Consider the following 57,153-nt stretch of genomic DNA (forward strand, 5'->3'; position numbering starts at 1 on the left):
TGTCCTCGACAACGGGACGAACGTGATGCAGCACCGCGTCCACGTCCACTCCGCCGCGGGGCAGTGCGCCCCTCAGCTCCGCAGTGGTGGGAGTACGACCGCGCAGGTCGGTGCGGGCAAGCATGAGGTGTCCTCTCTCGCTGATCAGGGAGCACTGTCTATTATCCGCATAGACAGTAGATAGAGCACACGCGGGTGCGGCGCCCGCGCGAGTGGGTCACCCGACCGGCCGGTTCGTTTCCGCACCGACCTTATGCTGGCGGAATGAACCAGGACGACGAGCGCCCGACCACTCTGGGCGAACTCATCCGACGCCAGCGTGAACTCGCGGAACTCCCGATGCGCCAATTGGCGTCGATGGTGGGCATCTCGAATCCGTATCTGTCGCAGATCGAACGAAACCTGCGGGCGCCGAGCGATCGCGTCCTCCATGCGATTGCCGAACAGTTGCACATGTCGGCGGATGCACTGGTGTCGCAGGTGACGCCGGACACAGACGGAGAGTCGGCGGTGACCAAGGCACTTCGCGAGGATCCGGATCTGACCAATGCCCAGCGGCGGTCCCTCGAAGAGATGTACGACGCGTTCCGGGAGGTCACGGTTGCAAAGCGACGACGCGGTGGCGGATCGGCGAACTCCGACTCCGAGTGAGCAGATTCACATTTGTGCAGGTCAGGGCTTTCGCTCACGGTTGGGCGGCAGGTCAGGACGGTATGGGCCGTGCCGACCCCAACGTGCACTCGGCATGTACCTTGCGGTAAGGTGCGCGGCCGCCGCGGAGGTGTCAGCCTCGAGGTAACAACCGACCCAGTTCTGGAGTTGCCCCGGTGCTCAACAATCTGCAGAAGAAGATCTCGTCGTCGCTCGATCCCATCGGGTGGGGGCCGGCGGTCGCGTCCGTCGCCGGCCGCGCCGCGAAGAATCCGCGTGCGATCGCCGACGCAACCACGGAGTACGCCAACCGTCTCGCGCATATCCCGGCGGCGGCGACCCGCGTGTGGAATGCGAGCGAGCCCCAGGCCCCGGTGCCGCCGGACCCGAAGGATCGACGCTTCTCCGATGCGGCCTGGAAAGAGAATCCCGCGTACTTCTCGTTGCTGCAGAGCTACCTCGCCACCCGCGAATACGTCGAAGACCTCGTCGACGCAGGCGAGGGTGATGCACTGGCCGACGCCAAGGCACGCCAGTTCGCGAATCTGATGTTCGATGCGCTGGCACCGTCGAACTTCCTGATCAATCCCGGTGTGCTCGTGCGCGCACTCGACACCGGTGGCGCAAGCCTGTTCCGCGGGGCGAAGTTTGCCGTGGATGATCTGGTGCATCGCAAGGGAATTCCACTGAAGGTGGATCGTGGGGCGTTCACCCTCGGCGAGAACATGGCAGCCACCGCGGGCAAAGTCGTGTTCCGCAACGATCTGATCGAAGTGATCCAGTACGCACCGCAGACCGAGAAGGTCCATGAGATCCCGATCCTGGCAGCGCCGCCATGGATCAACAAGTACTACATCCTCGACCTCGCGCCTGGGCGCAGCCTGGCAGAGTGGGCGATCCAGCGCAATCGCACGGTGTTCATGATCTCGTACCGCAACCCGGACGAGACGATGCAGGACATCACGATGGACGACTACTACCGGCTGGGCATCGCCACCGCCCTGGACGTCGTCGAGGAGATCACCGGCGCCTCGCGGATCGAGGTGCTCTCGATCTGCCTCGGGGGGGCGGTAGCGGCGATGGCCGCGGCGAAGATGGGCGCGATCGGCGACAAGCGGATCAGCGCGTTCACGATGCTCAACACTCTTCTCGACTACAGCGAGGTCGGCGAACTCGCCCTGCTGACCGATCCTGCGACTCTCGACAAGGTCGAATTCCGCATGAGCAGGCAGGGATTCCTGTCCGGGTCGGAGATGGGCGGCACCTTCGACATGATCCGCGCGAAGGACCTGATCTTCAACTACTGGGTGTCCCGGTGGATGAAGGGCGAGAAGCCTGCGGCATTCGACATCCTCGCGTGGAACGAAGACAGCACTCGCATGCCCGCGACGATGCACTCGCATTATTTGCGAACCCTCTACGGGCGCAACGAACTCGCCGAGAAGAAGTACGAGCTGGACGGGTCCGTCCTCGATCTGTCGGATGTCACCTGCGACACGTACATCGTGGGTGCGATCAACGACCATATCGTGCCGTGGACGTCGTCGTACAAGGCCGTGAACCTGCTCGGTGGCGATGTGCGGTACGTACTCACGAGCGGCGGACACGTTGCAGGCGCGGTCAATCCGCCCAATCCGAAGGCCTGGTTCGAGGCTGTCGGTGCCCCGGACGACGAACCGGTCGCACTTCCCTCGGATCCGAAGTCGTGGCATGAGAAGGCCACTCGCCACGCGGCCGCATCGTGGTGGGAGGACTGGACGGTGTGGTCGACCAAGCGCGCAGGCACCCTGGTTGCACCTCCATCCATGGGAAGCAAGGAGCATCCCGTCCTCGACGATGCACCCGGGACGTACGTCTTCAGCTGACCCGTTGCGCGTTAGCATTCATTCTGCTAACCTGCTAACAGCGTCGATCGCGGCGCACCGACCTGCTACAGCGCTCCACCCCGCGCTCCACGAAGGGAAACACCATGACTGCTCCCGCCAAGCCCATCCCCGCCGCCAAGGCCAACGACGCCGCAGCGAAGGCGACCGACGCCGCCAGCAAGGCTGCGACCGACGCCGCCGCGACGGCACAGAAGACCGCCGAGAAGCTCACCGAGAGCGCCACCGCCGCAGCCGACAAGGCCGCCGCCGACTTCACCAAGGTCGTCGACGAGACCACCGAGCGCGTCAACGAGTTCAACAGCAAGTTCGTCGAGGCTGCCAAGCAGAGCGGCAACCTCGGTGTCGACACCTACGAGAAGGCCGTCACGAGCCTCCTCGACCTGCAGGAGAAGTTCGCCGAGGCCACCCCCGTCGAGTGGGTCGCCGACATCACCAAGGCGCAGGTCTCCTTCGCCCGTGAGCTCACCAGCACGGTCACCAGCACGGCACGCGACCTTCTCAAGTAGGACACGATCCCACTTGCGGACCGCAATCGCGCCCATGCGCCCGATCGGCGCTCTACGGTGCGGTACATGGCTCCGGTGACGCATACACAGATCGCCGCGGCCCCGATACGTATCGGGGCCGCGGCGATCGCCGGTTGGAGCTCGTACCTCCTCGGACTCGCACGCCGCGGACCCACACCGTGGACCATCGCATCGGACATCGGCCGCTACTACGGAGCTCTGACCGACAACACCCCGCCGACCTGGGCACACGCGTGGCCCGTCGCCCGGCGGTCGCCGCTCGCGGCTCTACGTGACTGCAGCGATCGCGATGCCGTCGACCGGGAATCGGTGCCCACACTGTTACTGCCACCTCAGGCCGGCACCCACTCGTGCATCGTCGACCACACACCCGGCCGAAGTCAGGTCGAAGCACTGCGCGCCGGAGGCCTCACCCGCCTGTACTGCCTCGACTGGACACCGGCGAATGCCGGTACGGATTTCGCCTCGATCGACGAGCACCTGGCCGTGGTAGCCGACGCCGTCGCCCACCTCGGCGGACTGGTGAACATCGTCGGCGACAGCCAGGGCGGGTGGCTCGGCACGATCTACGCGGCGCTCCACCCTGAGGCGGTGCGCACCCTCACCGTCGCCGGCTCCCCCATCGATTTCCACGCCGAGCAACCTGCGCTCGCCGCGCTCGCGCAGGCTCCGGCCGGCGCTGCGGCGTCCGTGGTCGACTTCTTCTACGGGACCGCACGCGCCGCCGGTGTGCAGTCCACCGACCCGGTCGGCGAGATCGAGCGTGCATTGGCCCTGCTCGGAGCCCTCGACGACCCCGACGAAGTCTCACGCATGGAGACCGAGCGGCGCTGGTTCGCGTGGCGTCAGGAGGTTCCCGCCACGTTCCGCGAATGGATCATGCGTCGCCTGTTCGTAGGGAACGAACTGATCGCAGGCACGCTCGTGGCAGAGGGACGCACCGTGGATCTCGCGGCGATCGAGTGCCCGCTGCGACTGATCGCAGGCAACGCCGATCCGATGGCAACTCCGGTGCAGGTGACCGCGCTGGCGAAGCAGGTATCCACCCCGCCGTCGGAGATCGTGACGACGATCGTCGACACCGGCCACATCGGGCTGTTCATCGGGCGGCGGTCCCTGGCGGACGTATGGACTCCGTTCGCCCGATCGCTCGCCGCGATCTCGTGACACGGCGATGAGAGCGTTCCTCGCGGTACTCGCTCTCATCGCAGTACTCGGCATTCCACATGCCCCACTCGCCCATTCTCAGACGAACGAATTTCTCTGGGGCGTGGCGAGTTCCGGGTTCCAGACCGAAGGCTACCCACCCGACAGCAACTGGCTGCGGTACTCGAACGACTCACACCACGATCCGGTCGGGTCGGCCGTCGATTTCCGGTACCGCTACCGTGAGGACATCGCCCGTGCCGCGGAACTCGGCGTGGACGTCTACCGGATCTCCGTGGAGTGGGCTCGCATCCAACCCACCCCGCACGGCTGGGACGAGACGGAACTCGCCTACTACGACGACGTGGTGGAAACGATCCGAGCCCACGGCATGAGGCCGATGCTCACACTCGATCACTGGGTGTATCCCGGCTGGATCGCCGACCGCGGCGGCTGGGCGGATCCGGACACGGTGCGCGCGTGGGGTGTCCATGCAGAGAAGGTCGCCGAACGCTACGCCGACGCAGATGCCCTGTGGGTGACGTTCAACGAGCCGAGCCAGTACGTGTGGCAAGAGGTGGCGAACGGCGGTCTCGCACCGCGCGACGTGCCGACGATGTTCGATCGACTGGTCGATGCTCACCGCGGCGCGTACGCAGCGATCCACCGTGCGGATCCGGATGCGTGGGTGACCTCGAATGCCGCGTACATCCCTGGCGCACAGCCGTATCTCGACACGTGGTTTCTCGATCGAGTGCGCACCGACCTCGACTACGTCGGCATCGACTACTACTACGGGGTGTCGGCGCAGAATCCTACGGCGGTCCATGCTGCAGTCGGCGACTACTCGTCGGTGGTGCCGCACCCTCAGGGCATGTACGACGCCCTCATGGACTACACCCGCCGCTACCCGGGTGTCCCGCTGTATGTCGTGGAGAACGGGATGGCGACCGCCGACGGCGCCCCGAGGACCGACGGCTGGACCCGATCGCGACACCTGCGTGAACACGTCGACGCGATGGGCCGCGCAATCGCCGACGGCGCCCCGGTGTTCGGATACAACTACTGGTCTCTCACCGACAACTACGAGTGGGGAACCTACACACAGCGATTCGGCCTGTACACCGTCGATGTACAGAGCGATCCGAGCCTCACCCGCCGACCGACCGACGCCGTCGAAACCTACAGGACGATCATCGCCGAGACTCCCTTCCCGTAGCGCGCGCCATGGTCGAGGTCCGCTACCGGGTGGCGCTGTCGCTGTTCACCCGGTTTCGGCGACACCGGCGTCGAAGCCTCGCGGCGCACGGGCGAATCCGAGACCAAGCTCGATCAGCTGGTCACCATGATCCCGAAGGCTCTGCGGTTGCCCACTTCCCGTCGACCCCGGGGTTCCCGACCCCGCGGTCACCGGATCGCTGACGTCGCTGACGTCGAAGAATCCGACGAGGAGTTGAGGGCTCGGCCCGACTGCTGCGCGCGAGACCGGATCAGACGCCCACTTCGGCAATGTCCACCACTGCCGGGATCCCGACTGCCTGCTCGAGCGCGGCAAGTTCGGCGTCGAGGTGATCGAGCAGTGTCCCCAGATCCGGAATGGTACGCCGACATGCGGTGAGTCCGAAAGCAATCCGATCATCGGTGCTCGTACATGTGATGTTCAGAGCCTGCCCGTCGAGCGGGACCGAGAGCGGGTACACCGCGTCCACCCGGGCACCGTTCCAATAAAGTGCGGTGGCGGGGCCGGGCACGTTCGAAATGATGACGTTGAACCCGGGACGCGACAACACACGATTCCCGGTCAGTACACCCAACGCCAACGGAACCACTCCGACTGCGCTGGCGGCGAGACGGGACGCGGTCGACATCCCACTCATCGACTTCTTCCCTTCCGACATCGAGGCCCGTACCCCGTCGAGTCGCTTCGCTGCCTCGGGCCGGTCGGTGCCGAGTGAGCACACCAGCACACCGAGGTCGTTCCCGGTGTCCTTGCCGTTGCGCAGTGCGACGGGCACCATCGCGACCAACGATTCATCGGGAAGCGAATCTCGCTCGGCCAGGAATGCTCGCAGCGCTCCCGAACACATCGCGAGCACCACATCGTTGAGGGACGAATCGGATGCCTTGGCAACCGATCGAAGGCGCTCGAGTTGCCAGGCGCGCGCGGCGAACCGTCGCGATCCGGCGATGGGCACGTTGAGAATCGTCTGCGGAGCTGCGAGCGACAATGATCCACCCCGATCGTGCATGGCACGGTCCACGGTGCCGACGATCGCGGGCACGAGCCCGAGCGCCTCCGAGATCACTCCGCGGGCAGCGCGCAGCGCCGTACCCGGCATTTCGAGGGCGGTACCGATGACGGAGCGCTGGGGGTCCGAGGTATCGGAAGCCGCCCACGGCGCCGGCATACCCGTTTCGTGGGGATCCGTGCTCAATGCACGACGGAGCAGCCGCATCGCGCCCACGCCGTCGGCGAGTGCGTGATGCATCTTCATGTAGAGCCCGTACCTGCCGTCGGCGAGCCCTTCGATCAGGTACATCTCCCACAGGGCACGACTACGATCGAGCAACGGCGCATGCAGGCGAGAAACCAGCTCGCGCAACTCGACGGTGGAACCCGGGCGCGGTAGGGCGGTGAACCTCACGTGATATTCGAGGTCGAACGACGGGTCGTCCTCCCACGCCCATTGACCGAAAGTGGCCAGCGTACGTACCGCCCGCTTACGCCACAGCGGTGCAGCGTCCTCGACATCGCTCCGGGCGATCGCATCGACGAACATCTGCCGCAGATCGCTCGCGGTGCGTCCCTCGGGCGGTTCGAACATGACGAGACCACCGACATGCATCGGGTGCTCGCGAGTCTCACCGAGCAGGAACATCGAATCCGTCGGTGACATCGGCAGCCGCATGCTTCGTCCTTCTACTCCCCTGTGCGGCGAGCCCCCCTGACCCGCCGATAGCTCCGGTGAGCGAACTCACGCGGGACCCACTCGTAGTTCTACGTCATGGTCACCCGCTGCGCCACCCGAAACCCACAGGTCGAGCTCACCCCCCCCCCGGGGCAGCAGGCCCCTACATGTCCAGGCCGAGATCGAGCACGGTGACCGAATGGGTCAACGCGCCGACCGCCAGGTAATCGACGCCGGTGCGCGCGTAGTCCGCTGCGACTTCGAGGGTGAGGCCGCCCGACGATTCCAGTCGCGTGCCGGGCGCATGGGTGTTGCGGCGCTGCACTGCGATCTGCGTCTGCCACAACGGAAAGTTGTCGAGCAGGATCAATTCCACGTTCTCGGCCAGGACCTCGTCGAACTGCTCGAGGCTGTCGACCTCGACCTCGCAGGCGATGCCGGGGGCGTGCGCCCGCACCGCGCGCAGCGCAGCGACGACCGACCCGGCGGCGGCCACGTGATTGTCCTTGATCAGGGCCTCGTCGCCGAGCCCCATCCGGTGATTGACGCCCCCACCGACACGCACCGCGTATTTCTGCAACGCCCGCAGACCAGGAAGGGTCTTGCGGCTGTCCCGGATCTTCGCCTCTGTGCCCGCGACCGCGTCGACCCAGTGCGACGTGGTGGTGGCGATCCCCGACAGGTGGCACACGAGGTTGAGCATGGTGCGTTCGGCGGTGAGAAGGCCGCGTGTAGGCGCCTCGAGGGTGAGTACGGGCTCGCCTGCGACCACGCGGTGCCCGTCCTCGACACGGCTGCGCACCGTGTAGCGGCCGGTGCCGAGCACCTCGTCGAGCACGAGCAAGGCCACGTCCAGGCCCGCGACGGTGCCCGCTTGCCGGGGCGCCATCGTCGCGACGGCGACCGCGTCGGCCGGAACAGTCGCGTCGGTGGTGACGTCCGGTCCGTACCGCAGGTCCTCGTCGAGTGCCTGTCGCACGAGTGCGCGGGTCTCATCGATGTCGAGCCCGGCGGGCAGCACGGTGGCCATGTCAGTTCGCTCCTGTGAGTTGAGGTGTGGTCAGGACGAGTTCTCCCTCGTCATCCAGGCGCTGGTCGGCGGACCAGGCCTGCGCGGGATCCGGAGCCGGATGGTCGCGTCGAGTGTGACAGCCGCGCGACTCGGTGCGGCGCAGCGCCGCACCGACGAGGGCCCGGGCCGCAAGCGTGAGTGCGGCATCCTCGAGATCGGAGACGCTGGCGCACAGCTGTGTGCGAGCCCCCGACAGGGCCGTGGTCGCCGCGAGGAGACCGGTTTCGTCGCGGACGACGAGGGCATCACGCGTCATCGCGCGCTGCAGTTCGGCGCGTTCGAGACGCGGGAGCACCGGCGCCGTCGCGTCGAGAGCTTCGACGCGCAGTCCGCCGCGTTCTGCAGCCGCGGCGGCGCCTGCGCGCTCTCCCACGACGAGGCCTTCGAGCAGACTGTTGGACGCGAGACGGTTGGCGCCGTGCAGCCCGGTGCGCGCGAGCTCGCCCGCCGCGTACAGACCTGGAGTGTCTGTTCGACCATGCACGTCGGTGACGACGCCGCCGCACGAATAGTGCGCTGCCGGTGCGACCGGCAGTAGGTCCCGCGCGGGATCCAGTCCGGCCTCAGCGCAGTACGCGGTGATGGTCGGGAACCGCTCTGCGAATCCCTGCAGGTCACGCGCATCGAGGAACACGTGGTCTTCGCCGAGTGCGGCGAGACGCTCGGCGATTGCTCGGGAGACCACATCACGTGGGGCGAGATCGCCGAGTGGGTGCACGCCGTCGGTGACGGAGCGACCACGCGAGTCCACCAGGGTTGCACCCTCCCCTCGGACCGCCTCGCTGATGAGTGGACGGCGCCCGCGGCCGTCCGCGGCGAACAGTACCGTGGGGTGGAACTGCACGAACTCGATGTCGGCGACCCGCGCGCCCGCGTGCAATGCGAGGGCGATTCCGTCGGCGGTCGCACCGGAAGGGTTCGTACTGCACGCGTACAGTTGTCCGAGCCCGCCGGTCGCGAGGAGCACCGCGGGAGCGTGGACGACACCGAATCCACGTTCATCGAGGACGAGTACTCCGGTGACACCGCGCTCGTCGGTCAGTACCCGTGCGACGGCGGCGCCGAACAGAACCGGGAGCCCGGCGGATCCGAGAGCCCGCTGGACTTCGGCTCCGGTGGCGTCGCCACCGGAATGGATGATCCGGCGGGTACTGTGCCCGCCCTCCCTGGTCCTGGAGACATCGCCGTCGCGCCCGCGATCGAAGACTGCTCCGAGATCGGTCAGAGCGGCGATCGCGGCGGGTCCGGCTGTCACGATCGAGCGGACCGCGTTCTCATCACAGATCCCGCCGCCTGCGGCGAGGGTGTCCGCGACGTGGGATCCGACACTGTCGCCGGTCGGTGCGACGACGGCGATGCCGCCCTGGGCGTATTGCGTCGCGGTGTCGGTCGGCCCGCCCTTGCTCACCGTGAGCACCCGCAGGCCTCGCCGGGAGGCGGCGCGTGCGGCGGTGAGCCCGGCGACACCACCGCCGACCACGACGAGGTCGGCGTGCTCTTCCCAGCACACACCGGCGCTCACGGTGGACGTCACTCTCCGCTGCCCGGGTTACCGATGGAGATCATCCGCTGCACCGAAAGGCGGGCCCGCTGCGCGACCTGCGGGTCGACGTGGACCTCGTCCCTACCTTCACGGAGGCAGCGCAGCAACGCGGCCGGGGTGATCATCTTCATGTAGGGGCACGATGCGCGATCGTTGACCGGCTGGAAGTCTATGCCGGGCGCAGCCTTGCGCAGCTGGTGCAGCATGCCGACCTCGGTTGCCACGAGGACCTGCTTGGCGCCGGTCTCACGAGCGGCGTCGATCATGCCACCGGTCGAGAGGATTCTGACCTTGTCGTCGGGCACGAATCCTTCACCCGCGAGGTAGAGCGCCGAGGTGGCGCAGCCGCACTCGGGGTGGACGAACAGGTCGGCGTCGGGGTGTGACCGGGCTTGGGCGGCGAGTTCGTCGCCGTTGATACCCGCGTGCACATGGCATTCACCCGCCCAGATGTGGATGTTGTCCCGGCCGGTGATCCGCTTGACGTGTGCGCCGAGGAACTGGTCGGGCAGGAACAGCACCTCGCGGTCGGGGTCGATGGACGCGACGACGTCGACGGCGTTCGACGACGTGCAGCAGATGTCCGTCAGACCCTTCACCTCGGCGGTCGTGTTGACGTAGGACACGACGACGGCGTCCGGGTGGTCCGCCTTCCACTCACGCAGCTGATCGGCGTCGATGGAATCGGCCAGTGAACACCCGGCCCGCTCGTCGGGGATCAGCACGGTCTTGTCCGGGCTGAGGATCTTGGCGGTCTCCGCCATGAAGTGCACCCCGCAGAACACGATGGTGCTCTCTTCGGCCTCCGCGGCGATGCGCGAGAGCGCCAGGGAGTCGCCGACATGGTCGGCGATGTCCTGGATGGCAGGCAGCTGGTAGTTGTGCGCGAGCAGTGTCGCGTTCCGTTCGCGGGCGAGCCTGCGAACTTCGTCGGCCCACTCCGGCGTCGCCTCGATGCCGGAGTAGCCATTCGGTCCGTCGACGATTGCGGCGGTTCCTGCCCACTCGGTCGTGGTCATGGCGTTGCTCCTTCGTGGAGTGCAATCCGGGCGGGCTGTGCTCGGATTTCCGTTCTCGGGGTTTTCGACTTAGGGTCGAAAACATGTCGTATAGTAACACCGGTCACGAAGTGCTCATCGCGGTGTTCCAGGTTCGCCACTTCCCGGCCACCCCGGACACCCCCCGACCAGGGCCCGAACTCGGCGTTCTGCTATGGCAACGCGCACTCGACCCACAGTCCGGTACCTGGTCGCTCCCGGGCGGCCGACTCCGCGACGACGAGGACCTCACGTCCTCGGCCAGGCGCCAGCTCGCCGAGAAGGTCGACGTGCGCGAAGTTGCACATCTCGAGCAGCTCTCGGTGTTCTCGGCCCCGGATCGGATACCCGGCGATCGCACCATCGCATCGACCTACCTCGGCCTCGTGCCGATCACCTCCGATCCCCAGCTACCCGACGACACGGCATGGCATCCCGTGGCCGACCTCCCCGAGATGTCGTTCGATCACCGAGTCATGGTCACCAACGCACACGCACGCCTCGCTGCGAAACTGTCGTACACCAACATTGCCTACGGGCTCACCCCCGCCGAGTTCTCCATGTCCACGTTGCGTGACATCTATTGCGCTGCACTCGGTTACCAGGTCGATGCCACAAATCTTCAGCGAGTCCTCGCCCGCCGAGACGTCCTCACCCGAACCGGCAACACCGCTCCGTCGGGCAAAAGCGGGGGCCGGCCACCCGCGCTGTATCGATTCACCGACTCGCGCCTGCGGGTTACCGACGAGTTTGCCGCATTGCGCCCACCGGGATGATCAACGGTGCCCGAGCGGACCTCCGGATAGGGTGCGCGAGAACATCACAACACCTACGACGGGAGCGCAGTGGCAACAATCGGTAATTCCGACCTCGAGATCTTCCCCCTCGCGCTGGGCGGTAACACGCTCGGATGGACGGCGGACGAAGCTACGTCGTTCGAGATTCTGGACGCATTCATGGCGGCGGGCGGCAACTTCGTGGACTCCGCCGACTCGTATTCGGCGTTCGCACCCGGCAACTCGGGCGGCGAATCCGAGACCATCATCGGCAACTGGAAGGCCGCGCGCGGCATCGGCAACGAGGTCCTGGTGGCCACGAAGGTCGGGCAGCACCCCGAGTTCGCGGGCCTGGCCCCGCAGAACGTCGCGGCTGCCGCCGACGCGTCGCTCAAGCGCCTGCAGTCCGATCACATCGATCTGTACTACGCGCATGCCGATGATCCGGAGACACCGCTGGAGGAGACGGTCGAAGCATTCGACGCGCTCGTCCGAAGCGGCAAGGTCCGATACATCGGTCTGTCCAACTACTCCCCCTCCCGTATCGCCGAATGGCTGGCGATCGCTGACGACGGCGGCTTTGCACGGCCCGTCTCGCTTCAGCCGCACTACAACCTCGTGCACCGCGCAGAATACGAGCGGGAGTACGCACCCCTGGTCGCCGAACACAACCTGGGTGTCCTGCCCTACTTCGCACTCGCCTCCGGCTTCCTCACCGGAAAGTATCGAACGGCAGCAGATCTCGACTCCGGCATTCGCGCGCGTATGGCATCGCAGTACTTTTCCGCCTCGGGGCTCGCCGTGATCGACGCGCTCGCCGAGATCGCAACCGTGCACGCCGTCGAGATACCGACCGTCGCGCTCATGTGGCTGTCGAAGCGACCCGGTATCGTCGCGCCGATCGCGAGTGCCAGCCGCATCGAGCAGCTTCCGGCAATGCTCGACTCCACCAGGCTCGTTCTCACCGACCTCGAATTCGATCGCCTCACCTCATTGTCGAACGCCGTCGACGCATAAGCAGAACGGTATGCGTCGCAGCGCCCCCTTTCGGGGCGCCGTCGACACATACCGTTCCGGTGATGCTCCTGCTCAGGCGGCGCCGAGAATCAGTCCGCTCGTGGGAACCGCGGTTCCCGCCGTCACGACCACATTCTCGGCGTGTGCCGGCTGGTTGGTGGAGGTGCCCCGCAACAACCGAACCGCCTCGGCGATGCCGTTGACACCGTGCAGGTATGCCTCCCCCACCTGACCGCCGTGTGTATTGCTCGGCAGCCGTCCACCGATCTCCAGATTGCCCTCGCGGATGAAGTCCTTGGCCTCACCCACGCCGCAGAAGCCGAGTTCCTCGAGCTGTGGAAGCACCAGCGGGGTGAAGTGGTCGTAGAGGATCGCGGCGTCGATGTCGTCCGGCGACAGACCGGCCTGCGCATAGAGCTGACGTCCGACCAGACCCATTTCCGGAATACCGGTGATGTCGGGACGGTAGTAGCTCGCCATCATGTGCTGATCCTTGCCGCTGCCCTGCGCGGCGCCCTTGATGATCGCAGGCTTCTGACGCAGGCTCGCGGCGCGCTCGGCAGAGACGATCACGAGGGCCTGACCACCGTCCGTCTCCTGACAGCAATCGAGCAGATGCAGCGGCTCGGCAATCCACCGGGAGTTCTGGTGGTCCTCCAGCGTGATCGGCTTGCCGTAGAACCACGCATTCGGGTTCTTCGCGGCGTGCTTGCGCGCCACGACCGCGACCCGGCCGAAATCCTCACTCGTGGCACCGTACTGGTGCATGTACCGTCGAGCGAACATCGCGACCCACTGGGCCGGCGTCGCCAGTCCCTGCGGAGTCAGCCACGCATAGGCTGCGCGGTCCGCGGTCGAATCCATCGGACGGTCGTGCTGACCTGCGCCGAAGCGCATTCCGGAACGCTCGTTGAACGCCCGGTAGACCACCACCACGTCGGCGACGCCGGTCGCGACAGCCATTGCCGCCTGCTGCACCGACGCACACGCGGCACCGCCGCCGTACCCGATCCGGGAGAAGAACTTCAGCTCCCCGAGTCCACAGTTGCGGGCCACGAGGATCTCCCCGTTGGTCTCCATCGTGAACGTCGTCAGACCGTCGACCTCGGACGGGTCGATTCCCGCATCCGTGAGGGCTGCGGTGACGGCCTCGCACGCGAGTTGCAGCTCGGAGCGACCTGACTTCTTCGAAAACTCGGTGGCGCCGATACCGACGATCGCGGCGGCACCCGAGAGCGGACTGACAGCCATCAGGAAACCTTCCCTTCCCCGGAAGCGGAGTAGGCGACGGTGACAGTACCGGCGAGGTGGTTGCCGAGACTGTTCGCGCCCACGACCTTCACCTCGACGAGGCCGTTGTCCTTCGAGACCACCTCACCGGTCATGGTCATGGTGTCGCCCGGGTAGTTCGGGGCACCGAGACGGATCTTCACCCGACGCAGCGTCGGGTGTGGTCCGGCCCAGTCCGTCACGAACCGGCCGGCCAACCCGTTGCTGGTGAGAATGTTCATGAACACGTCCTTCGAACCGCGCTCACGCGCCAGCTCCGGATCGTGGTGCACATCCTGGAAGTCGCGGGTCGCGATCGCGGTGGACACGATCAGCGTGCGGGTCAGCGGAATCGCGAGATCCGGCAGCACCTCGCCGACGACGATGTCGTCGTAGCTCCGGCCCGAGGCGGTGGCCGTCATGCGACCACCTCGACGCCGGAAGCGAGCAGCGCGCCCAGACGGGCCAAGTCGGAGGCGGAGCCACCGAGAGTTGCACCGATCTGCTTGCCCCACAGCAGATGCCGGTGCACAGGGTAGTCGGTGTCGACACCCATCCCGCCATGCAGATGGGTAGTACGGTGCACGATGCGCTGGCCACCGTCGGTCGCCCACCACTTGGCGACGAGCACCGACGTTCCGGGATCGTGCCCCTCGGCCAGCAACCATGCCGCCTGCCACAGCGTGACACGCATCGCCTCGAGGTCGATGTAACAGTCGGCCAGTTGATGATTGACGGCCTGGAACGTCGCGAGCGGCCTGCCGAACTGGTGCCGGCCGTTGAGGTAGGTGACGGCCTGCTGCACAGCGCCGGAGCCCACACCGATCTGGATCGCGGCCAGTGCCAGCTCGACGCGGTCGAGAAGCCACCGCACAGTGCTGCCGTCGACAGAACCGAGCAGTTCAGCGGGAGCCGACTCCAGTGTGACGTTGCCGCAGATCTCCCAGTTGGTGGACTGCGTCTGCTCCACCGCAACACCCGCACCGGCCAGATCCACCACGAACAGTGCCGCACCGTCGGGAGTGGTCGCCGCGACGATTGCATGGTCTGCGACGTGCGTGACCGGGACGACGGCCTTGGCGCCGCTCAGGGTCCACTGACCGTCGACCTCGGTGGCGGTGGTCCTCGGTTCATCATCGACGTACGGACCGAACTCTTCGAGCCCGATCGTCAGGAAACTGCTGCCCTCGGCGACACCGGGAACCAGCGCCGCGCGCTGGGCGTCGGTGCCGAACTCGGCGACCGCAAGGGCTGCGAGGGCCGACTGCCAGATCGGCACCGGCGCGACGTGCCGCCCCTGCTGCTCGAGCAGGACGTACAGCTCGGACAGGCCCAGGCCACCGCCTCCCAGATCCTCGGGCAGCGCGATTCCGAGCAGACCCGTGTTCGCGAGTTCGCGCCACAGGTCCCGGTCGATACGCTCGTCGCCGAGTTCGACCTGTTTGACGCGCTCGATGTCGGCTTTGCTGGTGAAGACCTCATCGGCGAGGTTGCGAATCGCCTCTTGCTCTTCGCTGAAGTTGAAGTCCATCAGTGCTCCTCCCGTGCTGCCGGCCGAAACGCGGGAAGCGTCAGATCCGGGTCGGCGTCGATCCAGTCCAATTCCACCGGCATATCGATCTCGACATCCTCCGGTGCGATGCCGGTCATGTTCGCGATGAGTCGCGTGCCCTCTTCGAGTTCGATCGTGGCCACAATGAGCGGGTACTCGAATCCGGGGATACGAGGGTGGTGGTTGACGACAAAGCTGTACACGGTGCCCCGGCCCGAAGCATCGACAGTGTCCCACTCGAGCGACCGACACGCCCCGCACATCGGTCCAGTGGGGTGGCGAAGCGCACCACAGTCGGTGCAGCGCTGGATCACCAAGCGGTGATCCTTGGCAGCCTCGAACCAGAAAGCGTTGTCCGCGTTGAGCGCAGGACGTGGGCGCAGGCCCGGGATCTGGGCCGCAGGCTTCTCAGCGGTCTCGCTTCCCTTCGGCCTGAAACGCAGGGTGCGCCAGCGTTGAGTTGCGACGATCTCGTCATCACCACCGTGCGAATCCGCGTCGGCACCGCCGCGGTGCGAACTCGCGGCACCGCCGCCGTGCGAACTCGCGGCACCGCCGCCGTGCGAACTCGCGGCACCGCCGCCGCGGCGATACGTCTTGAGGGTCGTGACGAAGTGTCCGACACCGAGACCCGTCTTCTTCTCCTCGGAGATGTCCTCGATCACCTCGGTGAGCGATACCCGGTCGCCGGGACGCAGTTCCACGAAGAATTCGAAGTCCGAGTCGGTCGCGACGACAGAGGTGAAGCCCGCGGAGTCGAGCGTCGCGATCAGATCGGTCCACACCTGCGACGGATCGTTGTTCGCCATCTTGTCGGCGAACGTCCGCATCGTCCACACCTGCGCCATCAGCGCCGGGGCGACGACTCCGTCCCGACCGGTGGCGCGAGCAGCGCCGTCGTCGAGGTAGATGGGGTTCGTGTCCCCCATCGTCTCGATCCAGTGCCGGATCATCGGTATGTTGACCTCGTCGGGGGCCCAGACGGTAGGGGTGAGGACTTTCCCCTCGAAAGTGCCGAGCTTGGTGAGGAATTCGCTCACTTTACCCTCTTCTCCCGCACGAGCCCGAGACCCATCGTGCCCACCATGTCGCGCAGCACCTCGTTGACCCCGCCACCGAAGGTGTTGACCATGCCCTGCCGGGAGATCTGTTCGATCTGGCCGGCCAGCAGCGCACCCGGCGACTCCGGCCGGATCCGCCCGGCTGCCCCGAGGATCGCGAGCAGTGTGCGGTAGACGTCGATGTGGGTTTCGGTGCCGTAGGCCTTCGTGGCACCCGCATCCGCGCCGGAGAGCGTATCCGCCGCGACCGATGCCGTCATTTTCCAGTTCAACAGGCGCATCGCTTCGAGCCTCGCGTGGGTACGTGCGAATTCCTGTTGTACCCAAGGTATCTCGATGACACCGTTCTCCCTGGCCCACTCGAGTACCTGATGCCAGAGTCCGTACGTACGCCCCCCGATTGCCGCGAGGCCGATGCGCTCGTGGTTGAGCTGCGCAGCAATCAACTGCCAGCCCCCGTTGATATCGCCGATCACGTTCTCGGCGCCGATGCGGATTCCGCTGTAGTAGGTGGAGGTCACCATCAGCCCACCGACCGTGTCGATCGGCGACCACGAGAATCCTTCATCGTCGGTGGGTACGACCAGGATCGAAATGCCCTTGTGTTTGGGAGCCTCGGGATCGGTGCGGCAGGCGAGCCACACGAAGTCGGCGGTGTTCGCACCGGAGGTGAAGATCTTGTTGCCGTCGACCACCCACTCGTCACCGTCGAGGACGGCACGCGTCCTGAGCGATGCCAGATCGGTACCCGCTTCGGGCTCGGTGTAGCCGATTGCAAAGACTATGTCGCCTGCGAGAATTCCCGGCAGGAAGCGTGCCTTCTGCTCCTCGGTCCCGTACTTCATCAGGGTCGGGCCGACGGTATTGACGGTGACGAAGGGGAACGGGAGGCCTGCACGCTGTACCTCATCGAAGAACACGAACTGCTCCTCGATGGACCGGCCCTGCCCACCGTATTCCTCGGGCCAGCCGATACCCAGCCAGCCGTCCTGGCCCAGCAGTTTGACGACTTCTCGAAAATACTCGCCACCCACGCCCTGTTCACCGGCTCTGCGGCGCTTCTCTTCCGGTAACAGGCCCGCGAAGTACGCACGCAATTCCCGTCGCAGCTCGAGCTGCTCCGGCGACTCCCTCAACTCCATCGATGCACTCCCATTCATCGCAATCCGCGAAACTCGGACGCTAAGGAGGTATTCGCAGCGGGTACCGCCCGGTCTCACTGAGCGGTAGATTCTCGCGTCCGAGTCACGTTCCGGCACGGAACAGCCGCACGGCCGCATCGGTCGGCTGCTCGATACCCGGTTCCGCTGAGCGGGTTCGACGGCAACCGACAAATCGGCCGACTGCATACTCGTCGCCATGAACCATCCATCGGATCTGGCCGGTCGCTACGCACTTGCAGTCGACGATCGCGACCGCGTCGTCTTGATCTCCCTGTTCACCGCGGACGCCGAATTCGTGCAACCTCCTTCGGTGACCCGCGGAAACGAGAACGTGGTCACAGTCGGGGCCGACGCGATCGTCGCGGTCGTACTCGACGGCACCGCCCACCTGCATGCCACGCACCACACTGTGCACCAGACGGTGGTCGACATCGACGGCGACACGGCATCCGGGTCGGTGTACTGCATGGCTCATCACCTGTATCGAGGTCGCGACGGCATGCGCGACAATGCGATCGCCATCCGTTACCGGGACCACTACAGGCAGGTGGATGGCAGCTGGAAGATTGCGCGCCGGGAACTCGTCGTCGATTACATCGAGGACCACGCGGTCACCGTGCCCGGACTCTGACGGCGGCCGAGTCCCGTTCAGTGGAAGTAGCTTCCGCACGTGGACGCACCAGTGTGATCCTTCGCAGAAATCCGCAGGCGTCCGGAATCGACTCGGACCGCATGCCGGATCCACTCGACCGGATGGTCGGGCTCGAGGAGGGATCGCAATGACCGACGCAGAACGAGCACTACAGGATCTTGTCGACAAGCAGGAGATCCGGGAGGTAGTGCTGAAGTACTGCCGTGGCATCGACCGGCTCGACTTCGAGTTGGTGCGCGAGTGTTATCACCCGGACGGGATCGATCATCACACCGGATTCGACGGCAACGTGGACGAGTACATCGCCTGGGTGGAACCGAGACTGAAGCTGCTGGGGGGCACGATGCACCACGTCGGCAACCACTTCGTCGAATTGTTCGGCGACGTCGCGATCAGCGAGGCGTACTCCACCAACACCCACTGGGGACACCCGGATCGCGACGATTTCACCAGTGGCGCGCGTTTCGTCGACCGGATGGAACGAAGGGACGGGCGCTGGGCGATCGCCGAACGGTGGGCGGTGCGGGAGTGGACCCGCTCGGACGCGGGCCGGATGATCACCCCGGAGGGACGCGGTCCGCGCGGAAGCCGGGACTCATCGGACCTGCTGACCGTTCTACGGTCCCGCATCGCGAACCGGATGTGACCTCACCCTGGACCGGTGATGCGGTCGCGGAGTCGGTCCGGGTCGAACTCAGCGTTGCTCGTCACGCCACGAGTCGATCGTCCCGTGTCGGGAACATCGCGCCCACCACCCGTCCGGTGCGATCTGCACGATCATCCGGCGTCCGCACTGCGTGCAGTAGCGGGGCGGCTCGAGACCCATTACTGCGGCAACGGGTCGCTGTGTCGGGTCGGCCACGGCGCTCTCGGCACCGGTGAAGGCATCGAACATGGTCAGATGCTCTCGCCGAGTGCTTTGATCGGCATCTTCAGTTCGCCGAGCAGGTCGAGATCGGTCTCGGCCCGTCGACCGAGTGTCGTCAGGTAGTTTCCGACGATGACGGCGTTGATCCCGCCGAGGATGCCCTGCTTCGCGCCGAGGTCGCCGAGAGTGAGTTCTCGTCCCCCGGCGAAGCGGAGAATCGTGCGCGGTAAGGCGAGGCGGAATGCCGCAACGGCTTTGAGCGCCTCCGAGGCAGGGAGAACGTCGAGGTCGCCGAACGGCGTACCGGGTCGCGGGTTGAGGAAGTTGAGGGGAACTTCGTCGGGTTCGAGCGCCGCAAGGTCTGCAGCGAACTCGGCACGCTGTTCGAGGGTTTCGCCCATGCCGAGGATCCCGCCGCAGCAGACTTCCATGCCGGCCTCGCGGACCATGCGCAACGTCTCCCACCGCTCTTCCCACGTGTGCGTGGTAACGACGTTGGGGAAGAAGGATTTCGCGGTCTCGAGGTTGTGGTTGTAGCGGTGCACGCCGAGGGCGGCGAGCTGATCGACCTGGTCCTGGGTGAGCATGCCCAATGAGCACGCGACCTGGATGTCGACCTCCCCACGTATCGCCTCCACGCCCGCCGCGACCTGCGCCATCAAGCGGGCATCGGGGCCGCGGACCGCGGCGACGATGCAGAACTCGGTCGCTCCGGTCTTTGCAGTCTGCTTGGCAGCCTCGACCAGCGCGGGAATGTCGAGCCAGGCCGAGCGGACCGGGGAGGCGAACAGTCCGGACTGGGAACAGAAATGGCAGTCTTCCGGGCACCCGCCGGTCTTGAGGCTGATGATGCCCTCGACCTCCACTTCGGGTCCGCACCACGTCATCCGCACCTCATGGGCCAAGGACAGCAGCTCATCGAGCCGGTCATCGTGCAGGCGGAGCACCTCGAGCGTCTGTGCTCGGTCGAGTCCGAGTCCACGTCCGAGTACTTGGTCACGTGCCTGTTCGAGGATGTCGACTCGGGCGGGGGCTTGCGTCACTGGGACTCCTGAGGATCAAAACTTGAACACCGTTCACTTGAACACCGTTCAGGTTAGGGTTGAGGTCCGATAGTGTCAACGCAGACCACAACGAGACAGGAGCGGACTCCGGTGCAGCTGCGACGCGGCGACGTCCTCGACGGCGCCATGGCGATACTCGACGAGTACGGCCTGGGCGACCTGACCATGCGCAAACTCGCCACCTCACTCGGGGTACAGCCCGGGGCTCTGTACTGGCACTTCCCCAACAAACAGACCCTGCTCGGCGCGATGGCCGACCGCATCCTCGATGGCGTCGATGCCCCACCCGCCGCCGACACATGGGACGGCGCGCTCACCGAACTCGCCTACCGCTTCCGGGGCGCACTACTCGCCCACCGCGACGGTGCGGAATTGGTCGCCGCGACCTATGCCTCACGCTTGACCACCTCCGGTGCCCGCGACAGTTTCGTCTCTGCTGCTCTGCGCGCGGGCCTGTCCCGCGCACACGCCGAACTCACCGGCTACACGCTGCTGCACTATGTCCTCGGCCACACCGTCGACGAGCAGTCTCGCCTCCAACTGACGGAACTCGGCGCTCTCACTCGCTCGCCGCTCACCCCGGGCGCGACGGCGGAGGAGGTCGCGACGTCGGACGACGACCTGCTCGACGGCGATCCGGCGGTCCGGTTCGATTTCGGGCTGACCTTGTTCGTGGACGGGATCCGTCGGCGCCGTACCGAGCACGCAACGTCCTGATCGGTTACGACTCTGTCGGAGCTCTGCCGTACGTTCGTTGACCGTGACAGTCCCCTGGTCCCTCGAACAGATCACCGCAGCGGCCCCGGATCCGGCGTCGATGTCAGCAGCCCGTCGACTCTCGGCCGTATGGTCCGGCACCGGACGTTCCGAGCGGTCACTCTGGGGACTGTGTCGCGGCAGCGGATCGAAGCCCTACACCACCGCGGTCGATCTCACCGGCCCCGCGTTCCGGTGCACGTGCCCGAGCCGCAAGTTCCCCTGCAAGCACGCTCTGAGCCTCCTGACCCAGTGGGCAGCAGACAACCTTCCGGAGAGTCCGGAACCCGAGGACGTAGCGGAGTGGCTCGACACGCGAGCCGAGAAGGCCGGCAGAACGACCACCGCAACCGACTCCGGGGGCACGTCCAAGACACCCGACCCCGCGACAGCCCTGCGGCGCGCCGAGCGCGTCACGGCAGGGCTCACCGACCTAGAACGCTGGCTCACAGACCGGATCCGTAGCGGACTCGGCTCGGTTGCGCACGACTACGCCACCTACGAGACCGTCGCCTCGCGGATGGTCGACGCCCAGGCGCCGGGAGTCGCTGCGATGTTGCGCACCCTGCCGGGTGTTGCGACGTCCGGAACCGACTGGCCGACACGACTACTGGCCGAGTACAGCCGCATCTACCTGCTCATCCGCGCATACCTCGATGTGGACTCACTCCCGGAGCCGCTGGCCCGGTCGGTGCACAGCCATCTCGGTTTCCCGACGAAGATCGACGAGGTTCGCCGGGAGCCGGCCGTCCGCGACCACTGGCACGTACTGGCATGTCGCGTCACCGAGGACAGCCGGGTGTACACCAGGAAGGTCTGGCTGCGCGGGCGGGACAGCAGACGCTGGGCGATCCTGCTCGACTTCACCCACGGCACACAACGGTTCCCGGACGCGGCTCCTGTGGTCGGTACCACCATCGATGCCGACCTGCACTTCCATCCCGCCGGCGCGCCCCTGCGCGCTCAGCTCGGAACCCGCCACGGGCCACCGGCGTCGATCTCGACGCTACCGGGGACCGATCTCGACGAGGCTCTGGCCGACTACGCCGATGCGCTCGCCGCAGATCCATGGACCCGGTCGTGGCCCATGCTTCTCGATGCCGTGACCCCCACCCACACCGACGACGGCTGGCATCTCGTCGACGAGCACGGCAGGGCACTGCCCCTCGGAGGCGACGACACCGACCGGTGGCGGCTACTCGCGGTCGCGGGCGGACGCCCGTTGACGGTGTGTGGCGATTGGGACGGTCGCAGTGTTGTCCCCGCCACGATGTTCACCCCCACCCGCCTGTCCACCACCGCCGAAGGGTCAACGCCGTGAGCAGTACCGGTATCGAAACACTCACCACGACTGCCCTTCTCGGTACCGCGCGCGCAACATCTACCTTCGATGCCCTGTACACCGCCGACGCTGCAGGTGCGGTGATCGGTACTGCCGAGCACCGACTGCTCGCCGCCGCAGCACTCGAAGCGGTGTTTCTCGCAGGCGGAACCCTGCCGACCCCGCACCCGCGCCCCGCGTCCGCCCCCGACGATCCTCGCCCCGAACTTCCACCCGCAGCGACGGAGAGACTACGCGGCCTGCTCACCGTCCGATCCGATCTGCTGGACGAATGGTTCTGTGCTGCAGAACGATTCAAGGCTCCCGCCGAACTCATCGTGGATCTGCTCAGTGGAGCCTCGCTCGGAGGCAGCACCCACCGCGCAGCGTTGCTCGCACTTGCAGGCCCACGCGGCCAATGGGTCGCGGCACAGAATCCGGCGTGGGCGCCGCTGGTCGCACCCGATTTGACCGACGACGACCCGTGGCTGCACGGCACTCCGGCCAAGCGGCGCTCGTGGTTCGAGAACCTGCGCGCAGCCGACCCTGCCTGTGCCACCGCACGGCTGGCAGCCGTGTGGAAATCGGAGAACGCAGCGACACGACTCGCCCTGCTCGAAGCACTGTCCCCCGGACTCGGCCCCTACGACGAAGAGTTGCTCGAACGAGCCCTGGACGATCGCAGCGGAAGAGTCCGCGAGGTTGCCATCCGGTTCCTGCGCCGACTACCCGACTCCGCGTTCGGTCGCCGCATGACGCAGCGCGTACGCGACTGGGCACAGGTGTGCGGCTCGACCCTGCAGATCGCTGTCCCCGAGACCCTCGACGCCGACGCCGTCCGGGACGGCCTCGATCTCCGAGGCCCGGGCGGTCTGGCGACGGTCGCCGCACATCGACTGTGGTCGCTGGCGGCGTCAGCGCCGCTCTCGGCATGGTGCGACTCCGACCGCACCCCCACCGAGGTCCTCGCTTTGCAGGTCGCCGACGGTCTCGACGTCCCACTTCGAAGAGGCTGGGAGACCGCCACCGCCTGCCACCGCAATGAACAATGGGCGAGTGCGATGCTCCACCGCGACGGGAAGGTCGGCGATCACGTTGCCGAGGCACTCCCCCGCCCCGTTCTCGTCGAGCACCTGCGCCGGAGCTCCGGCGAGCAGCTGCTCGACACGATCCTGCTCGACGCGCTCCCTGCTCCGTGGCCGACCGATGTCGCCGAGAAGGTTCTCGCAGCGCTCTACTCCGCCGCGGCGCCGAAGTCGAACACCTTTCGTTCGCTGACTGCCCTTCTGGCACACCGCGCGCCCTACGAGGTCGGCGATCTGTTCGCCGACGCCGCGACCCGCACCGACGATCTCGACCGGCTGAACCGCTTCGCCACCGCCGCAGACATCCTGAGCCAACGCCGTACCCTTCACGAGGAGTTGAGTTGACCGACAACGTCATCGACGAACAGAGCATGCTGCGTCCCCATGCGGAACAGCAGTACGCAGACGAACTCGCGGCACTCGCCCGGCTCGACGACCGCCCGCGCCCACCGTCGTGGCAACTGTCCCCGTGGGCGGTCGTGACCTATCTGCTCGGAGGCGAGCTCTCCGACGGCACGGTGATCTCGCCGAAGTACGTCGGGCCGCGACGCCTGATGGAGGTCGCCGTGGCAACCCTCGCGACCGATCGCGCGTTGCTGCTCCTCGGCGTTCCCGGCACAGCGAAGACCTGGGTCTCGGAACACCTCGCGGCGGCCGTCTCCGGATCGTCGACCCGGCTGGTGCAGGGCACTGCAGGCACCTCAGAAGAAGCGATCCGGTACGGCTGGAACTATGCGCGGCTACTCGCCGAGGGACCGTCTCCGGCAGCGCTCGTGCCGTCACCGATCATGACCGCGATGCGCGACGGCGCGATCGCACGCGTCGAGGAGCTCACTCGCATACCGGCGGACGTGCAGGACGCGCTGATCACCGTGCTGTCGGAGAAGACGTTGCCGGTACCCGAGCTCAACATGGAAGTGCAAGCGGCCAAGGGATTCAATGTCATTGCCACTGCCAACGATCGCGACCGCGGAGTCAACGATCTGTCCTCCGCATTGCGCCGACGATTCAATACCGTCGTCCTGCCGTTGCCCGGCAGCGAAGAGGACGAGGTCGCGATCGTCACACGCCGAGTAGAGCAACTCGGAATGTCGCTCGAGCTTCCCCGGGTACCTGCTGCCGCGGAGGAGATCCGCCGCGTCGTGACCGTCTTCAGGGAGTTGCGCTCAGGCGTGACCACCGACGGACGTACCAAGCTCAAGTCTCCGTCGGGCACGCTGTCCACTGCCGAAGCGATCTCGGTGGTCACCAACGGTCTTGCACTCTCGGCGCATTTCGGCGACGGTGTACTGCGCCCGTCCGACGTCGCGGCGGGGATCCTCGGTGCGGTCGTGAAGGACCCGACCGCCGACCGGCAGGTGTGGATCGAATACCTCGAGGCCGTGGTCCGTGAGCGCGAGGACTGGGCCGGCTTCTACCGGGCCTGCCGTGAGGTCACCGGGTGACGGAGTCTGCTCAGGTACGCGTATTCGGTATCCGTCATCACGGCCCCGGTTCCGCCCGCGCGGTCATGCGCGCCCTCGCCGAATTCGAACCCGATACCGTCCTCATCGAGGGTCCGTCAGATGCCGATCCGCTGGCTGCACTGATCGCCTCCGACGATATGCAACCCCCTGTGGCGTTGCTCGCCTATGCCACAGGCGAGCCCGCAAACTCAGCGTTCTGGCCGTTTGCCGCATTCTCACCGGAATGGCAGGCGCTGCGCTGGGCAATCATGCACGACGCCGACGTGCGATTCTGCGACCTGCCAGCGACACAGCAGCTCGCCCTCGACAGGGAGCCGGGACAGGATCGGCCGGATCCGCTCGGTGCGCTCGCGGCTGCCGGTGGATACGACGACTTCGAACAGTGGTGGGACACCGTCATCGAGTCGGGAACGACGGACGGCGACCACGACCATTCGGCCGATTTCGACGCGATCGCGGAAGCCATGGGCGCGCTCCGCGAGGACATCGAACTCGACGGCCACACGGCGCGGCGCGAGGCGCACATGCGCCAGGTGCTGCGCAGCACCGTCAAGGCCGGAGCGTTGAAGATCGCGGTGGTCTGCGGTGCGATGCACGCTCCCGCGCTGACGGGCGCACTCGGTCCGGCGGCGCCTGATGTGCGGCTGCTCAAGGGTCTGCCCAAGGTCAGAACATCGCTGACGTGGGTTCCGTGGACTCATTCGCGACTGGCATCGGCCTCGGGTTACGGCGCAGGCATCACCTCCCCCGGCTGGTATCACCATCTGTTCACCCAGCAGGAGGACACGGTCACACGGTGGCTCACCCGGGTCGCGTGGACATTGCGAGAACACGACCTTCCGGTGTCGAGCGCACACGTGATCGAAGCAACCCGGCTGGCCGGATCCCTCGCGGCGTTGCGCAATCGACCGTTGGCCGGACTCGCCGAGGTCACCGAAGCCACCCGCGCGGTGCTCTGCGACGGCGACGATGTGCTGCTCGACTTCGTCACCCGCACGCTCGTCGTCGGAGAGGCCCTCGGCAGTGTCCCCGACACCACTCCCACGGTGCCTCTCGATGCCGATCTACAGGCCACCTCGAAGACGCTGCGGCTCAAGCGCTCTGCGCACAGCAAGGCTCTCGATCTGGATCTGCGCAAACAGACCGACCTGGCGCGCTCGCGGCTGCTGCACCGATTGCGGGTACTCGGAATCCCCTGGGGCACGCCGCGGGTCAGCGATGTGCGATCGACTGGTACGTTTCGTGAGAGTTGGACGCTGCAGTGGGAACCCGAGTTGTCGGTCTCGATCGTGGAGGCGTCCCGTTGGGGCACCACTGTCGAATCAGCGGCCCACGCGCTCGTTCTCGAGCGTGCCTGCGACCGCGACGTCACTCTGGCACAGGTGGTGGTTCTCCTCGACGAGGCGCTTCTCGCCGATCTGCGCGACGCGATTCCCGAACTCCTCCGGTCGATCGACACCGCAGCGGCGCTCGATCACGACATCGCGCACCTGATGGCGGCCTTGCCCACATTGATCCGCACTTTGCGGTACGGCGACGTACGCGGCACCGACCTGTCGTCGCTCTCGCACGTTGCCGATGCTCTCCTCGTGCGGATCTGCGCGGGCCTGCCCGCTGCGACGGCCGGTCTCGACACCGACGCGGCCGACGTACTCCGGCGCGAGATCGATGCGGTCCACTCCGCGCTCGCATTGCGTGATGACGCCGCATCCACGAGGCGCTGGCTCGACACCCTCACCGGCATCGCCGATCGCGACGAGGTCGATGGCATGCTCACCGGCCGGACCGCCCGACTACTGCGCGATATGGGTCGCATCGACGAACAGGACACCGCGGTGCGTGTGTCCCGTGCGTTGTCGATCGGCAGCGAACCCGCGGCCAAAGCACGCTGGATCGACGGATTCGTCGGCGATGGCGCGCTGTTGCTCATCCATGATCGAGGATTGCTGACCCTGATCGACCGCTGGGTGTCGGGGCTGCACAAACAAGACTTCGTCGACATCCTGCCGGTATTGCGGCGCACGTTCGGGGGATTCGAATCGGCCGAACGGGCGACACTCGGCGCCATCCTGCGTGGTGGGGCAGCGGTCCGCGCAACCGCCGCTGTCGATGTCGAACGCGGCACGCGGGCCACCGCCGCAACGGCCCTGATCCTGGGAGTGTGAGCATGACAACACCTTCGACGCCCGCCGGACCGGTCGATGCAGTGACACCGGAGAGTTCTGCGCCCCCGGTCGCTGCAGGAACAGCAGGCCAGGAGCGGATGCGCCGATGGCGGCTGCTCCTCGGCGAGGCCGCGCAGGAATCGACATGTGCCCTCGGATCGTCGAGCGATGCCGCGATGGACAGTGCCCTCGCCGCCCTCTACGACCGTCGCGACTCCGGCGAAGGAAACGGTCCGCGGAGCGCTGGGCTCGGCTCGTCGGCGCCACGGGTCGCACGGTGGCTCGGCGACATCCGAGCCTACTTCCCCACCTCGGTCGTGCAGGTGATGCAGCGCGACGCGATGGACAGGCTGAGTCTGACCCAGCTGTTGCTCGAACCCGAGATGCTCGACGCCGTCGAACCGGACGTTCATCTCGTGGGAACCCTGCTCAGCCTGAATCGGGTCATGCCCGAGACCACCAAGGCCACCGCGCGGTCGGTGGTCGAGAAGGTGGTCCGCGCAATCGAGGAACGTATCGCCCAGAACACCCGTACAGCAGTGACAGGCGCATTGAATCGCTCCGCGCGCACGACGAACCCGAAGCTGCGGGACATCGACTGGAACCGCACGATTCGCGCGAATCTCGCTCACTATCTGCCGGAACATAGAACTGTGGTCCCGGAGCGTCTCGTCGGCTACGGACGACGATCGCAGGCGGTACAGCGAGACGTGGTGCTGGCGATCGACCAATCGGGGTCGATGGCGTCGAGCGTGGTGTATGCGTCCGTCTTCGGTGCGGTGCTCGCGTCGATGCGGGCGCTCCGGACATCGATGGTCGTGTTCGATACCGCCGTGGTGGATCTGACCGACAAGCTGGCCGATCCGGTCGATGTGTTGTTCGGAACCCAGCTCGGCGGCGGTACCGACATCAATCGGGCAATCGCGTACAGCCAGTCACTGATCACACGCCCCTCCGAGTCGATGTTCGTGCTCATTTCCGACCTGTACGAAGGTGGTATCCGCGCGGAGATGCTCACACGGATGGCGGCGATGAAGGACGCGGGAGTCCAGGTGGTGGTGCTGCTCGCGTTGTCCGACGACGGTGCTCCGTCGTTCGACCGCGACAACGCGCTGGCGCTGGCCGGACTCGGGATTCCGGCGTTTGCGTGCACACCGGACAAGTTCCCGGAGCTGTTGGCTCTCGCGCTCGAACGCGGCGACATCGGTAGGTGGGCGCAGTCTCTGTGACCTCACCTCGATGGCACCGACCGTGGAGTTAGGATGTCCTGACCTATCCCACTCTGACTTGGTCGACGGAACGAGGACACCCGTGAAACTTCGAAGTGCGGCCTTCATCGCCGCCGCGGCTCTGATCGTGGCCGGCTGCGGTTCCGGCGGCGACGAGCCCTCCGGCGACACCGCGACTGCCGGGGACGGCGCATTCCCCGCCACCATCGAAACGATGTTCGGCGCGATCACCGTCGAATCCGCACCCGAGCGGGTGGCGGCACTCGGGTGGGGCGACGCGGAAACCGCGCTCGCGCTCGGCGTTCAGCCCGTCGCGGCGAGCGACTGGCTTGCCTTCGGCGGCGACGGGGTCGGTCCTTGGGCCGACGGCCTCTACACCGAGTCCCCGGAGATCATCGGAACCATCGAGCCGTCGTTCGAGCAGATCGCGACGGTCGCTCCCGACGTGATACTCGACGTGGCCGGTTCGGGCGAGCAGGCACGATACGACACGCTTTCCCAGATCGCGCCGACAATCGGGCCGCCGGAGGGGGCCACGGCGTATCTGACGCCCCGCGACGACCAGATCACGATGGTCGCGACCGCGCTCGGCGTTCCGGACAAGGGCGACGAACTGATCAGCGAGATCGATGCGCAGTTCGCGCAGGCCGCGGCCGAGCACCCTGAGTTCGAGGGCAAGACGGTCACGGTTGCGTCGTACACCGCCGACGGGTGGGGCGCCTACGTCTCACGGGACGCCCGTGTGCAGTTCATGCAGGATCTCGGGTTCGTAAACAATCCGGAGGTCGAGGCCACCGCGACCGAGAACTTCTTCATCCCGATCTCGGACGAGAACCTCGGCATGCTCGACTCCGACCTGCTGATCGTGATGCCGATCTACGTCGACTCCGCCGAAGTGACCGACAATCCGTTGTTCCAGCAGATTCCTGCGGTGCGCGACGGACGAGCGATCGTGCTCGACAGCGGATCCGACATCGCGAACGCGATGTCGGTGAACACCGCGTTGTCGATCCCGTTCGCCCTCGAGAACCTCCTGCCGCAGGTGACCGAGCGCGTCGGCGCCTGACCTCGGCAGCTTCGTCCCGGCCCCGGCGGGGGTCAGTACAGCAGTTCGCGGTACGACTCCTGCCGGGCCGGTTCGAGTGTCTCGATATCGAGGTGGTGCTGCTCGGCGATCATCTCGCGGATCGCGGGCACGGACTCCTGGGAGGGCCACGTCGACGGCTCCCACACCTTCGCACGGAGCAACGCCCGTGCACAGTGCAGGTAGGCCTCGTCGATCCTCACGATCACCGCGAGCTGGGCAGGTTTGCCGGACATCGCCAGTTCCGCAAGCAAATCCGGCTCCGTCGACAGCGACGCGGTGCCGTTGACCCGGACGACCTCTTCGTTGCCCGGGACGATGAACAGAATTCCCACGTGCGGATTCTCGAGAATGTTCCGGTACGAATCTGCGCGGCGATTCCCTGGGCGGTCCGGAAGAATCAGCGTCCGCTCGTCGGGGAAGAGCACCGTGCTGACCAGGTCCCCGCGCGGTGAGCTGTCGCAGTTGCCCGCCGCGTCGGATGTTGCGAGCACGAAGAACCGCGCCTGTGCGATGAACTCGCGTATCAGCGGCGTCGTGAACGGCGTCGTTTTCTCTTTCATCGCCGGAAACGGTTCGCCGACCGCTGCCTCGAGCTGTTCGATCGTAGTGATTCTCTCGCGGACGAGATCATCGATCCTGCTTGCCTCCACGGGCGCCACCTCCACCCCGGACGATACCCAACGGTCCGGTGCGCAGATCGTCCAGCACCGTCAGCGGCGAAAGAGTTTGTTGCCCAACCAGACGATCGGATCGTAACGGCGACCGGCGACACGTTCCTTCATGGGGATGATCGCGTTGTCGGTGATGTGGATGTTCTCCGGGCATACCTCGGTACAGCACTTGGTGATGTTGCACAACCCGAGTCCGTCCTCGTCCTGTGCAGCATCTCGGCGGTCGGCCACGTCGAGCGGATGCATTTCGAGCTCCGCGAGCCGGATGAAGAAGCGCGGACCGGCGAACGCTTCCTTGTTCTCTTCGTGGTCACGCACGACGTGGCACACGTTCTGGCACAGGAAGCATTCGATGCATTTGCGGAATTCCTGGGACCGCTGCACATCGATCTGCTGCATGCGGTACTCCCCCGGTGCCAGATCCGCAGGCGGTGTGAACGAGGGAATCTCTCTGGCCTTCGCGTAGTTGAACGACACGTCGGTCACCAGGTCGCGAATGATCGGGAAGGTGCGCATCGGGGTCACGGTCACGGTCTCGTCCGGGTCGAATACCGACATCCGCGTCATGCAGGTGAGCCGAGGGCGACCGTTGACCTCGGCCGAGCACGATCCGCACTTGCCGGCCTTGCAGTTCCACCGCACCGCGAGGTCCGGGGTCTGTGTGGCCTGGAGTCGATGCAGGATATCGAGCACTACCTCGCCCTCGTTCACCTCGACGGTGTAGTCCTGAAGGTCGCCGCCGCCGACATCCCCGCGCCATATCCTGAACGCCGCTCGATAACCCATGTCAGCCCTTCCGTCCCGGATGGTCCGCGAGTTCCTCGTCGGTGTAGTACTTCCCGAGTTCGTCGATGTCGAACAGTTCGAGCAGATCCGGGCGCATCGCCTCCTGCAGATGCGCGGTCACCGACACATCGGGAATCACGGGATCGCCACCGCTCACACGGCACACGAGGAGGGTGCGACGCCACTGCGGGTCCATCGACGGATGGTCGTCGCGGGTGTGGCCACCACGACTTTCGGTGCGTCGCAAGGCGGCCTGGGCCACACATTCACACACCAGCAGCATGTTGCGCAGGTCGACCGCGAGATGCCAGCCGGGATTGAACTGCCGGTGTCCCTCCACTGCGACACGGCGAATTCTGGCGCGCAGCGTCTGCAGTTCGCCGAGCGCACGCTCGATCTCGTCGGCGCGGCGGATGATCCCCACGAGGTCGTGCATCGACTGCTGAAGCTCGGTGTGCAGGGTGTACGGATTCTCGACGGCGCCGGGAGTCCCGGGTTCATCATCGGCTGCGTCGAAGGGAACCAACGCGACGCGCGACGCTGCGGTGACATCATCATCGGAGACCCTGGGTCGGGAGCTCAGTCCCAGCACGTAGTCGGCCGCACCGAGGCCCGCTCGCCGGCCGAACACCAGCAGATCCGACAGCGAGTTGCCGCCGAGCCGGTTCGAACCGTGCATTCCTCCGGAGCACTCCCCGGCGGCGAACAGACCCGGCACCGATGCGGCACCGGTATCCGGATCGACCTCGATCCCGCCCATGACGTAGTGGCAGGTGGGTCCGACCTCCATCGCCTCGGCGGTGATGTCGACGTCCGCGAGTTCCTTGAACTGGTGGTGCATCGACGGCAGTCGCCGCATGATCTCGGCTGCGGGCATCCGGGATGCGATGTCGAGGAAGACACCACCGTGGGGTGTCCCGCGCCCTTCTTTGACCTCGGAGTTGATCGCGCGGGCCACCTCGTCACGTGGCAGCAGGTCGGGTGTGCGGCGATTGTTCTCCTGATCGTCGTACCAGCGGTCGGCTTCCTCCTCCGTCTCGGCGTACTGGCCTTTGAACACCGGCGGGATGTACGAGAACATGAAGCGATCTCCGTCGGTGTTCTTCAGGACCCCGCCGTCTCCGCGCACGCCTTCGGTGACGAGAATCCCTTTCACGCTGGGCGGCCAGATCATGCCGGTCGGATGGAACTGGACGAACTCCATGTTGATCAGCGCGGCGCCTGCCCGAAGCGCGAGGGCATGCCCGTCGCCGGTGTACTCCCACGAGTTGGAGGTCACCTTCCAGGACTTGCCGATACCGCCGGTTGCCACGACGACAGCGGGAGCCTCGAACAACACGAACCGTCCGGTCTCGCGCCAGTATCCGAAGGCCCCGGCGATGCGCCCCTCGGGATCCTTCAGCAGCTCGGTGATCGTGCATTCGGCGTAGACCTTCACCCGCGCCTCGTAGTCGCCGTACTCGGCGCGATCCTCCTGCTGCAACGACACGATCTTCTGCTGCATGGTGCGGATCAGTTCGAGGCCGGTGCGGTCGCCGACGTGCGCGAGGCGTGGGTAGGTGTGCCCACCGAAGTTTCGCTGACTGATGCGCCCGTCGGGGGTACGGTCGAACAACGCCCCGTAGGTTTCGAGTTCCCACACCCGGTCGGGGGCTTCTCGCGCATGCAGTTCGGCCATCCGCCAGTTGTTGAGGAACTTGCCGCCCCGCATCGTGTCCTGAAAGTGCACCTGCCACGAGTCGTGCGAATTGGCGTTGCCCATGGCGGCCGCACACCCGCCTTCGGCCATGACGGTGTGGGCCTTGCCGAACAGGGATTTGCACACGACCGCGACGGAGAGGCCCCGCTGACGGGCCTCGATGACGGCGCGCAGTCCGGCTCCGCCTGCCCCGATCACCACCACGTCGACCTTGTGCCGTTCGACTTCCGCCATCCGTGACCTCCCCTGTGTCGACGTGTGTCCGGACCGTTCGTCAGCCGACGAACCGCAGGTCCGAGATGGTTCCGCTGGCCACGAGCATGATGTAGAAGTCCGTGATCATCAGGGTGCCCAGTGTGATCCACGCGAACTGCATGTGCCGGGTGTTGAGCTTCGATACGAACGTCCAGATCCTGTACCGCACAGGGTGTTCCGAGAAGTGTTTGAGCCGTCCTCCAGTGACGTGCCGACATGAGTGACACGACAACGTGTATCCCCACAGGAGGATCACGTTGACCAGCAGGATCACGTTTCCGAGACCGAACCCGAACCCACTCGGGCTCTGGAACGCCACCACCATGTCGTAGGTGTTGATCAGGGAGATGACGACACCCGCGTAGAAGAAGTAGCGGTGCGCATTCTGCAGGATCAGCGGAAGCCGCGTCTCGCCCGTATAGCGGGCATGCGGTTCCGCGACCGCGCATGCGGCAGGCGCCAGCCAGAACGATCTGTAGTAGGCCTTGCGGTAGTAATAGCAAGTCAGCCGGAAGCCGAGCAGGAACGGCAACGACAGGAATGCGAGGGGTATCCACATCGGGAGTTCGCCGACCCAGGTACCGAAGTGCCGGGCCCCTTCGACACACGAGTCACTCACACACGGCGAGTAGAACGGCGTCAGATAGTGGTAGTCCTCGACGTAGTATGACGAGCGGACGAACGAGCGCACCGTGGCGTAGACGATGAAGATCAGAAGACCGGCAACGGTCAGCAGCGGTGTCTGCCACCACCGGTCCGTTCGGAGCGTTCGAGCCGCGATCCGGGCGCGGGTAGCCGATCGCACTCCCCCCGCCGCCGGCGCGTTCACCGATCTCCGTGCAGTCCGCCGAGGCCTTCGTCGTCCACATCCGCCCCGCGGAACAACGAGTCGTCGTACGGCTCGTTGGGAACCGGAATCCGTTCACCCGAAAGTGCCTGGACCTCGGCCGGCGGTCGCTGCGCGAGGTCACGCGCGTCGATGTCGAGTCGTTCGAGATCGTTCGAAAGCCGCTGCACTGCGGCAACGTCGCCATAGCGTGAGCGCAGCGAACCGACGCATTGACGCAGGTGACCGATAGTGCGTTGCATTTCCCGCATTTCGGTGGTGGACATCCGTACCTCCGGACCCAGCGGTCGGCACGTCGACGCCGGCCGACGATGTGACATCCTTCACAGTACGATAGATCCGCCGTCACCGAACGTGGTTTCGCGCCACCGAGTGGAGGACCTCCGTGACAAGACCCGACAACGCCCGAATCGCTGAGCTCTTCGACGCGACAGCACCGAGATACGACAGGCAGATCCGGCTCTCGGAGCGACGGCTGCTCGGAAATCCACGCAAGTGGGCCGTCGGACACGCCTCGGGACGCGTCCTCGAGATTGCGGTCGGTACGGGACTGAATCTTCCGCTGTACAGTCCGGATGTCACTGCGGTGACAGGGATCGACCTCTCATCGGGGATGCTCGCACACGCGCAGCAGCGCATCGCCGATCACGGGCTCGCGCACTGCGAGGTGCGACGAGGCGACGCTCAGGCATTGGACCTCGAGGACGAGTCGGTCGACACCGTAGTCTCGACCCTGTCGTATTGCACGATCCCCGATCCCGCAGCGGCCTGCGCCGAAGCCATGCGGGTGCTCGTGCCGCAGGGCCGATTCGTGCTCGTCGAACACGGCCCCTCCACCAATCGGCTCCTGACCCGGATCATGCGCGCGATCGAGCCCTTGACCCTGAAGTTCATGGCCGACAATCTCGTGCGTGACCCTGTCCCCTACCTCGAGGATGCGGGCTTCGTCATCGACACAGTCGACCGAACCGGTCTGCGCGGCATCTGCTTCCGGATCCTCGCTCACAAGCCCGGCTGAACGGTTCGTTCGTCAAAGTCAGGCGCGCAGAGGATTGCCCACCACGGTCTGCAGTCGTTCGTCGAACCAAGTCCGAGCACCGGCACGGAAATTCTCGGGCGCGAGCCTGCCGCTGTACTCGGGAATGCGGCCGAGCAATGGAGCCCCCGCCACATCGGGAAGGTCGTCGAGGTTGCACCGTTCCGCGAGACCCGGTTCGGCCGGCCACGATCCGACGATCACCCCGGCGCAGTCCACCCCTGCGGCACGCAGAGCAGCAACCGTGAGCGCGGTGTGATTGAGAGTGCCGAGCCCGGGCGTCGCCACGATCACCGCGGGCGCTTCCAACGCGGCCGCGACGTCGGCGAGAGTGAATCCGTCGGCGCCGAGTCGCACGAGCACTCCCCCAGCGCCTTCGACGAGGGTCAGGTCGTGGGTCGCGTCGAGTCCTCTGATCGCCTGGACGACATCGGCGAGTTCCAGGGGCGGGCGACCGCTTCGGCGCGCCGCGGTGTCGGGCGCGAGTGGTTCCGGGTAGCGAGCAAGTTCGAGAACATCGACCCTCGACCCGGTGAGCCGTTCGATCTCGCGCAGATCTCCGGGTTCCCCGTCTGCCATTCCGGTCTGCGCGGGCTTGCACACTGCCACGGTTTTTCCCGACGCCAGCGCGAGCGCCGCCAGTGCGGCGGTCGCCACGGTCTTCCCGACATCGGTCGAGGTGCCCGTCACGCACAACATGCTCACGACCGCGCTCCCGCCAGGACGTCGGTGAGCACCTGGTCGATCAACTCCAGGTCGTCGCCGGTGAGGTCGGCGCGGGCGGTCAGCCGAAGCCGCGACGTTCCGGCAGGCACCGACGGCGGACGGAAGCAGCCGACGTGCAGGCCCCGCTCACGGCACTCGCGGGCGGCACCGACCGCAACGTGGGGATCGCCGAGGATCACCGAGACGACGGCCGATTCCGGGACTGCCGCCGCCGTCGTGGCGGCAAGGTGACGTGCCCGGTCCAGAACCGCCCCTTTCCGTTCCGGCTCGGCGCGGAGCACCTTCAGAGCACCTCGCGCAGCGCCGACTGCGGCGGGCGCGAGACCGGTGTCGAAGATGAAGGTGCGGGCAGTGTCGATGAGGTGTTCCCGGACGCGGGCATCGGCGAGCACCATGCCACCCTGGGAAGCGAGCGATTTCGACAGTGTCGCCGTCACGATCACATCCGGCTCGCCGGCGAGGCCCACCTCGTGGACCAGTCCGCGGCCGCCTGCGCCGCGAACCCCCACCCCGTGGGCCTCGTCGACGAGCAGTATCGCGCAGTGCTCGCGGCACACCTTGTGCAATGCGAGCAGCGGCGCGAGATCTCCTTCTGCGCTGAACACCGAGTCGGTGAGAACGAGTGCGCGGGATTCGGTGCGTGTAGCGAGGGCCGCAGCAACGGCGTCGACGTCGTTGTGCGGAACCACCTGGATGCGTGAGCGCGACAATCGGCACGCATCGACGAGGGAGGCGTGACATCCGGCGTCGGATACGACGAGGGTGTCGCGTCCCGCGAGCGCCGTGACCGCACCGAGATTGGCGGCGTAGCCGCTGGAGAACACCAGCCCGGTCTCGGCACCGATGAACTCCGCGAGTTCACGTTCGAGCAGTTCGTGTTCGGCCGTGGTTCCGGTGACCAGTCTGGACCCGGTGGCGCCCCCGCCCCAGCGACGTAGCGAGGCAGTGGCGCCCGCGAGCACCTCGGGATGGCGGACGAGTCCGAGATAGTCGTTGGAGGCGAGATCGACGACCCTCGCCGAGGGCGTGCGTGGAATCAGGTCTCGGTGCAGTCCATCGCGGCGCCGAGTCTCGGCGGCGGTGTCGAGCCACGCGAGCGCAGCGGTTGCAGTCATGGTCGGCACCATACTTGAACACCGTTCAAGTAGTCGAGTGGAGGCCCACTGGAACCCGGCCATGACCACCACGGTGCGTTCGAGCGATCGTCGCGGTCAGCTGCGGGCGGCGGCGAGCATGCCGTCGCAGATCTGTGCCACGTCGCCGGCAGTGCACACATACGGCGGCATGGCGTAGACGAGGTTGCGGAACGGCCGGAGCCACACTCCGGCGCCGACTGCCGCATCGGTTGCAGCACGCATGTCCACGGGGTCGGCGAGTTCCACTACGCCGATTCCCCCGAGAACCCGGACGTCGACAACACCGGGTAGATCCCGCGCAGGCGCGAGACCGGCTTCGAGTCCCGCTGCCAGCGCGCCGACCTCGCCACGCCAGTCGCGTGCGAGCAACAGCTCTGTGGATGCGACCGCCACAGCGCACGCGAGTGGATTGCCCATGAAGGTCGGGCCGTGCATGACGCCGCCGCCTTCTCCCGCGCTGATCGTCTCGGCAATCGCCGACGTACACAGGACAGCTGCCAAGGTCAGGTAGCCACCGGTGAGGGCCTTGCCGACACACAGGATGTCCGGCGACACACCTGCGTGGTCCGCAGCGAACAGCTCGCCGGTGCGGCCGAATCCGGTCGCGATCTCGTCGAAGATCAGCAGTACACCGTGCTCATCGCACATGCGGCGAAGTTCACGCAGATAGGCGGGGTCGTGGAAACGCATTCCACCGGCCCCCTGCACGACCGGTTCCACGATCACCGCAGCGAGTTCGTCGGCATGCTCGGTGAGGATCGATTCGAAGGTCTCGACGTATGCCTCGTCGAACTCGGCCGGTGGCGCAGGTGCGAACACCTGCTGCGCGAGCACGTCCGTCCACATCGAATGCATGCCGCCTTCGGGATCGCACACGCTCATCGGCGCGAAGGTGTCGCCGTGGTAGCCGCCACGCCATGTGAGCAGGCGATGCCGCGCAGGTGTCCCGATTGCGCGCTGATACTGCAACGCGATCTTGATTGCGACCTCGACCGACACGGAGCCCGAGTCGGCGAGAAACACCTTGTCGAGTCCCTCCGGCGTGATCTCCACCAACAGTTCGGCCAGACGCGCCGCAGGCGCGTGCGTCAGTCCGCCGAACATCACGTGGCTCATCTTGGACAACTGCTCGGTGACAGCGCGGTCGAGCGCCGGGTGCCGGTAACCGTGCACCGTCGCCCACCATGAGCTCATTCCATCGACGAGCTCACGCCCGTCGGCCAGGACGAGCCGCGCGCCATGCGCGTGGTCGACCACGAGCGGTTCGGTCGACGGAGGGAACGCACCGTACGGATGCCAGAGGTGCGCTGCGTCGAGAGACGCGATACGAGCGGCGGAAGATGTGGTAGATGACACGCATCCGACTGTAAGCGGTTGGTGATCACTGAACTGCACCCCGTAGTCTGCCTAGGTTCGTGTGAAGCTTGCTCACAAGAACAGCTCGACGGATGAGCCGGCCGCCGAGCCCACACGCACCAGGGGTACTGCCAGCACCATGTCCGTCCATACGTCGCAATCAGCCGTGAGCACCAGTGGCGCCCCAGCGTCTGCTCGCCCCGGCTATCGCGCCGATCTCGACGGTGTCCGCGGACTCGCAATCGCCTTGGTGGTGGTCTTCCACGTCTGGTTCGGGCGCGTATCCGGCGGCGTCGATGTATTCCTCGCGCTGTCCGGCTTCTTCTTCGTCGGCTCCTTGCTCCGGGTCGCGGAGTCGGGTGCACCGCTCGATCCGAGGCCCGTGTTGCGGCGGGTCGGGCGTCGGCTACTCGCACCGCTCGTTCTCGTCCTGGCGGGCACCACGATCGCCGCACTCATTCTGCTCCCGTTCCCCCAGTGGAACCGGGTCGCAGAACAGACACGCGCGTCGTTGCTGTTCGTGCAGAACTGGGAACTGGCGCGCACCGCAAGCGACTATCTCGCTGCCGATCCCATGGTCAGCCCCCTGCAACACCTGTGGTCGATCGCGGTGCAGGGACAGTTCTATCTCGCGGCACTGATCGTGGTCTTCGCCTCTGCGTGGTTGCTGCGGCGGGCGCAGATTCCCGTCCGCGTGCCGCTGACCGTGCTCCTGTCGCTCATCACCGTGGCCTCGCTGGCGTACGCGTCGTTCTCCACGACCCCGCAATCGTGGACGTACTACGACAGCGCGGCCCGAGTGTGGGAACTGACGCTCGGCGCCGTCCTGGTGTGTGTCGTGCCGTGGGTGCGGGCACCGAAATTCGTTCGATCCGCGTTGGGTATCGCAGGGCTTGCGATTCTTTTCGCGTGCGGCTTCGCTCTCAACGGAAACGCCCTCTTCCCTGGTCCGTGGGCGTTGGTGCCGGTGGGGGCGGCAATGGCGTTGGTCGTTGCGGGAGCAGTCCCCGGCGCCACGGGACCCGACACCCCCACCTCGAGATTCCTGTCGTCGCCGCCGCTGATCCGTCTCGGAAGCATTGCGTACGCGCTGTATCTGTGGCATTGGCCCGTGCTGATCGGCTACCTGCTGGTACGCGACCGCCCCTCGGTCGGACTCGTCGGCGGACTGGCCGTGATCGGTATCTCCGTCGTCCTCGCCGAAGCCACGACGCGGTTCATCGAGACGCCGATCCGGCGCTCGGTTCCGGGACGGTGGCGCACCACCTTGGTTGCAGGTCTCGCCCTGATCGGTGTTGCGCTCATCGCGGGCACGACCTGGTGGACCGTCCATATCGATCGCACTGTGAGTCATTTCTCTCACTCCGCCCGCCCCGATCCGGCTCTCTACCCCGGCGCGGCGGCGATCGGACTGCCCGAGGTCGAGTACCAGCCTGTATACCCGCCTCTGATCGTGGCCGCCGACGATCTTCCGCCCGCGACCATCGACGGCTGCATCGCGCAGCACACCAACCGTGACGCCTTGACCTGTGTCTACGGCGACCCGATGTCGACGCGTCGCATGGTGCTCGCCGGAGGTTCGCACTCCGAGCACTGGCTCGCGGCGCTCGATGAGCTCGGCCGCGAGCACGGCTTCCGCCTCGACACCTATCTCAAAGTCGGTTGCCCGTTGTCCGATCCCGCAACCGAGCTGACCGAGGATTCCCCGACCTTCGAATGCGACTCCTGGTCGGTGAAGGTGCTTGCCGAACTGGCGGCATATCCGCCCGACGTGCTGTTCACCACCTCGACCAGGACGAAGGACCCAGGGGAAGGACCGGGCGACTTCACTCCGTTCTGGTACGTGGAATTGTGGGAGACGCTCGCCGACTACGGCATCCCCGTGGTAGCGATTCGCGACAATCCGTGGCTCATCGACGACGAGGTCCAGTACAACGCCTCGGACTGTCTGGCGTCGGGCGGCACTTCCGAGTCGTGCGGCATCGACCGCGCTGCCGCGCTCGATCCGGTCGACCCGGCCCTTGCCGCCGCGGCGCACCTTCCGTCGGTGACGTTGATAGATCTGACCGATTCGTTGTGCCGACAACAAGTGTGCCGCGTCGTCGAGGGCAACGTACTCGTCTATCGCGACGACGACCATCTCACGACCACCTACGTGCGGACATTGACGCCCGACCTGGGCCGTCAACTCGGTCCTGCGACCGGGTGGTGGTGAGCGAACTCGCTCCGGTGGGTGAGCCGCATCTTCTGGCATTACGCTGAGCAGCCATGGAGCCCAGCGACAGCAACACCACCCGGGATGCGGCGGAGCCCGTTCCGGTGTGGCCCGGCCACCCCTACCCGCTGGGAGCCACCTACGACGGTGCAGGCACCAACTTCGCTCTGTTCTCTGAGGTTGCCGAGAAGGTCGAATTGTGTCTGATCGACCGCGATGGGACCGAGAAACGGATCGCGCTCGACGAGGTCGACGGATACGTGTGGCACGCGTATCTCCCGACCGTCTCACCCGGCCAGCGCTACGGCTACCGCGTGTACGGTCCGTTCGACCCTGCCGCGGGGCATCGATGCGACCCGAGCAAATTACTGCTGGACCCATACGGCAAGGCATTCGACGGCGGTTTCGACGACGACCCGTCCCTGTACTCGTACACGCTGCCCGGTACGGACCCCGACAGCCGGGGCACAGCTCCTGAATCCGGACCGGCACCGGAGTCCGGGGCAGAGACAGGATCGTCCATCGGCACCGGCGACGATCCGCAGGCGGACAGCCCCGGGGACGACGGGGACGAACAGGATTCGGGCGACGGCCTCCCCCGGCTCGATTCGCTCGGCCACACGATGACCACCGTCGTGATCAATCCGTTCTTCGACTGGGCGTCCGATCGACATCCGCGTCGTCCCTACCATGAGACGGTCATCTACGAAGCCCATGTGAAGGGCATGACCGCCACCCACCCCGAGGTCCCGGACTACCTGCGCGGCACCTACGCCGGTCTCGCTCACCCCGCAGTCATCGAGCACCTGCTCCTACTCGGCGTCACCGCAATCGAACTGATGCCGGTGCACCAGTTCATGCACGACCAGACGCTGCGCGACCAGGGACTGAGTAACTACTGGGGGTACAACACCTTCGGGTTCTTCGCCCCTCATGCCGCGTATTCGTCGGCCTCGAAACCGAGCGGAGCCGTCGCCGAATTCAAGGCGATGGTGCGCACCTTCCACGAAGCCGGTATCGAGGTCATCCTCGACGTCGTCTACAACCACACCGCCGAAGGCAACCATCTCGGGCCGACGATCTCGTTCCGTGGCATCGACAACGCCGCCTACTACCGGCTCGTCGAGGACGACAAAACCCACTACATGGACTACACCGGAACCGGAAACAGTCTCAACGCCCGACACCCCCACACTCTCCAGCTGATCATGGACTCGCTCCGGTACTGGGTCACCGAGATGCACGTCGATGGGTTCCGATTCGATCTCGCGTCGACGCTCGCGCGTGAACTGCACGACGTCGACAGGTTGTCCGCATTCTTCGACCTGGTCCAACAGGATCCGGTGGTGTCGCAGGTCAAGCTCATCGCCGAGCCGTGGGACGTCGGCGAAGGCGGCTACCAGGTCGGGAACTTCCCTGGACTATGGACCGAGTGGAACGGAAAGTATCGCGACACGGTGCGCGACTATTGGCGCGGCGAGCCCGCGACACTCGGCGAGTTCGCGTCGCGGCTGACGGGGTCATCCGATCTCTACGAGGACACCGGGAGGCGTCCGAGTGCCTCGATCAACTTCGTCACCGCGCACGACGGATTCACGCTCGCGGATCTGGTGTCCTACAACGAGAAGCACAACGACGCCAACGGCGAGGACAACCGCGACGGCGAGTCGCACAACCGCTCGTGGAACTGCGGTGTCGAGGGGCCGACCGACGACCCGGAGGTCCTCGAGCTCCGCGCGCGCCAGCAACGCAACATCCTCGCGACATTGATGTTGTCGCAGGGTACTCCGATGATCGCGCATGGAGATGAGATCGGCCGCACCCAGAACGGCAACAACAACGTGTACTGCCAGGACAACGAATTGTCTTGGATGGACTGGACACTCGCCGAGACGAACGCCGACCTGCTGGAGTTCACGCGCAACGTCATCGCGTTGCGCACGGAGCATCCGGTGTTCCGGCGTCGCAGGTTCTTCGAAGGAGGTCCGATCCGCAGCGGCGACCAATCCCGCGACATCGCATGGCTCACCCCCGCCGGCGACGAGATGACGCCGGAAGACTGGGACAGCGGATTCGGAAAGTCTCTGTCCGTCGTCCTCAACGGCGAAGGCATTCCGGAACCCGATCAGCGGGGTCAGCGGGTCGTCGACGACTCGTTCCTCCTCTGTTTCAACGCACATGACGAACCGCTCGACTTCGTCACCCCCGATGGGCCGCATGCGCAGGAATGGACACTGACCCTCGACACCGATATTGCAGACGGCCGATGCGACCCGGCCACGGTTGCGGCCGGGGAATCGGTGGCCGTGCAAGCTCGTTCGGTGCTCGTCCTGAGGAAGACGGCATGAACGCCACTCCGGTGACCACTGGTGCGGCGAACCCGGTCCCGCTGACGGCCACCTACCGCCTGCAGATGCGTCCCGACGCGTTCACCTTCGCCGACGCGGTGGATCTGGTCGACTACCTCGCCGCCCTGGGCGTCTCCCACCTGTATCTGTCGCCGGTGCTCACCGCGGCGGACGGTTCCGCTCACGGGTACGACGTGGTGGATCCGAGCACGGTCTCGGGCGGGCTCGGCGGACGTTCCGGACTCGTAGCACTGGCCGATGCCGCACGGGCACGCGGCATGGGGTTGATAGTCGACATCGTCCCCAACCACGTCGGTGTCGCCGACGCACGTCAGAATCTCTGGTGGTGGGATGCTCTCCGCCACGGCAGCGAGTCCGAGTACGCGGAGTTCTTCGACTTCGATACTGCGGCCGACAACGGCGCGGACGGCAGGATCGCGTTGCCCGTTCTGGCTTCGGGCGACGACGCGCGCGAGTGCACGGTCGACAGATCCGGCACGGAGCCGACGCTCGCCTACTACGACAAGCGGTTTCCCATCGCACCGGGCACCGATTCCGGCACGGCGGCCGAGATCCACGATCGCCAGTCGTACCGGCTGGTGCCGTGGAATTCGGGTCTGATCGGGTACCGGCGATTCTTCACCGTCAGCGACCTTGCCGCAGTCCGGGTGGAGGATCCCGCAGTCTTCGATGCGGTGCATGCCCAGGTCGCGTCGTGGATCTCGGACGATCTGATCGACGGCATTCGTGTCGATCATCCCGACGGTCTGGCGGATCCCTCGGGCTATCTCCGGCGGCTCCGCGAGCTGATCGGCCCCGACCGATGGCTCGTGATCGAGAAGATCCTCGCCGAGGGCGAACCCCTCGACGCGACACTTCCCGTGGATGGCACCACCGGCTATGACGCGCTCAACGAACTTGCCGCGGTGTTCGTCGATCCGCAGGGCGAGGGTGAGCTGAGCGCGCTCTCGCGCACATTCACCGGCGCCGACGGCGACGCGGAGTGGGTGCAGACGCAGGAGCATCTGCTGGGGCAGCACGTACTCGAGACAGGACTTGCGGCGGAGATTCATCGTCTCGTGCGGACGATCCTGCGTGCGACCGGCAACACCGCGGGCACCGACCCTGCACACACCGACCCTGCACTCACCGACACCGCCGTACGTGACGCCGTGATTGCGGTGGTGCCGCAGGTCCCGGTGTACCGAGCCGACTACGCGCCGTTGAGCACACTGTTGCCGCGCATCGTCGGCCGGGTGGGACGCAGCGACACCGCGTTGGAGCCCGCCCTGGAGGTCTTGGTTCAGGCATTGGCCACGGATCCCGACTCGGCCGCACGGTTCGGCCAGGTATGCGGCGCTGCAACCGCGAAAGCCGTGGAGGATTGCCTGTTCTATCGCGCGGCCCGCCTGATCTCCCTGCAGGAGGTAGGAGGGACTCCTGGACGCTTCGGTCTCGATCCGAGCGAGTTCCACCTCCTGTGGGCTCAGCGCGCACGCTCATGGCCGCGGGCGATGACCGCGTTGTCGACGCACGACACCAAACGCAGTGAGGATGTCCGCGCGCGTATCGGCGTCCTGTCGCAGGTGCCGCGGCTTTGGGCCGACTGTGTCACGGAGTGGGAGACGGTGGCACCGAGCCCTGACCTGGCGATCGGAGCGTTCCTCTGGCAGACGCTGTTCGGCGTCTGGCCGGTCGACGGCGTCGTCACCGATTCACTGCGCACTCGCTTGCGTGACTACCTCCGGAAGGCGTTGCGGGAAAACGGCACCCGCACATCGTGGACGGAGGTGGATGTCGAGTTCGAAGGTGCGGTTCTGGCTTGGCTCGATGCCGTGTGCGACGGCCCGTGCGGTGCCGGAATGTCCGAGTTCGTCGCCGGCCTGGAGCCGCATTCGTCATCGGATGCGCTGGGCCAGAAGCTTCTCCAGCTTCTCGGGCCCGGGATCCCGGACATCTACCAGGGCACCGAACTGTGGAGCGATTCACTGGTCGATCCCGACAACCGCCGACCCGTCGACTACGTCGAACGGCGACGTCTGCTGCGCTCCGGCGAGGTACCGGCGAAGTTCGCTGTGGTCCGTGCCGCGCTACAACTGCGCCGCGACAGACCTGCCAGTTTCGTCGGCGGCGCCTACGTACCACTGCGGGCCACCGGTCCCGCGGCGCACCACATGCTCGCGTACGGTCGCGGCCGAGATGCCGACGACGTCGATGTGGTTGCGGTGGCCTCGCGACATACCGTTTCGCTCGGAACGCACGGCTGGGGCGATACGGTGCTGGCGCTACCGCCGGGAGAGTGGATCGATCGGCTGACCGACCGTCGCGTTTCTGGTCGAGTCCGCCTCGGCGACCTGCTCACCGAGTTCACGGTCGCCGCGCTGAGCCGGATCTGACCGATCGACTAGAGATCCGCCAGATCGCGGGCATCCTCGTCTTCCTGGCGACGACGCTCGCGGCGCCGGTGCCACACGATCACGGCGACCGCGGCGCCGCCGCCCACCAGCCCTCCGACGATCAGCCCGGCCCACGTCGCCGGATCCTGATCGAGCGGGGTGGACAACCGCGCGTAGATTCCGGCGATGCCTGCGAGATAGACGAGGGCCGCCATGATCGTCCGCGGACGCCAGGTCTTCGCCGTAGCGTAGATGTCGACATCGCAGGCGCGCGCGTACATGATCACCGCCATCGAGATCACGAACCACACGGCGAGAACACCTATCGCAATCTGCGCGCCGATACGACCGGCGAGCCACGGAAGCAGCGCACCACCGACGAGGGCAGCCCATTGCGCCAGTTGGAATCCCACCGCCGAGGCCTCGTTCCACACATCACGCTGACGTTCATCGTGGTAGAACTCGTCGTCCAGATCGCCGACGGTGCGGGCAGCTTTCATGAGCACGGCCATCACGGCTCCTCCTCGGTCAGTGGGAACAGTTCTTCGACGGTGGTTCCAAGGTTCCGCGCGAGCCGCAACGCAAGGTAGACACTGGGCGCGTAGTCGCCCTTTTCCGTCGACACGATGCTCTGTCGGCTGACGCCGACCTGCGCACCGAGCTCGGCCTGCGTGATCCGCATCTTCTTGCGGAACTCACGGACCCTGTTGTCCCTCGGCGTACCGGTCACACCGAAAAGACAAGCATTCTTGACACAAAATGTCAAGAATGCTTGTCTATTTCTGAAGGCGGGTTTATCCGGTGACCGGCACAACGGCGGCCAGGATCGCCTCCGTCCGCGCCTGTAGATGATCGAGATAGTGCGGATGTGTGATGATGTACGGCAGGTTCTGCTCGATCCCCCGCGCCACGAGTTCACCGGCCACCAGCGGCTCCATTCCGATGTCCCCGGAGCCCTTGATCGCACTGGCATCCTCGACATGTCCACCGATCCGAAGGGTGCTGGCATCGAGATTCGACCTCACCAGCCCCGGGCACAGCACCGAGACACCCACGCCGTGCGGCTCCATCTCCACTCTCATGGCCTCGGACAACGCGACCACCGCCGCCTTCACAGCACTGTATGCACCTCGCCCCGGCGCGCCCGCGAGCAGGCCCATCACCGACGCGGTGTTGACCATGTGCCCGACTCCCCGCTCCCGCATTTCTGCCCCGAAAGTGGCCGCCCCGTTGAATACCCCCATCAGATCTATGTCGACAAGGGTGTCGAACGTGGCCCGCTCCATATCGACGACGGACGGCCCGTTGAAGCCGATACCCGCGTTGTTGACGAGAATGTCGACAGGTCCGAACGCGGCTTCCGAATCCTCCTTGGCCCGCGCCCATGCGTCGCGATCACGGACATCGAGTGCAACGCCCCGGATTCGGGCACCGCGAGCAACACCACGGAAGCCGTCGCTCCGCGTCGCGACCACCGACTTTCGAGTTCGCTCGTCGATATCTGCGATGGTCACCGAAATACCGTGTCCTGACAATGCATCGGCGATGCCGAGACCGATTCCACTTGCGCCACCTGTGACGAGCGCATGTCGCGCCGAAGTCAACTTCATGACTACTCCGTCACCCAGAGTTCTTCCGGTCGCGGCGCGCCGAGGGTGTACAGATCGATCCCGTGCACGTTCTCGCCGTACAGGACGGAAGGCGACGCCTTGATGTACCACACACCCGGCACGAGTTCGGCCAACCGGGCCTGGACGGTGCTGTACGCAGCCTTGCGCTCCTCGTCCGACTCCGCGAGACGACCGGCGTCCAACGCGTCGTTGAGTGCAGGGTCGTCGAGGCCGGAGAAGTTTCCGGGCGAATCACCGTGGAAGGCGGTCCACAGCGCGTAGTCCGGGTCCTGGACGATCGCGGACGAGATGATCATGTCGAAGTCACGGTTACCCGCGCGGGCCGTGAGTGTGGAATAGTCCGCGACCTCGACTGCGACCTCGACATTGTCGAAGGCTTTCAGCTGCGCTTGCAGCGCCTCGCCCGCCGCCCGGGACTCCTGCGTCGGATAGGACAGGAAGGTGAACGACAGCGGTTTGCCGTCGGCCGCCAGTTCATCGAACAGTGCCTGGGCGGCATCCTTGTCGTGTGTCCACAACGGAACGTCCTCGAAGAACGGCGAACCGTCCACGAACAGGTACTCCGCGACCTCCCCGACTCCGTTGTAGACCACGGAGTTCAAGGCATCGCGGTCGACGGCCATGGAGACCGCCTGCCTGGCCCTGACATCGTCGAACGGCGCGCGGGCTGTGTTCATCACCATGATCTGGCCACCGCCGGTGGGCACGAGCTCGGTGCCCACACCCGCCTGCTCGGCCTTGTCGAGTGTGGCCCAACTGGCCTCCGATGCCAGGTCTGCGGTGCCGGTCGAGACGGCATTGAATCGCTGGCTCGTATCCGCCACGGTGGTTATCCGCAGCGTGTCGAGATACGGCTTGGGTGCGTCCCAGTAGTTCGGGTTCTTCTCCAGTTCGATCGCACCCTGACGGACCCAATCGACCAAGGTGAACGGGCCGGCCCCGACCGGGTTCTCGTCGAATGCCTCACGCCCCTTCTCGAGAGCGGTCGGCGAGGCGATCCAGTTCAGCGAGGTGGTGAGCATGCTCTGCGGGAAGTGCGGGTTGGGGCTCACGAGCGCGACCGACACCGTCGTGGGATCCTTCACCTCGACTCCAGCGATCTGACCCGCCACCCGGATCGCAGTGGAGCCGAGAGACGGATCACGAAGCCGGTCCCAGTTGTACTTGACCGCGGCGGCATCGAACGGTGTGCCGTCGGTGAACGTGAGGTCCGGACGCAGAGTGAGGGTGAAGGTCGCGCCCCCATCGGTGCTGGCGAAGTCGGTGGCCATCACATATTCGATCTCCTGCGTCTCGAGATCGTTGACGATCAGCGAGCCGTAGAGGGCGTTGCCCAGAGCGGGCTGATGCGCATAGGTGTTCGACAACGCGGCAGGGTCGAGGCTGCGCGGCTCACCCATCTGGATGACATCGAGAGAGCCACCCGCCACCGGGTCTGCCGTTTCTTCGAGCCCCCCTGAACCGGAAGTTCCCATTCCGGAGTTGTCGGCACCGTTGCCACCACAGGACGTCGAGATCAGTGCGGTGGCGCATGCCACCGCCACCACTGCAAGCACACGTTTCGATCGGAGCATTTCACCCTCTCGTCGGGGGAACGAAGAACACAGGTCCCACTCTTCGAATCTGGAATGTAATTCTGGATTGTGAGAATAGGGTGCCTTCACTCATGTGGCAAGGATCACATTCGTAGACACCCTGCGAATCACCTCGGCTGCGCGCCATCCGGCCTACAACGCCGGGCCCCTCCCGATCTTGCGGGCGCAACCCCGTGAGATTAGTCTTCTCGAAAAGCAGTAAGGAGATTCTCGTCACACACCGGACGGCCGACCCGGTCCGTCCGGACGCACACCGTGGGCGCAGCTCCGCAGCACGAATTCTCGGCCCGACCGAATTGCCGCCCGCCCCGCACTGCTGCGGCGTCTCGTCCCGCAGGCTCACGAGAGGATTTTCGATGAATATCGATGACATGGTGATGGTCAGCATCGACGACCACGTGGTCGAACCCCGAGACATCTTCGAGAAGCACTTTCCGAAGAGCCTCATGGACCAAGCCCCGACGCTGACCGCCCATCCCCGCAACCCCAACGTCGAGGCATGGCTGTTCCAGGGTTCTGTCGTCGGCAGCTCCGGCCTCAACGCCGTCGTTTCCTGGCCCAAGGAAGAATGGGGCATGGACCCCACCGGCTACGCCGAAATGCGGCCCGGCGTCTACGACATGGACATGCGCGTGCGCGACATGGACGCCAACGGCACCCTCGCCGCCACCCTGTTCGCCACCTTCCCGGGCTTCGCAGGCACCCACCTCGCCACCCTGCCCGACAAGAAACTCTCCCTTGCAGCCCTCAAAGCCTTCAACGACTGGGTGGTCGGGGAAGTCCCCGACACCCACCCCGGACGCTTCATCCCCCTCGGCATCATCCCGTTCTACGACGCCGACGAATCCGTCAAGGAAATCCACCGGCTCGCCGCGATGGGCTGCCGCTCCATCTCCATCCCGGAAACCCCCTACGGCGTCGGCGACGGCTACCCCGACTTCAAGTCCGGCTACTGGGACCCGATCTTCAAGGCCTGCGTCGACCACAACATCGTGCTCAGCCTGCACATCGGCGGCGGCATGAGCCTGGTCAAGCGCCCCACGGGTTTCGACCTAGACGACATGATGGTGCTCACCCCCCTGATCTCGACGATCTCCGCAACCGACATGATGCTCAGCGGCGCGTTCCAGAAATTCCCCGACCTCAAGGTCGCGATGAGTGAAGGTGGCGTCGGCTGGGTCGCACCCTGGCTCGACCGACTCGAACGCCACATCGTCAACCAGTCCTGGACCGGTGCGAGTTTCCTGCCGAAGGGCATGTCGCCCACCGACGTGTGGAAGAAGAACTTCCTCGCGTGCTACATCACCGAGCCCAGCGGCCTGAACAATCGAGAGCGTCTCGGTATCGACACCATCGCCTGGGAATGCGACTACCCGCATTCGGATTCCACGTGGCCGCGCTCCCCCGAGATGCTCATGGAGGAACTCGTCGCTGCCGAGCTCACCGACGAGGAGATCGACAAGGTCACCTTCGAGAACGCCGCGCGGTTCTTCGGCTGGGATCCGTTCGAGCACACGGCCCGTGAGCAGGCCACCGTCGGTGCCCTGCGGGCACGCGCACAGGACGTCGACATCAGCGAAACGTCCAAGCAGGAATACCGCCGGCGCTACGAGCTCGCAGACTCGGCAGCCGGTTCGTAACTGTCCGGAAGCTCGGATGCGCGGTGCCCGCCGAGACGAGATCGGCGGGCACCGCGTGTCGTAGTGGAGCTTCCCTGTGGAACGTTTTCACGGAATGTGAAGGGTCAGGCGTCCTTACGCCATAGCAATGCGTGCAGGCATTCGACCGCTTCCTCCGGCGATTCGACGTCGAGTACGCCCCCCGCGGGCATCTTCCAGCCTCCGATCGACACGACCGGTACCCCCGTGCGTACGGCCAACGCGATCTCGCTCATCGTTCCCCAGCTCCCGCCGACCACCACGAGTGCGTCGCTGCTGCGCACGAGCAGCGCGTTACGCATCTCTCCCAGGCCGGTCGGGATCGCAACCGTCAGGTACGGATTACCCACCACCCGGTCGTCCTCGGGAAGCAGCCCGAGCGTGGTCCCACCCGCCTCGATCGCCCCCCGGGAGGCCGCGGCCATGACCCCGCCGAGACCGCCGGTGACAACGACTGCTCTGCGGCCGGCGAGCAGACCGCCGACCTGACGGGCGACTCGCCGTTGCTCGGGAGTCGCCTCGCCCGGACCGACGACACCGACATAGCGCTGCGAATGCATATCGGGATTGTCCACTACCCCAAGGGTGAAAGGGCACCTATCCCCGGTTTTCGGATTCCACCGGCAGGGGAGCTCACGTCACCGTGCCAAGGCACGCACCCTGGTGACATGCCCGCTTCTCACCATTCGACTCGTCTGCGGCACACTACGGTGTACACCGACGACGGCGTGCCCCTTGCAGTCACCGCCGCCGGCCCCGACACAGCGGAAACGACGTTCGTGTTCGTGCACGGCCACTGTCACGACACCGACATCTGGTCTCGGTTGCGTCAGGCCCTGTTCTTCGCGATGGGCCGGCCGGTGCGGATGGTGTTCTTCGACCATCGTGGCCACGGCCGGTCCGGTGCAGCACCCGCCGAGACGTACACCCTCGACCGGATCGGGCGCGATCTGGGTGTGGTGCTCGACGCCGCCACTTCCGGACCCATCGTCCTGGTGGGGCATTCGATGGGCGGCATGGCGATCCTGTCCTATGCGCGTCAACATTCGACCGACATCAGCACGCGCGTCGCGGGAGTCGCATTGATCTCCACCGCGGCCGACGATCTCGCTCTTTCCGGGCTCGGGCGGTATCTGCACAGCCCGGTGGTGGAGTTGTTCCGCCGGGCTGTGTCCCGGGCACCGGACACCACACAGCGAATCGCGCGGTGGAGCGGCCGAGTGGGACTGCCCGTAGCCGGTGCGCTGCATCGTCGCCGCACCGTGTCGTCGAGGTCGGATGCCTGGGTGCTTACGGTGCTCGCATTGCTGTGCAGCGACACGTCGGTGGTCACGATCGCGGGCTTTCTCCGGTCCTTCGCAGTGCTCGACGAAGCCGCGGCTCTCTCCGTTCTGACTCACCTCCCGTCACTTGTGCTGTGCGGATCCCATGACGAGCTGACGCCGTTCGAGCTGTCAGTCGGTGTGGCGGCGCGGCTGGCGCACTCGGAACTCGTACGCATCGAGGGTGCCGGTCATTCGGTCACGGTCGAGCATCCCGACGCGGTGGCCGCGGCGCTCAGAGATCTGGCCGATCGGGTGTCCCGTGCCCGAACAGCCGCAACAGAGGTCACAGGTCGCGTTCGCTGACCACACCCGTGTGCATCGCAAGTTCGGCAAGACGCACTCGCTTGCGGTTCTGCGGTAGATCCTCGACTCCGAACTTCGCGAACAGTGTCCGCAGATGTGTTTTCACGGCGTCCACACTGAGATACATCTCCGAAGCAATGGTCTGGTTCGACGCGGGCGACGCGAAGGCCACCCCGTGTTTGTACGGACGACACAGCGCACGCAGGACCCCGCGCTGGATTTCCGTCAACGAGTTCACCGTGGGCAGCTCTGTGGCCATGCGGGTAGCCTCGTCGGGGCCCGCTCCGATCTCCTGGAAGCGCAGGCGGTGCGAACCGATACGGATACTGTCGCCTTCACGCAACCGCCGGCGCCCCGCAATCCGCTCACCGTTGACGAAAGTTCCGTTGCGCGAGAGCCCGTCGTCGAGGATGGTCCAGTCGGTGCCGAGCCACTCGACCACCGCATGCAGGCGCGAGACCTCGTCGTCGCCGGGAAATGCAACATCGGCGTCGGTAGCGCGGCCGATCGTCACCCTCGGAGTCTGCGACGTCAACACCACATGGTGCTGATGCCCACGTTCGTCGAGGTACGTCAGACGCGGATCGAGCGCGTCGCTCACCGAGGTCTCCTGCACACGGATCAATCGTGCGCCCGCGCGAGGTGTTCGGCAAGGACACGCCGCCACTCGTCCCGCGCGCTCGACGACAATGGTCAGGTGAACCGACATCGCGACCAGAAGCCAGCTACCGACCATCCGTGCCCGTGTGGACGCGGAATCCGATTCTCCGACTGCTGCGGGAGGTTGCTCGACGGCGGTGTCGCATCGCGACCCGAGGAATTGATGCGGTCGCGGTACACGGCGTTCGTACTCCGCGACACCGCGTACCTGCTACGGACATGGCATCCGTCGTCCCGGCCCGCATCGCTCGACCTCGACCCCGGGACCAGGTGGACCGGTCTCGAGATACTGCGGACGACGGGCGGCGGATTCCTTCATACAGAGGGCACGGTCGAGTTCCGGGCGCACTACATCGCGAGCGGAAGCGCCGACGTCCTGCACGAACACAGCCGTTTCGTCCGTGAGGACGGCGCCTGGCTGTACCTGGACGCAACCGGCGGCCGGTAGGTGTGGGCAGGTTTCAGGGATTCGGGCTCAGCGCAACAGCGTCGTTCGCAGGGTGTCGGCGAGCCACGTGCGATACCGGTCGACGTCCCATCCGCAATCGCGTCGCAGCAACGCGTGTACCTGCGGGGAGCTGAGGGTGTAGAGCACGTCCGCGGCATGGTCGACGGTGACGTCGGTACGTAGCCATCCGCTGCGGTGCAACCCCTCGGCGAGGGTTCGCGCATTCTCTGCGGTAGCGCGCGCGTCGTCCTCGGCGAACCGCAACATGTCGGGGTCAGCGCCCGACGATTCGATCGACGTGATCAGTAGGCCACCGGCACGCTCGAGCATCGCCGCTCCATACCCCACCACCTGGTCGATGACGGCGGCTGCGGCGCCCGACGCGCGCGGTGACCGCGACTGAGGCGAGCCGGGAGTACTCGGGTCGGCGTCGGCCGCATCCCCGGTGACGGCGGCGTCGAGCGCTTCCCGGAACAGCTGGGCTTTGCCCTCCGGGAAGGCGGTGAAGACCGTTCGCACTGCGACACCCGCTTCGCCGGCGATCTGTTTGACGGTGGTGCTCACGTACCCGTTGCGCTCGAACAATGTCGCCGCGGCATCTCGGATCGTTATGCGTGTGCGGCGCGCAGCCTCATCCCGCAACGGTGAGCTGTACGTTCTCTTGGCTGCGGACATCGAGTTCAGCCTAACAGTATCGACTGCATTGCCGGTGCACCGGAAAGGTGCTGCGCCACGCTCACGAACAGGGCATGCTTGGCCTCGTGCACACCTTCGAGGTCTGGGCTCCGATCCCGTCGTCCGTTCGCCTCCACGTCGACGGCGAGCTCCATCCGATGGATCGAGGGGACGACGGCTGGTGGCGCGCCGCCGTCGATGCCTCCCCCGGGTCACGCTACGGCTACGTTCTCGACGACGACGAGAACGTGCTGCCCGATCCCCGTTCCCAGCGGCAGCCGGACGGCGTACACGGACCGTCACAGTTGCACGGGATCGATCCCGACCGCTGGACCGACCGCGCCTGGACCGGACGACAACTCGCGGGCAGCGTGCTCTATGAACTGCACATCGGCACGTTCACCGAGAAAGGCACCCTCGACGCCGCCATCGAGCATCTCGACGATCTCGTGGCCCTCGGAATCGACTTCGTCGAGTTGATGCCTGTCAATGCATTCAACGGCCCCCGCGGATGGGGCTACGACGGAGTGCTCTGGTATGCGGTACACGAACCGTACGGCGGCCCCGACGCACTGCAACGGTTCGTCGATGCCGCCCACGCCCGCGGCATCGCCGTGGCGCTCGACGTGGTCTACAACCATCTCGGCCCCTCCGGAAACTACCTGGGCAGATTCGGTCCCTATGTATCGGAGAAACCGGGAATCTGGGGCGAGAGCATCAATCTCGACGGCCCCGGATCCGGTGAGGTGCGTCGCTACATCATCGACAACGCCCTGCGCTGGTTCAGCGAGTTCCACATCGACGCGCTCCGGCTCGACGCCACCCACGCGCTGATCGATCAGACCGCGGTGCACGTGCTCGAGGAGCTGTCGGTCGAAACTCTGCGTCTGTCCGCTCATCTCCGTCGTCCCCTGAGCCTGATCGCCGAGAGCGACCTCAATGATCCCCGAACGATCACACCCCGGTCCGCAGGCGGATACGGCATGCACGCACAGTGGGACGACGACGTCCACCATGCGATTCACACCGCAGTCTCGGGCGAGAGCCAAGGCTACTACGGTGATTTCGGTTCCCTCGAGTGTCTTGCACGTACCCTCGGGCACGGCTTCTTCCACGCGGGCACGTTCTCGTCGTTCCGTGGCCGCGTGCACGGACGCCCACTCGATGTGCGGCGGGTACCGGCCAGTTCGCTGCTCGCGTACACGTGCACCCACGATCAGGTCGGCAACCGAGCCCGCGGCGACCGGCCGGGCGGCTATCTCGATCGGGGGCAACTCGCGGTGAAGGCCGCACTCGTTCTCACCTCGCCGTATACCCCGATGTTGTTCATGGGCGAGGAATGGGGGGCAAGCACCCCATTCCAGTACTTCACCTCGCACCCCGAACCCGAACTCGCGAGGGCCGTCGTCGAGGGACGCCGACGAGAGTTCGGTGAACACGGATGGGACATCGACGATGTCCCGGATCCTCAGGATCCGGAGACCTTCCGCCGATCGATCCTTCGCTGGGACGAGCGCACCGATCCCGAGCATGCGCGCTTGCTCGACTGTTACCGGCAGCTGCTCGAACTGCGTCGCTTCCGCGCCGAACTCACCGACCCCTGGCTCGAGCACCTGCAGCTGACATACGACGAGGACGAACACTGGATCGTGGTGCATCGCGGTGCGATTCGCGTGGTCTGCAATCTCGGTGGTGATCCTGTGACCGTTCCTGTCGGTGGCCGACCACTGCTCTGGTGGGACGACCCCGTCATGAACCGGACGAAATCGGCGGTACTGGTGCCGGGACATTCGTTCGTCGTACTCGAATCCTGAACTGCCGGTTGACCGAACAGTCAACATCTGCCGAACATCTGCCCCACGATCCCCCTTGATCAAGCCTCGAGACCGCGCGTACCGTCAGAATACCGCCGAAATTTTTCGAGGTGAATCGTGATGGAACCCAAGAAAGTACTGGCGAGCGCCTTTCTCACAACCGCTCTTGTCTTCACACCCATGGCCGTGGCCACCGCAGCCCCGGCAACGGACTCGGCTCCGGGCGTAGTCGATGTCAGACACAACGACCGCGGCTGGGATCACGAACGAGGAGGGCACCACGACAACGATTGGAACAAGGACCGCAACCACCGCGATTGGGATCGCGGACACAACGATTGGAATCGCGGACACTTCTGGCGTCCGAATTGCTTCTGGTTCGGGCCCTGGCTCGTATGCATGCCCTGGTGAGTTCGGGTAACGAGTCCTATGTGAGGTAGCGGTAGGCGGGCGAGCCCGGCTCGAGCCGGCCCGCCTCGAGCGGCGATGTGTCCATTCGATGCAAGAGCGCCGAAAGATCCTCCGCTGCACCGAGTTCGATACCGACGAGCGCCGCACCGGTCTCACGGTTGTTCCGTTTGACGTACTCGAACAGGGTGATGTCGTCATCGGGGCCGAGCACTTCATCGAGGAACCGCCGCAGCGCTCCCGGCTCCTGAGGGAAGTTCACGAGGAAATAGTGCTTGAGACCCCGGTGAACGAGTGATCGTTCGACGATCTCTCCGTACCGGGACACATCGTTGTTGCCTCCGGAGACCAGACACACAACTGTTGCACCAGGTTCGATCGACAGATCCTCGAGCGCCGCGACCGCGAGCGCGCCCGCGGGTTCGGCGATGATGCCCTCGTTCTGGTAGAGGTCGAGCATCGACGTGCACACCGCACCCTCGTCGACCTGGGTCATGCCGAACGGGGCATGCCCGAGACCTTCCGCACGCAGGCTCGCGACGAGCGGCAGACTCGAATGCGACACCACCTCGGCACCGAGTTGCGACACCACCGCGTACGGGACGTCACCGATCCGCTTGACAGCGGCGCCGTCGACGAACGGTTCCACCTCGGGGAGGGTCACTGGGCCCCCGGCGACCAGTGCAGCGGTCATGGATGCCGCACCGCGGGGTTCGACGCCGACGATCGCGGTACGGGGGGATCTCTCGCGCAGGTAGGCCGCGATACCCGCGATCAGTCCCCCGCCGCCGACCGGTACCACGAGCACATCCAGGTCGCCCGGGAGTTGATCGATGATCTCGCGGGCAATGGTCCCCTGCCCCGCTGCAGTACGGACGTCGTCGAACGGCGGGATCATCGTCGCGCCGGTGCGTTCCGCGTCGTCGGCCGCCGCAGCAGCGGCGGCGTCGAAAGTATCCCCCACGGCGATCAGTTCGACGAACTCACCGCCGTGCACCTGGATGCGGTCACGCTTCTGCTTCGGGGTCCGCGCGGGCACGTAGATGCGGCCTGCGACTCTCATCGTCCGGCACGCGTACGCGACACCTTGCGCATGATTACCCGCGCTGGCCGTCACAACCCCGGCAGCACGTTCCCTATCGTCCAGCTGGGCCATCGCGTTGTAGGCGCCACGCAGTTTGAACGAGCGCACACGCGTCAGATCCTCGCGCTTGAGGTAGACGTGCGCACCGGTGAGAGCCGACAGCCGAGGGCTCAGTTCGATAGGGGTAGGTGAAACTGCCTCCGCAATTCGCTCCGCCGCAATGTCGATATCGGCCGCAGTCGGGACGGCAGTCATGTGCGTTGGTTCAGCGGTTCGCCAGGTGGAGGTCACTGTTCAATGCTGCCACTTGCCGCTCGGACTGCCCACGCGACCCCCTTCGCGGTCGGTCAGGATCGGAACTGGGACGGTCTCGGCAGGTTTCGTATATTCGATTTCGCCATCTTCACCGCTTCACCCACCCCCTCGTTCATCACCAGCCTCGACATGGCGAGAGCGAAGCCCTTCACCTGCTCACCGGTGATCGTCGGGGGGAGCGACAGCGCCAGCGGATCGGTCACGACGTCGATCAGCGCCGGTCCGGGATGAGCAAATGCGCTGCGCAGTGTCTGCTCCACCTCCCCTGGGTCCGCTACTCGGCGCGCGTAGAACCCGAGCGCTTCGGCCACCCGCGCATAGTCGACTGCCGGCACATCCACGCCGAAGTCTGCGAGGCCGTCGACGAGCATCTCGAGTTTCACCATGCCGAGGGTCGCATTGTCGAACAGGACGATCTTGACCGGTAACCGATGCATGACCACGGTGATCAGTTCCCCGAGCAA

At 65.9% G+C, this 57,153-nt stretch carries 55 protein-coding genes (2 of these 55 cut by a window edge); 25 read left to right on the forward strand and 30 right to left on the reverse strand.

The annotated features are described in order from the left end of the window. On the reverse strand, window positions 1-124 hold the start of the coding sequence (hisD, locus tag ACSYG9_RS24860) for a histidinol dehydrogenase (protein WP_440124962.1). 1,199 nt of this gene lie to the left of the window's left edge; only the first 124 of its 1,323 coding nucleotides appear in the window; its start codon is at window positions 122-124; its stop codon lies beyond the left edge, outside the window. Window positions 125-264: 140 nt separating this feature from the next. On the opposite strand from hisD, the gene ACSYG9_RS24865 reads away from it, so the two are divergent. From ACSYG9_RS24865 to ACSYG9_RS24885, 5 genes are all read left to right on the forward strand, one after another. After that, window positions 265-651, forward strand: a complete 387-nt coding sequence (locus ACSYG9_RS24865) for a helix-turn-helix domain-containing protein (RefSeq protein WP_440124963.1) — start codon at window positions 265-267, stop codon at window positions 649-651. Window positions 652-827: 176 nt separating this feature from the next. Further along, the gene (locus ACSYG9_RS24870; RefSeq protein WP_440124964.1) at window positions 828-2,516 is read left to right on the forward strand and encodes an alpha/beta fold hydrolase; all 1,689 of its coding nucleotides are present in this window, start codon (window positions 828-830) and stop codon (window positions 2,514-2,516) included. 104 nt (window positions 2,517-2,620) lie between these two features. After that, the gene (locus ACSYG9_RS24875; protein WP_440124965.1) at window positions 2,621-3,043 is read left to right on the forward strand and encodes a hypothetical protein; all 423 of its coding nucleotides are present in this window, start codon (window positions 2,621-2,623) and stop codon (window positions 3,041-3,043) included. 66 nt (window positions 3,044-3,109) lie between these two features. Next, on the forward strand, window positions 3,110-4,231 hold the full coding sequence (locus ACSYG9_RS24880) for an alpha/beta fold hydrolase (RefSeq protein ID WP_440124966.1): 1,122 nt from the start codon (window positions 3,110-3,112) through the stop codon (window positions 4,229-4,231). Window positions 4,232-4,238: 7 nt separating this feature from the next. After that, window positions 4,239-5,429 carry a family 1 glycosylhydrolase gene (locus tag ACSYG9_RS24885; protein ID WP_440124967.1) on the forward strand — a complete coding sequence of 397 codons (1,191 nt, stop codon included), beginning with the start codon at window positions 4,239-4,241 and terminating at the stop codon, window positions 5,427-5,429. Between the two features lie 45 nt (window positions 5,430-5,474). Here ACSYG9_RS24885 and ACSYG9_RS24890 read toward each other — a convergent pair whose 3' ends face one another. The 5 genes from ACSYG9_RS24890 to nadA form a co-directional block, all read right to left on the reverse strand. Next, window positions 5,475-5,720 (reverse strand): hypothetical protein, encoded by a 246-nt coding sequence (locus ACSYG9_RS24890; RefSeq protein WP_440124968.1) that lies wholly within the window; start codon window positions 5,718-5,720, stop codon window positions 5,475-5,477. Then, on the reverse strand, window positions 5,701-7,119 hold the full coding sequence (locus ACSYG9_RS24895) for a wax ester/triacylglycerol synthase family O-acyltransferase (protein WP_440124969.1): 1,419 nt from the start codon (window positions 7,117-7,119) through the stop codon (window positions 5,701-5,703). Before ACSYG9_RS24895 ends, ACSYG9_RS24890 begins: the two co-directional genes overlap by 20 nt. 163 nt (window positions 7,120-7,282) lie before the next feature. Further along, window positions 7,283-8,149, reverse strand: a complete 867-nt coding sequence (gene nadC / locus ACSYG9_RS24900; RefSeq protein ID WP_440124970.1) for a carboxylating nicotinate-nucleotide diphosphorylase — start codon at window positions 8,147-8,149, stop codon at window positions 7,283-7,285. Between the two features lies 1 nt (window position 8,150). After that, window positions 8,151-9,725 (reverse strand): L-aspartate oxidase, encoded by a 1,575-nt coding sequence (locus tag ACSYG9_RS24905; protein WP_440124971.1) that lies wholly within the window; start codon window positions 9,723-9,725, stop codon window positions 8,151-8,153. After that, window positions 9,722-10,753, reverse strand: a complete 1,032-nt coding sequence (gene nadA / locus ACSYG9_RS24910; RefSeq protein WP_440124972.1) for a quinolinate synthase NadA — start codon at window positions 10,751-10,753, stop codon at window positions 9,722-9,724. The genes ACSYG9_RS24905 and nadA overlap by 4 nt, the downstream gene beginning before the upstream one ends. An 83-nt stretch (window positions 10,754-10,836) precedes the next feature. Here nadA and ACSYG9_RS24915 point away from each other — a divergent pair, with 83 nt between their 5' ends. Both ACSYG9_RS24915 and ACSYG9_RS24920 read left to right on the forward strand, forming a co-directional pair. Next, entirely contained in the window at window positions 10,837-11,547 is a 711-nt protein-coding gene (locus ACSYG9_RS24915) for an NUDIX domain-containing protein (protein WP_440124973.1), read from the forward strand. Window positions 11,548-11,616: 69 nt separating this feature from the next. Continuing rightward, entirely contained in the window at window positions 11,617-12,564 is a 948-nt protein-coding gene (locus ACSYG9_RS24920; RefSeq protein ID WP_440124974.1) for an aldo/keto reductase, read from the forward strand. A gap of 72 nt (window positions 12,565-12,636) precedes the next feature. Here the strand turns inward: ACSYG9_RS24920 and ACSYG9_RS24925 are convergent, their stop codons facing one another. From ACSYG9_RS24925 to ACSYG9_RS24945, 5 genes are read right to left on the reverse strand one after another with little or no spacing between them, the layout of a single operon-like run. Continuing rightward, window positions 12,637-13,815: a lipid-transfer protein gene (locus ACSYG9_RS24925; protein WP_440124975.1), complete on the reverse strand. Its 1,179-nt coding sequence runs from the start codon at window positions 13,813-13,815 to the stop codon at window positions 12,637-12,639. Continuing rightward, on the reverse strand, window positions 13,815-14,255 hold the full coding sequence (locus tag ACSYG9_RS24930; protein ID WP_440124976.1) for a MaoC family dehydratase: 441 nt from the start codon (window positions 14,253-14,255) through the stop codon (window positions 13,815-13,817). The genes ACSYG9_RS24925 and ACSYG9_RS24930 overlap by 1 nt, the downstream gene beginning before the upstream one ends. Further along, window positions 14,252-15,364, reverse strand: coding sequence for an acyl-CoA dehydrogenase family protein (locus tag ACSYG9_RS24935; protein ID WP_169686534.1), 1,113 nt, complete (start codon window positions 15,362-15,364; stop codon window positions 14,252-14,254). The genes ACSYG9_RS24930 and ACSYG9_RS24935 overlap by 4 nt, the downstream gene beginning before the upstream one ends. Next, window positions 15,364-16,425, reverse strand: coding sequence for a bifunctional MaoC family dehydratase N-terminal/OB-fold nucleic acid binding domain-containing protein (locus tag ACSYG9_RS24940; protein WP_454840350.1), 1,062 nt, complete (start codon window positions 16,423-16,425; stop codon window positions 15,364-15,366). Before ACSYG9_RS24940 ends, ACSYG9_RS24935 begins: the two co-directional genes overlap by 1 nt. Continuing rightward, the gene (locus ACSYG9_RS24945) at window positions 16,422-17,588 is read right to left on the reverse strand and encodes an acyl-CoA dehydrogenase family protein (RefSeq protein ID WP_454840351.1); all 1,167 of its coding nucleotides are present in this window, start codon (window positions 17,586-17,588) and stop codon (window positions 16,422-16,424) included. Before ACSYG9_RS24945 ends, ACSYG9_RS24940 begins: the two co-directional genes overlap by 4 nt. Before the next feature lie 217 nt (window positions 17,589-17,805). Here ACSYG9_RS24945 and ACSYG9_RS24950 point away from each other — a divergent pair, with 217 nt between their 5' ends. Together ACSYG9_RS24950 and ACSYG9_RS24955 are read left to right on the forward strand one after the other, a co-directional pair. Continuing rightward, complete coding sequence (locus tag ACSYG9_RS24950) at window positions 17,806-18,240, forward strand: nuclear transport factor 2 family protein (protein WP_440124979.1); 435 nt, start codon at window positions 17,806-17,808, stop codon at window positions 18,238-18,240. A 148-nt stretch (window positions 18,241-18,388) separates the two neighbouring features. Continuing rightward, on the forward strand, window positions 18,389-18,907 hold the full coding sequence (locus ACSYG9_RS24955; RefSeq protein ID WP_440124980.1) for a nuclear transport factor 2 family protein: 519 nt from the start codon (window positions 18,389-18,391) through the stop codon (window positions 18,905-18,907). Between the two features lie 48 nt (window positions 18,908-18,955). On the opposite strand, the gene bsaP is transcribed toward ACSYG9_RS24955, so the two are convergent. Beyond that, complete coding sequence (bsaP, locus tag ACSYG9_RS24960; RefSeq protein ID WP_440124981.1) at window positions 18,956-19,156, reverse strand: biotin synthase auxiliary protein BsaP; 201 nt, start codon at window positions 19,154-19,156, stop codon at window positions 18,956-18,958. Window positions 19,157-19,158: 2 nt separating this feature from the next. After that, window positions 19,159-20,172 (reverse strand): biotin synthase BioB, encoded by a 1,014-nt coding sequence (bioB, locus tag ACSYG9_RS24965; RefSeq protein WP_454840353.1) that lies wholly within the window; start codon window positions 20,170-20,172, stop codon window positions 19,159-19,161. A gap of 111 nt (window positions 20,173-20,283) precedes the next feature. Between bioB and ACSYG9_RS24970 the strand changes: the two genes are divergently transcribed. The 7 genes from ACSYG9_RS24970 to ACSYG9_RS25000 all read left to right on the forward strand — a co-directional run bounded on the left by ACSYG9_RS24970 (window position 20,284) and on the right by ACSYG9_RS25000 (window position 29,281). Further along, on the forward strand, window positions 20,284-20,910 hold the full coding sequence (locus ACSYG9_RS24970; protein WP_440124983.1) for a TetR/AcrR family transcriptional regulator C-terminal domain-containing protein: 627 nt from the start codon (window positions 20,284-20,286) through the stop codon (window positions 20,908-20,910). 43 nt (window positions 20,911-20,953) lie between these two features. Beyond that, window positions 20,954-22,270: an SWIM zinc finger family protein gene (locus ACSYG9_RS24975; RefSeq protein ID WP_440124984.1), complete on the forward strand. Its 1,317-nt coding sequence runs from the start codon at window positions 20,954-20,956 to the stop codon at window positions 22,268-22,270. Continuing rightward, on the forward strand, window positions 22,267-23,700 hold the full coding sequence (locus ACSYG9_RS24980; protein WP_440124985.1) for a DUF5691 domain-containing protein: 1,434 nt from the start codon (window positions 22,267-22,269) through the stop codon (window positions 23,698-23,700). The genes ACSYG9_RS24975 and ACSYG9_RS24980 overlap by 4 nt, the downstream gene beginning before the upstream one ends. A 26-nt stretch (window positions 23,701-23,726) precedes the next feature. Further along, the gene (locus tag ACSYG9_RS24985) at window positions 23,727-24,800 is read left to right on the forward strand and encodes an AAA family ATPase (RefSeq protein WP_440127803.1); all 1,074 of its coding nucleotides are present in this window, start codon (window positions 23,727-23,729) and stop codon (window positions 24,798-24,800) included. Then, complete coding sequence (locus tag ACSYG9_RS24990; RefSeq protein ID WP_440124986.1) at window positions 24,797-26,986, forward strand: DUF5682 family protein; 2,190 nt, start codon at window positions 24,797-24,799, stop codon at window positions 26,984-26,986. The genes ACSYG9_RS24985 and ACSYG9_RS24990 overlap by 4 nt, the downstream gene beginning before the upstream one ends. Window positions 26,987-27,084: 98 nt before the next feature. After that, window positions 27,085-28,215 (forward strand): VWA domain-containing protein, encoded by a 1,131-nt coding sequence (locus tag ACSYG9_RS24995; RefSeq protein WP_440127804.1) that lies wholly within the window; start codon window positions 27,085-27,087, stop codon window positions 28,213-28,215. Window positions 28,216-28,297: 82 nt separating this feature from the next. After that, window positions 28,298-29,281: an ABC transporter substrate-binding protein gene (locus ACSYG9_RS25000; protein ID WP_440124987.1), complete on the forward strand. Its 984-nt coding sequence runs from the start codon at window positions 28,298-28,300 to the stop codon at window positions 29,279-29,281. A gap of 32 nt (window positions 29,282-29,313) precedes the next feature. Here ACSYG9_RS25000 and ACSYG9_RS25005 read toward each other — a convergent pair whose 3' ends face one another. From ACSYG9_RS25005 to ACSYG9_RS25025, 5 genes are read right to left on the reverse strand one after another with little or no spacing between them, the layout of a single operon-like run. Beyond that, entirely contained in the window at window positions 29,314-29,952 is a 639-nt protein-coding gene (locus ACSYG9_RS25005; RefSeq protein WP_440124988.1) for an MSMEG_1061 family FMN-dependent PPOX-type flavoprotein, read from the reverse strand. A 60-nt stretch (window positions 29,953-30,012) separates the two neighbouring features. Then, window positions 30,013-30,759 (reverse strand): succinate dehydrogenase/fumarate reductase iron-sulfur subunit, encoded by a 747-nt coding sequence (locus ACSYG9_RS25010; RefSeq protein ID WP_440124989.1) that lies wholly within the window; start codon window positions 30,757-30,759, stop codon window positions 30,013-30,015. Between the two features lies 1 nt (window position 30,760). Beyond that, a complete protein-coding gene (locus tag ACSYG9_RS25015; RefSeq protein WP_440124990.1) occupies window positions 30,761-32,692 on the reverse strand; it encodes a fumarate reductase/succinate dehydrogenase flavoprotein subunit in 1,932 nt (643 codons plus the stop codon). Between the two features lie 40 nt (window positions 32,693-32,732). Beyond that, entirely contained in the window at window positions 32,733-33,542 is an 810-nt protein-coding gene (locus ACSYG9_RS25020) for a hypothetical protein (RefSeq protein ID WP_440124991.1), read from the reverse strand. Continuing rightward, window positions 33,539-33,826 (reverse strand): hypothetical protein, encoded by a 288-nt coding sequence (locus ACSYG9_RS25025; RefSeq protein WP_440124992.1) that lies wholly within the window; start codon window positions 33,824-33,826, stop codon window positions 33,539-33,541. Before ACSYG9_RS25025 ends, ACSYG9_RS25020 begins: the two co-directional genes overlap by 4 nt. Before the next feature lie 119 nt (window positions 33,827-33,945). On the opposite strand from ACSYG9_RS25025, the gene ACSYG9_RS25030 reads away from it, so the two are divergent. Beyond that, window positions 33,946-34,578, forward strand: a complete 633-nt coding sequence (locus tag ACSYG9_RS25030; RefSeq protein WP_440124993.1) for a methyltransferase domain-containing protein — start codon at window positions 33,946-33,948, stop codon at window positions 34,576-34,578. Window positions 34,579-34,596: 18 nt separating this feature from the next. Here the strand turns inward: ACSYG9_RS25030 and bioD are convergent, their stop codons facing one another. From bioD to ACSYG9_RS25045, 3 genes are all read right to left on the reverse strand, one after another. Then, window positions 34,597-35,301: a dethiobiotin synthase gene (bioD, locus tag ACSYG9_RS25035; RefSeq protein WP_454840357.1), complete on the reverse strand. Its 705-nt coding sequence runs from the start codon at window positions 35,299-35,301 to the stop codon at window positions 34,597-34,599. Beyond that, window positions 35,298-36,437 (reverse strand): aminotransferase class I/II-fold pyridoxal phosphate-dependent enzyme, encoded by a 1,140-nt coding sequence (locus ACSYG9_RS25040; protein ID WP_440124995.1) that lies wholly within the window; start codon window positions 36,435-36,437, stop codon window positions 35,298-35,300. The genes bioD and ACSYG9_RS25040 overlap by 4 nt, the downstream gene beginning before the upstream one ends. A gap of 96 nt (window positions 36,438-36,533) precedes the next feature. Continuing rightward, window positions 36,534-37,814, reverse strand: coding sequence for an adenosylmethionine--8-amino-7-oxononanoate transaminase (locus tag ACSYG9_RS25045; RefSeq protein WP_454840358.1), 1,281 nt, complete (start codon window positions 37,812-37,814; stop codon window positions 36,534-36,536). 139 nt (window positions 37,815-37,953) lie between these two features. On the opposite strand from ACSYG9_RS25045, the gene ACSYG9_RS25050 reads away from it, so the two are divergent. Genes ACSYG9_RS25050 through treY form a run of 3 tightly spaced genes read left to right on the forward strand, consistent with a single transcriptional unit; the run spans window position 37,954 to window position 44,773 of the window. Further along, window positions 37,954-40,029 (forward strand): acyltransferase family protein, encoded by a 2,076-nt coding sequence (locus tag ACSYG9_RS25050; RefSeq protein WP_454840359.1) that lies wholly within the window; start codon window positions 37,954-37,956, stop codon window positions 40,027-40,029. Between the two features lie 53 nt (window positions 40,030-40,082). After that, window positions 40,083-42,377 (forward strand): glycogen debranching protein GlgX, encoded by a 2,295-nt coding sequence (glgX, locus tag ACSYG9_RS25055; protein WP_454840360.1) that lies wholly within the window; start codon window positions 40,083-40,085, stop codon window positions 42,375-42,377. After that, on the forward strand, window positions 42,374-44,773 hold the full coding sequence (treY, locus tag ACSYG9_RS25060; RefSeq protein WP_440124999.1) for a malto-oligosyltrehalose synthase: 2,400 nt from the start codon (window positions 42,374-42,376) through the stop codon (window positions 44,771-44,773). The genes glgX and treY overlap by 4 nt, the downstream gene beginning before the upstream one ends. A gap of 8 nt (window positions 44,774-44,781) precedes the next feature. Here the strand turns inward: treY and ACSYG9_RS25065 are convergent, their stop codons facing one another. The 4 genes from ACSYG9_RS25065 to ACSYG9_RS25080 form a co-directional block, all read right to left on the reverse strand. Continuing rightward, on the reverse strand, window positions 44,782-45,285 hold the full coding sequence (locus tag ACSYG9_RS25065) for a DUF2029 domain-containing protein (protein ID WP_440125000.1): 504 nt from the start codon (window positions 45,283-45,285) through the stop codon (window positions 44,782-44,784). Then, on the reverse strand, window positions 45,285-45,503 hold the full coding sequence (locus tag ACSYG9_RS25070) for a helix-turn-helix domain-containing protein (RefSeq protein ID WP_440125001.1): 219 nt from the start codon (window positions 45,501-45,503) through the stop codon (window positions 45,285-45,287). Before ACSYG9_RS25070 ends, ACSYG9_RS25065 begins: the two co-directional genes overlap by 1 nt. 64 nt (window positions 45,504-45,567) lie before the next feature. After that, complete coding sequence (locus tag ACSYG9_RS25075; protein WP_440125002.1) at window positions 45,568-46,383, reverse strand: SDR family NAD(P)-dependent oxidoreductase; 816 nt, start codon at window positions 46,381-46,383, stop codon at window positions 45,568-45,570. 2 nt (window positions 46,384-46,385) lie between these two features. Beyond that, window positions 46,386-47,978 (reverse strand): ABC transporter substrate-binding protein, encoded by a 1,593-nt coding sequence (locus tag ACSYG9_RS25080; protein ID WP_440125003.1) that lies wholly within the window; start codon window positions 47,976-47,978, stop codon window positions 46,386-46,388. Window positions 47,979-48,355: 377 nt separating this feature from the next. On the opposite strand from ACSYG9_RS25080, the gene ACSYG9_RS25085 reads away from it, so the two are divergent. Then, the gene (locus ACSYG9_RS25085) at window positions 48,356-49,639 is read left to right on the forward strand and encodes an amidohydrolase family protein (protein ID WP_440125004.1); all 1,284 of its coding nucleotides are present in this window, start codon (window positions 48,356-48,358) and stop codon (window positions 49,637-49,639) included. Between the two features lie 104 nt (window positions 49,640-49,743). Here ACSYG9_RS25085 and ACSYG9_RS25090 read toward each other — a convergent pair whose 3' ends face one another. Then, complete coding sequence (locus ACSYG9_RS25090; protein WP_454840364.1) at window positions 49,744-50,232, reverse strand: TIGR00725 family protein; 489 nt, start codon at window positions 50,230-50,232, stop codon at window positions 49,744-49,746. A gap of 93 nt (window positions 50,233-50,325) precedes the next feature. Here ACSYG9_RS25090 and ACSYG9_RS25095 point away from each other — a divergent pair, with 93 nt between their 5' ends. Continuing rightward, the gene (locus ACSYG9_RS25095; protein ID WP_440125005.1) at window positions 50,326-51,285 is read left to right on the forward strand and encodes an alpha/beta fold hydrolase; all 960 of its coding nucleotides are present in this window, start codon (window positions 50,326-50,328) and stop codon (window positions 51,283-51,285) included. Here the strand turns inward: ACSYG9_RS25095 and ACSYG9_RS25100 are convergent. After that, window positions 51,266-51,886, reverse strand: coding sequence for an FHA domain-containing protein (locus ACSYG9_RS25100; RefSeq protein WP_454840367.1), 621 nt, complete (start codon window positions 51,884-51,886; stop codon window positions 51,266-51,268). The two genes, ACSYG9_RS25095 and ACSYG9_RS25100, sit on opposite strands and share 20 nt — an antisense overlap. A gap of 96 nt (window positions 51,887-51,982) precedes the next feature. Here ACSYG9_RS25100 and ACSYG9_RS25105 point away from each other — a divergent pair, with 96 nt between their 5' ends. Then, entirely contained in the window at window positions 51,983-52,393 is a 411-nt protein-coding gene (locus tag ACSYG9_RS25105) for a YchJ family protein (RefSeq protein WP_440125007.1), read from the forward strand. Window positions 52,394-52,420: 27 nt separating this feature from the next. Here ACSYG9_RS25105 and ACSYG9_RS25110 read toward each other — a convergent pair whose 3' ends face one another. After that, window positions 52,421-53,068 carry a TetR family transcriptional regulator gene (locus ACSYG9_RS25110; protein ID WP_440125008.1) on the reverse strand — a complete coding sequence of 216 codons (648 nt, stop codon included), beginning with the start codon at window positions 53,066-53,068 and terminating at the stop codon, window positions 52,421-52,423. Between the two features lie 86 nt (window positions 53,069-53,154). On the opposite strand from ACSYG9_RS25110, the gene treZ reads away from it, so the two are divergent. Beyond that, window positions 53,155-54,882 (forward strand): malto-oligosyltrehalose trehalohydrolase, encoded by a 1,728-nt coding sequence (treZ, locus tag ACSYG9_RS25115; RefSeq protein ID WP_440125009.1) that lies wholly within the window; start codon window positions 53,155-53,157, stop codon window positions 54,880-54,882. A 120-nt stretch (window positions 54,883-55,002) separates the two neighbouring features. After that, window positions 55,003-55,293 carry a hypothetical protein gene (locus tag ACSYG9_RS25120; RefSeq protein WP_440125010.1) on the forward strand — a complete coding sequence of 97 codons (291 nt, stop codon included), beginning with the start codon at window positions 55,003-55,005 and terminating at the stop codon, window positions 55,291-55,293. A gap of 16 nt (window positions 55,294-55,309) precedes the next feature. On the opposite strand, the gene ilvA is transcribed toward ACSYG9_RS25120, so the two are convergent. Continuing rightward, window positions 55,310-56,629, reverse strand: coding sequence for a threonine ammonia-lyase IlvA (gene ilvA, locus ACSYG9_RS25125; RefSeq protein ID WP_169686468.1), 1,320 nt, complete (start codon window positions 56,627-56,629; stop codon window positions 55,310-55,312). Between the two features lie 92 nt (window positions 56,630-56,721). After that, window positions 56,722-57,153 carry the end of a pyruvate dehydrogenase gene (locus ACSYG9_RS25130; protein WP_440125011.1) on the reverse strand. Its footprint extends 1,335 nt past the window's final position, so the window shows 432 of its 1,767 coding nt (coding positions 1,336-1,767); its start codon lies off the right edge, out of view; it ends in the stop codon at window positions 56,722-56,724.

Source organism: Rhodococcus sp. SJ-2, assembly GCF_053750035.1.

Bases quoted from the DNA above. Each gene is read 5' to 3' on its own strand.
- ACSYG9_RS24945 (WP_454840351.1), bottom strand. From the start codon at position 17,588: ATGGAGTTGAGGGAGTCGCCGGAGCAGCTCGAGCTGCGACGGGAATTG.
- bsaP (WP_440124981.1), bottom strand. From the start codon at position 19,156: ATGTTCGATGCCTTCACCGGTGCCGAGAGCGCCGTGGCCGACCCGACA.
- ACSYG9_RS24915 (WP_440124973.1), top strand. From the start codon at position 10,837: ATGTCGTATAGTAACACCGGTCACGAAGTGCTCATCGCGGTGTTCCAG.
- ACSYG9_RS25085 (WP_440125004.1), top strand. From the start codon at position 48,356: ATGAATATCGATGACATGGTGATGGTCAGCATCGACGACCACGTGGTC.
- ACSYG9_RS24885 (WP_440124967.1), top strand. From the start codon at position 4,239: ATGAGAGCGTTCCTCGCGGTACTCGCTCTCATCGCAGTACTCGGCATT.
- ACSYG9_RS24925 (WP_440124975.1), bottom strand. From the start codon at position 13,815: ATGGCTGTCAGTCCGCTCTCGGGTGCCGCCGCGATCGTCGGTATCGGC.
- ACSYG9_RS25080 (WP_440125003.1), bottom strand. From the start codon at position 47,978: ATGCTCCGATCGAAACGTGTGCTTGCAGTGGTGGCGGTGGCATGCGCC.
- treY (WP_440124999.1), top strand. From the start codon at position 42,374: ATGAACGCCACTCCGGTGACCACTGGTGCGGCGAACCCGGTCCCGCTG.
- ACSYG9_RS24930 (WP_440124976.1), bottom strand. From the start codon at position 14,255: ATGACGGCCACCGCCTCGGGCCGGAGCTACGACGACATCGTCGTCGGC.
- ACSYG9_RS25075 (WP_440125002.1), bottom strand. From the start codon at position 46,383: ATGAAGTTGACTTCGGCGCGACATGCGCTCGTCACAGGTGGCGCAAGT.
- ACSYG9_RS24950 (WP_440124979.1), top strand. From the start codon at position 17,806: ATGAACCATCCATCGGATCTGGCCGGTCGCTACGCACTTGCAGTCGAC.
- ACSYG9_RS25120 (WP_440125010.1), top strand. From the start codon at position 55,003: ATGGAACCCAAGAAAGTACTGGCGAGCGCCTTTCTCACAACCGCTCTT.
- ACSYG9_RS25050 (WP_454840359.1), top strand. From the start codon at position 37,954: ATGTCCGTCCATACGTCGCAATCAGCCGTGAGCACCAGTGGCGCCCCA.
- ilvA (WP_169686468.1), bottom strand. From the start codon at position 56,629: ATGACTGCCGTCCCGACTGCGGCCGATATCGACATTGCGGCGGAGCGA.
- ACSYG9_RS24955 (WP_440124980.1), top strand. From the start codon at position 18,389: ATGACCGACGCAGAACGAGCACTACAGGATCTTGTCGACAAGCAGGAG.
- ACSYG9_RS24865 (WP_440124963.1), top strand. From the start codon at position 265: ATGAACCAGGACGACGAGCGCCCGACCACTCTGGGCGAACTCATCCGA.
- nadC (WP_440124970.1), bottom strand. From the start codon at position 8,149: ATGGCCACCGTGCTGCCCGCCGGGCTCGACATCGATGAGACCCGCGCA.
- glgX (WP_454840360.1), top strand. From the start codon at position 40,083: ATGGAGCCCAGCGACAGCAACACCACCCGGGATGCGGCGGAGCCCGTT.
- ACSYG9_RS25040 (WP_440124995.1), bottom strand. From the start codon at position 36,437: ATGACTGCAACCGCTGCGCTCGCGTGGCTCGACACCGCCGCCGAGACT.
- ACSYG9_RS24875 (WP_440124965.1), top strand. From the start codon at position 2,621: ATGACTGCTCCCGCCAAGCCCATCCCCGCCGCCAAGGCCAACGACGCC.
- nadA (WP_440124972.1), bottom strand. From the start codon at position 10,753: ATGACCACGACCGAGTGGGCAGGAACCGCCGCAATCGTCGACGGACCG.
- ACSYG9_RS25095 (WP_440125005.1), top strand. From the start codon at position 50,326: ATGCCCGCTTCTCACCATTCGACTCGTCTGCGGCACACTACGGTGTAC.
- ACSYG9_RS24895 (WP_440124969.1), bottom strand. From the start codon at position 7,119: ATGCGGCTGCCGATGTCACCGACGGATTCGATGTTCCTGCTCGGTGAG.
- ACSYG9_RS25065 (WP_440125000.1), bottom strand. From the start codon at position 45,285: ATGGCCGTGCTCATGAAAGCTGCCCGCACCGTCGGCGATCTGGACGAC.
- ACSYG9_RS25010 (WP_440124989.1), bottom strand. From the start codon at position 30,759: ATGGGTTATCGAGCGGCGTTCAGGATATGGCGCGGGGATGTCGGCGGC.
- ACSYG9_RS25015 (WP_440124990.1), bottom strand. From the start codon at position 32,692: ATGGCGGAAGTCGAACGGCACAAGGTCGACGTGGTGGTGATCGGGGCA.
- ACSYG9_RS24935 (WP_169686534.1), bottom strand. From the start codon at position 15,364: ATGGACTTCAACTTCAGCGAAGAGCAAGAGGCGATTCGCAACCTCGCC.
- ACSYG9_RS25110 (WP_440125008.1), bottom strand. From the start codon at position 53,068: ATGTCCGCAGCCAAGAGAACGTACAGCTCACCGTTGCGGGATGAGGCT.
- ACSYG9_RS25025 (WP_440124992.1), bottom strand. From the start codon at position 33,826: ATGTCCACCACCGAAATGCGGGAAATGCAACGCACTATCGGTCACCTG.
- ACSYG9_RS24880 (WP_440124966.1), top strand. From the start codon at position 3,110: ATGGCTCCGGTGACGCATACACAGATCGCCGCGGCCCCGATACGTATC.
- ACSYG9_RS24995 (WP_440127804.1), top strand. From the start codon at position 27,085: ATGCGCCGATGGCGGCTGCTCCTCGGCGAGGCCGCGCAGGAATCGACA.
- ACSYG9_RS24985 (WP_440127803.1), top strand. From the start codon at position 23,727: ATGCTGCGTCCCCATGCGGAACAGCAGTACGCAGACGAACTCGCGGCA.